A 46,899-nucleotide genomic window follows, 5' to 3' on the forward strand; every position below is an offset into this window, starting at 1 on the left:
CGTGCCGCACCACCGCATCGGGCCCGTCGTCCAGGCCCTGCTGCTCCTCGCCCGCCAGCAGGGGACCGGCCAACTGGTCTGTCGCCTGGACGAGTTGGTGCACGCGCTCGACGCCGACCCGGACAACTGGTGGGCCGCCCGCCTCGTCGCCGAGGTCCTGCCGCGGGTGCCCGACGCCACGCCGTACACCCCCCTCCTTCACCTGCTCACCGACCGGATGGTGGCCTGGCGGCAGCAGGAGCGACCACTGCCCTCCGAGTTCGGGCCGGACTTCTGGACCTCCCTGCCGCTCCCCCAGGACACCCGCTTCGACCTGCTGCGCCGGCTCGTCCTCGCCGACGGCCCGCCGCACGAGACCGGTGGCCCGCGGTTCCTGGACGCGGTCGCCCGGCTGCTCACCGCCGACCCCATCGCGGTACAACGGCGTCTCGTCCGCTGGTTCGACGACGAACGTCCGTTGCCCGCCACCCCGCACGCGACCGTGGCGAAGGCCGCGCAGGCGCTGCTGCACACGCACCGGCACCGGGCGGTGGACGACCTGACGGAGGTCCTCGTCGACAGTGCGCACGGCAGGGCCGACGAGCTGCTCGCCGTACTGTCCGAGGACGAGCCGTCGGCCGTGTGCCGGGCCGTGGACCGGTGGACGCACGACGAGCGGCCCGCGCGGCGGGTCGCGGCGGTGGCGTACGGACTGCGCGCCGCCCCGCACGTGCGTACCGAGGCCGACCGCGAACTGCTGCGCTACGCCGCTCTCGCCCTGCTCGCCCGCCCCGCCGACTGCACCCTGCACGGCGGCGCGCTCGCCCTGTTGGTCCAGGACCCGCACACCCGCGACCGTCATCTCCCGCAGGCGCTCGGGCACTTCGTGGCCGGCGATCCGCAGGTGCCGCCGAGTGCGCTGGTGCCCGCCCTGGCGACCCACGCGGACCCGGTGCTCGACGCGTTCCGGGCCCGGCTGCGCCGCCCGGACGCCGGGGCGGTGCTGCGCGCGCTCGCCGACGTCACCACGCCCGCGCCGGCCCGCCGGATCGCCGCGCTGGTGCGGGAGGCGGTGGAGCGGCGCCCGGAGACGGCCGGGGACGTGGCGGCGTACGTGGACAGGCGGCTGGACCACGGCTCCACCGCCCGCGCGGTCCTGCTGCCCCTGGTCACGGGCCTGCTCGACGGCGGCCCCGAGCAGGTGCGGGCAGCCCTCGCGACCGTACTCGCGGCCCCCGGCACACCCGCCTCCCGCCCCCTGCGCCAGGAGCTCCTCGAACGTCTCCTGACCCGTGAACACGACCCGTCCGTCCTGATCGCCGTACTGCGCGCGGCAGCCGCTCGCGAGGACGACCCCCTCGTCGCACGTGGCCTGGTCCACCGCACCGGACTTCTCCTGGTCCGCACCCCGGACGGCGCGACCTGCTTCGACCGCGACCTCGTCGACCTGGGGCGGAACGTCCCCGGTTTCGCCGCGCTGGTGGCCGGCTGGCTGACCGAGACGCCGCAGGAATGGGCGGCGGTGGTGGGTCCGAGCGCCCGCCGGATGATCGAGAACCTGGCGGGCGTACGGGTGCCCGCCTGACCGGGATCACGTGCGCCGGGTCACAGCGCCCATGCCGATGCGGGCCGGAAGCACCCGGCATGGCACCCTTAGACCTGCGTGAGACATACGTGCGTGAGAGAAAACCACGGACACGGGTTCGACGAGTTTGCGACGAGGAGCAGTCACAGTGCAGCGCTGGCGTGGCTTGGAGGACATCCCCGAGGACTGGGGGCGCAGCGTCGTCACCATCGGTTCCTACGACGGGGTCCACCGCGGGCACCAGCTGATCATCCGGCATGCCGTGGATCGTGCCCGTGAGCTGGGCGTTCCCGCCGTCGTCGTCACCTTCGACCCGCACCCCAGCGAGGTCGTCCGCCCCGGCAGCCACCCACCGCTGCTCGCCCCGCACCACCGCCGCGCCGAACTGATGGCCGAGCTGGGCGTGGACGCGCTCCTGATCCTCCCCTTCACCACGGAGTTCTCGAAGCTGTCCCCGGCCGACTTCGTCGTCAAGGTCCTGGTCGACAAGCTGCACGCCAAGGCGGTAGTCGAGGGCCCGAACTTCCGCTTCGGCCACAAGGCCGCCGGGAACGTGGAGTTCCTCGCCGAGCAGGGCAAGGTCTACGACTTCGAGGTCGAGGTCGTCGACCTGTACGTGTCCGGCACGGCGGGCGGCGGCGAACCCTTCTCCTCGACCCTCACCCGGCGCCTGGTCGCCGAGGGCGACCTCGAAGGAGCCGCCGAGATCCTGGGCCGCCCGCACCGCGTGGAGGGCATCGTCGTCCGCGGGGCCCAACGCGGCCGCGAGATGGGCTTCCCGACGGCGAACGTCGAGACGCTCCCGCACACCGCGATCCCCGCCGACGGCGTGTACGCCGGCTGGCTGCACACTCAGGGCGAGGCGATGCCCGCCGCGATCTCCGTCGGCACCAACCCGCAGTTCGACGGCACCGAGCGCACGGTGGAGGCGTACGCCATCGACCGCGTGGGCCTCGACCTGTACGGCCTGCACGTCGCCGTCGACTTCCTCGCCTTCGTCCGCGGCCAGGCGAAGTTCGACACGCTCGACGCGCTGCTCGTGCAGATCGCGGAGGACGTGAAGCGGTGCCGGGAGCTGGTGGCGGCCTCGGAGACCGCCGAGTAGGAGTTGCCACGACGCCGAAGGGCGGCCGGTACCTGTCGGGTACCGGCCGCCCTTTCGTGTGCGCCTGCTGAGTGCCTACTGCTGCTGGGGCGGCGGCGGGGGTGGGGTCTGCCCACCCTGGTGGCCTGGCTGCCCCGGCTGGGGATAGCCGTAGCCCTGCTGCGGGTAGGGCTGCTGCCCTGGCTGCGGATACGGCTGACCGGGCGCGGCGGGCGGTTGTCCCGGGTGCCCCGGCTGGGCGTAGGGCTGGCCCTGGGGGTACGGCTGCTGGGGCGGGGGCTGCTGGCCGGGGTGGGGCTGCTGCGGGTACGGAGGCTGCCCGGGCTGTCCGGCCTGTCCCTGTTGGGCGTACGGCTGTCCCGGGATCTGCTGCTGTCCCGGCATCGGCGGGGCCGCCACCGGGGGCGGGTTGCCGTTGGCCGTCCACAGGCCGTGCAACTGCTGGTGCCGTACGAAGTCCTCGGCGACCATCGCCGCGAGGTTGAAGTACGCCTCCCGCACCTTCGGCCGCATCATGTCGAGGTCGACCTCGGCGCCGGCCGAGAGGTGTTCGTCGAAGGGGACGACGACGACTCCGCGGCAGCGCGTCTCGAAGTGGCTGACGATGTCCTCGACCTTGATCATCTTGCCGGTCTCGCGGACCCCGGAGATGACTGTGAGGGACCGCGAGACAAGGTCGGCGTATCCGTGCGCGGACAGCCAGTCCAGGGTCGTGCTGGCGCTGCTCGCACCGTCCACGGACGGCGTCGAGATGATGATGAGCTGGTCGGCGAGGTCGAGCACACCACGCATGGCGCTGTAGAGCAGACCGGTACCCGAGTCGGTGAGGATGATCGGGTACTGGTTGCCGAGCACGTCGATCGCGCGCCGGTAGTCCTCGTCGTTGAACGTGGTCGACACGGCCGGGTCGACGTCGTTGGCGATGATTTCCAGGCCGGACGCCGCCTGGGAGGTGAACCGCCGGATGTCCATGTACGAGTTGAGGTACGGGATCGCCTGGACGAGGTCACGGATGGTGGCCCCGGTCTCGCGGCGGACCCGGCGGCCGAGCGTGCCGGCGTCCGGGTTGGCGTCGATCGCGAGGATCTTGTCCTGCCGCTCGGTGGCGAGCGTGGAGCCGAGCGCGGTGGTCGTGGTCGTCTTGCCCACGCCGCCCTTGAGGCTGATGACGGCGATCCGGTAGCAGGACAGCACCGGGGTCCGGATCAGCTCCAACTTCCGCTGCCGCTCGGCCTCTTCTTTCTTCCCGCCGAGCTTGAACTTGGAGCCGGCCGCCGGGCGGCTGCTCTTCGCCTTCTGCTTCTTGCTGTTGAGCAGACGGTCGGAGGACAGCTCCACGGCCGCGGTGTAACCGAGCGGCGCGGCACCGGGGTTGGCCGGCTGCCGCTGGTCGTGCTGGACGGCCTGGGGCCAGGCGGCACCGGTGCGGGGGTCGACGGCCTGCTGGGGCTGCTGGGGCTGCTGGGCAGGCTGACCTTGCTGCGGGTGCTGCGGGTGCTGCGGGAACGGCGGGGCCTGGCCGTCCGGCTGCTGCTGCGGCGGGCCCGGATGGGGCTGTGCGGGGTTCGCCGGCTGTCCGGGGTGGCCCTGCTGCATGGGCGGCTGGGGGAAGCCATAGCCGCCCTGTGCGGCCGGCTGCTGCTGGGGCGGGGTGTTGGGCTGCGGGAACCCGTATCCCCCCTGGGCGTTGGGCGCGGGAGGCTGCGGGAAGCCGTATCCGCCCTGGGTGTTGGGTGCCGGCGGCTGCGGGAAGCCGTAACCGCTCTGTGCGGCGGGCGGCTGCTGGGCCGGCGGGCCGGGGTGCGGGAAGCCGTAGCCGTGCTGGGGCGCGGCCGGAGGGGCTTCCGGGCCCGGCGGCGTCGGCGCGGCGGGCGGGTTCCAGGCGGTCGGCGCGGGCTGCGGCGCCTGCGGCTGGAAGGGCGGCTGCTGCGCGGGAGCCGCCGGGTCCGGCTGCGGCTGCGCGGGCCACTGCGGGGCAGCCATGGGAGCGGCGGGCTGGTACGACGGCGGCAGCGGCGGTACACCGCTCTGCGGCGCCGGCGGGGGAGTCCAGGCGGAGGGCGCGCCCTGCGGAGCGGCGTCGGCGCCGGAAGAGTCGGCGGTCGCACCGGCGTCCGCTGCGGGGGCGCTCCCTGCCTCGCTGTCCGCTGTGGCGGCCTCATCGGAGGTGGCGGCGGGAGCGGCCGCGTCCTCGCCGCTCTGCACATCACCGGAGGAGTCGCCGGAAGCGTCCTCGGAGACGCCCTCGCCGTCATCCGTACCGGCATCGGCACCGCCCGGGTCAGCGGTCGTACCGTCGGAACCGCCGTCACCGTCTCCGGGCTGAGCCGAAGCGCCGGCCGGAGCCTCTTCGGCGGAACCGTCGGCAGGCGAGGGTTCACCTTCGCGCTTGCTCTCGCTCTCCTCGGCAGTCTGCTGAGCGTTGGCCGCGGCGGCGAGGTCCGCGATCTCCTGCTTCAGGGAGGCGGCGGAGAACCGCATCGTGGCGCCGCTCTCCAGATCGCCGGTGCCGGACTCGTCCGCGCCGAAAACCGGGAAGGGGGGCGGAGACGGCGACGGGGAGGGGCCTGGCGGAGCAGGGGTGACAGGTGGCGCGGAGACGACCGGCGGGGCGGGCTGAGATGGCGGAGAAGGCGGCGCGACGGGAGATTCGGGCACGGCCGGAGCCCACTGCCCCTGCCCCTGCCCCTGCGTCTGCCCGTGTCCCTGTCCCTGCCCGTGTCCCTCGGACTGCGCCTGCGGCTGCTGCAGTTCGAAGCCGCCGCTCGCGGGAGGCCCGGGCGGAGTCGTCGGCTCGGCCACCTGCGGCATGGCCGGAGGCGGAGTCGGAGCCGCCGGCGCGAAGTCGTTGTCCGGCGGTGGCGGAACGGCCGCAGGGGCACCGGAGGCCCCGCCGGCCGTGCCCTGTCCCGACGCCGTGTCGCCCGCGTTCTGCGTGTACCAGGCGGGCGGCGCATAGTCGATGGTGAACTCGCCCGTCATCTCGATGGCGGACTCGGCGTCGGGCTGGTCATCGTCGGGTGTGGCCCAGCCCCCGCGGATCCCGTCCCGATCGCTGCTCACAGTTCCTCCTGGTGTGGTCGAGCACCCTCATGCCGTGCCGGGGCGACCATTACTTGTCGGCCTTGGTCGTTGGAGGTCGTCCGATCCACCGGCTCCCCCTGGGGCGCCGACGCCCGGTCAACGGGGTTCTGGCATCGCGCCCGGTACCAGCCTAATCACCACGCGACCCACCTCGGCAGGCCCATCCATTCCTCAAGGCCCGCCACCGGCATCACAACCGTCTCTGAAGTGCCGTGCTTGACGCCAATTCCGGTGCGCAAACCGCCCGATAACGGATCTACGGCCGTACGACAAAGTGGAACAATCGTCCCCGAATGGTCAATTCGCGTCAGGTGATGGCTGTTTCAGTCCATCCTTCGAGGCATACCCAACAATCCGATCTCGGCGTCGGTGGGCTGCGTCAACACGTACTGCCGGTCGCGGTCGGTGCACCAGAGTGTGAGCCCGTCGGAGAGACCGGGCAGCGCGTCCATCTCGGCCCGGGGCAACGCCATCGTACGGCCCAGTTCCGCGGCCTCGTCCGGCGAGATGCGCTGCACCCCGACCAGCCGTGCCTGTCTGAGCAGCCTCGGGGCCACCGGGCTGAGATACGGCAGCAGGGTGAGCACGGCCTGCCAGGGGCCGGAGACCACCCGGCCGCGCGGCGGGCGCATACCGCAGTCCCGCACCACCAGCACCGGCGTACCGGCCGAGGTGCCCTGCGGGGGCACCCGGCCGACCTCGTACACCGCCAGGCCGTTCTGTCCGCCGCCCATCGCGTGCACCATCTGCATCCAGGCCTGCGGCCGCCCCGTCTCGACGGCGACGCGCGCGCCGGTCGCCGCCGCCCTGAGCGCGATGACCTGGGCAGTCCACAGACCACCGATGAGGACGACGTCGTACGGCGTGGGACGGTTGAGTCCCAGAACCGCGGGACGGCCGTCCGCGTCCACGCCGATGACCACGCCGTCGTCCCCTATGGGCAGCGTGAGTGCGTCCAGTTGCTCCACGGGCAGGGAGTGCCGTGCGTGCCGCGGGCCGATGAGCCCGAAGCCGTTGCGCAGCAGATCGCGCGCCCGCTGCGGGCCGGAGGGCTGGGGCTCGCCGCGGCCGGTGGCCGCCTGCCCCGCGCGTGTGGTCATCGCCGTCACCGGACACCTCCGAGGGGAAGAGTGGCGAGCATGCCGGGCACCTGTTCTCGATCCAGGCGGGCGAGGCCGGTGCCGGTGTGCCGGGCCGCACCCTGCACCGCCCGCCTGGCCGCCACGAGTTCGTCGTCGCTGCGCCCGGTCACCCGCAGGTGCCCGCACACGGAGACCTCCTGTCGCTCCCCGCGCGTCAGCGTGAGGCTGAAGGTGGTGGCGAGCGCGGGAACGGCCGTGACCAGAGCGACGAGTTGCGGCAGCGACGGCGCCCTCTCGCCTCCCAGCGACGGCCACCGGCGGATCCAGTACGTGGTGTGCCGGCGGTTGTCGCAGCGCCAGCTCCGGGCGGACTCCTCCGTCCGCCGCTCCCGCGTGTCCGTCCGCCCCGCCTCCGCCGTCACCAGCGGGTTGGCGCAGGCCGAGGTGGCGATGGCGGAGGTCAGCTCCTCCTCGTCGAGCAGCGTGGCGCGGAATCCCGCTCCGGTCAGCCGGCTCGCGAGGTGGTCGGCGGCGCGTACGACACACTTCTGCGCCCCCACGAGACCGCCGCCGCGGGCTTCCACCGCCTCCGCGCACAGCTCCGGGTCGAGCTTCAACGCGATCCACGTGATCCGCACGGCCGGCGCACCCGTCTGTTCCTGCAGGGGCGCGTAGTTGGCGACGGCCACGGACTGCTGGGGCAGATGCAGTGCGGGCGCGGGCTGGGTGTGCAGCACGACCTGCGCCGACTCCAGCCTGATGTCGTCGACGCCCAGGGCGTCGTAGACCAGCGAGAGCGGCAGGGGCTGCCGGTTCCGCTCGGCCCGCAGGGCGGTGGCGTCGGCCTCCACCTGCAGGACTGCGGTGACGAACGTGCCGTCCCCGATGACTCCGACGGGCCTGCGGTCACGCCCGGCGTACGTGTACGTGCGCAGGCTCGGGTCGCACTCCACGGCCGGCGCGAGCCCCGGTTCTGTACCCTCCGGTATCGGCACGCTCGCGGCCCGGCGCTGCCGTGCGCGCAACGCCCGTGCCGTGGCGAGCCATTCGGGCAGGGAGCGGCCGCGCCGGCGGAAGAAGGAGAGCAGCACCAGGCCGACGGCGACGACGGCCGCGGCCACCAGGGCGACGGGACCGATCACCCACCCGACGAGCACGACGGCGAGCGCGATCTCCAGCAGGACGACACGTTGCAGCCGGAATGCCCCGGCCTGACCCGAACGCACCCTGAGGTGGAGCGCGCCCGGCGTGGCCGGCCGCCGCGCCGGTGTCTGCCGGGCCGCCGCCGGTGTCTGTCCGGGCGCCGAGGAGCCCCGTGACCGCGATCGGCCGCGGGACCGGGCGCGTGTTCCGGAAGCCATCACTCCATCCCCCCGTTTTGCTCACAACTCACTGCTATTTCAGCACCACACAAGGCCTTTGAAGGCCCGGGTACCCTACCCGCTCCGCAAGTCCCCGCGGATACCAGGCATAGTAGGGGGCCGCTCTGACATCGGAGGCGGGGGACCACGTCACCCCGGCGAGCGCGGCCCATGTGAACACGGGGAGAGACAGGCACAGATGGCATCTCGGCGCGATCAGCTCAATGCCTACACCTTCGCGAAGCGCCGCATGCTCGCGGCCTTCCTGCAGTCGTCGCCCGACGGCTCGGAGGAGGGGGCGCCCCGCCCGCTCCGCTCGATCCTTCCCGGCATCATCGTGGGCGTGATCGTCATCGCCGGCTTCGGAGCGTGGGGCATGTTCAAGCCCACCGCACCCAAGGGCTGGAACAGCCCCAACGCCAAGGTGATCATCGCCAGCGACTCGACCACGCGGTACGTCGTCCTGAAGACCGGCTCGCAGGTCCAGTTGCACCCGGTTCTCAACATGGCCTCCGCCAAGCTGCTCCTGAACGAGGGCCAGGGCGAGGTCGTGACCGTCTCCGAGTCCGTCCTCGACAACGGCAAGATCCCGCACGGCGTCACCATCGGCATCCCGTACGCCCCCGACCGCCTGCCGTCGGCGTCCGAGGCGGGCAGCGACAAGCGCTGGGTGGTCTGCGAACGCCCCAGCGCGGGCGGCGAGTCCATCCAGAAGGCGGCCCTGGTCCTCGCCTCCCGGGACATGAAGGCGACCGAGGGCAAGGGCGAGAAGCTGACCGGTGGTCAACTCCTGTACGTCGAGGGCCCCGACGGCAACCGCTATGTCGTGGACGCGAGCGGACGGGCGTATCCCATCGACAAGAGCGACGAACTGCTGCTGCGCGCCGTCGTCGGCTCCGGCCGGGAGCCGCAGAAGGTGTCCAAGGAGTGGCTGGAGACCCTGCACACGGGCGACGCGATCGCCTTCCCTGAGATCGCCGACCAGCCGGGCACCGCGGCCGACGCCCCCGGTCAGCTGGACGAGTCGACCAACAAGGTCGGCATGGTGCTCAAGGCGCTCGACAACAACACGGAGCAGTACTACGTGGTGCTGCCCGGCCGGGTCGCCCCCATCTCGGCATTCGTCGCCCAGCTCCTGCTGTTCAGCGAGGACCTCGCCTCCCTCGGACAGGCCGGCCAGGCCAAGGAGATGGGCCCCGGCGCGATCGTCCCGGGCAAGCCGTTCGGCACGGAACACCGCTGGCCCACCGAGGATCCCCAGCCCGTCAACGAGGCCTCCGGCGCGGCCGGCAGCCGCAGCACCGTCTGCAACGTCCTGCGCGACGTGAACGGCTCCGGCGAAACCACGCTGAGCACGTGGGCGGGCGCGGACTTCCCGGCCAAGCTCCCCACCGGCTCCTCCAGCGCCTACGTCACGCCGGGCTCCGGTCAGCTCTACCGCCAGTTCCAGGGCAAGGAGACCAAGGCGGGACCCGTCTTCCTCGTCACCGACACCGGCCTGCGCTACGTACTGCAGTCCAACGCCGACAGCGGCACGGGCGACTCCGGCATCGGCACGACGGCCAAGGAGCGCAAGCAGGCCCAGGAGGAGGCCGAGCAGGCCCAGACCCGACTGGGGTACAAGGAGGTGGACCCCGCACCGGTCCCCGCCGCCTGGTCGGAGTTCCTGCCCACGGGCCCACGCCTGTCGACGACCGCGGCACGCCAGCCGCAGGGCTCCTGAGGAGTGCGGACATGCGACATGTGCCCTCCGTCCGCCGCCTGACGGCCGCGGACATGCGACTTCTGCCCTCTGTCCGCCGCCTGACGGCCGCGGCGGCCGCGGCGCTGCTGACGACCGCCCCCGTTCTCTTCGCGCCTCCCGCGGCGGCGGCCGACCTCCCCTACTCGGAACAGTGCACGTTCCCCAACGGCAAGTACCCGGGCCGTCCCTGGTCCCTGCAACGGGTCCTCCTGGACGAGCTGTGGCGCCAGTCCAAGGGGAAGAACGTGCGGGTGGCGGTGATCGACACCGGCGTGGACGTGACGAACCCGCAGCTCACCGACGCGGTCGACGTGAAGAGCGGCCGCAACCTCCTGCCGAAGAACCTCAAGGACGACGACGGCAACCCGATCGAGCGGGGCAAGGAGAACGGCACCACGGACACCGTCGGCCACGGCACCAAGGTCGCCGGCATCATCGCGGCCCGCCCCGCCGAGGGCACCGGCTTCGTGGGTCTGGCCCCCGACGCGACCATCATCCCGATCCAGCAGAACGACGCGGAGGGCCACGGCACCGCCGACACCCTGGCGAACGCGATCCTCTACGCCATCCAGGCCAGGGCCGACGTCATCAACATCTCCCAGGACACCTCCAACGCGGTGAAGCCGACCTCCACGCTGGAGCAGGCGATCGACGCGGCCCTGGCTCAGCGCATCGTCGTGGTGGCCTCGGCAGGCAACGACGGACTCGGCGGCAACGTGAAGGAGACGTACCCGGCGTCCTACAAGGGCGTCCTCGCGGTCGCCGCCTCGGACCGCAACAACGAGCGCGCCTCCTTCTCCCAGTCCGGCGAGTTCGTCGGCGTGGCAGCCCCCGGCGTCGACATGATCTCCACCGTCCCCAAGGGCGGCCACTGCTCCGACAACGGTACGAGTTTCTCCGCGCCGTACGTCGCGGGTGTCGCGGCGCTGATCAAGGCGAAGCACCCGACATGGACGGCCCGGCAGATCGTCGCCCAGATCGAACAGACCGCGGAACGCACGACCGGGGGTCACGACATCTACGTCGGATGGGGTGTGGTGGACCCCGTACGTGCTCTGACGGAGGACGACGAACCGCTGGAGTCCCCCAACCCTCAGGCGGGCCTCAGCAAACCGGAAGCCCCCACGCCGGCCAAGTTCCAGATCGGCGAAACGGCCGCCGAACGAAACGCCCGCCTCGCCACGTACGTCTCCGTGGGCGCGGCGGTACTCGTCGCCGGTCTCGGCGGTACGGCGGTGGCGATCCGGGATGCGCGCAGGCGGGCGCGACGGGTCGTGGGAGCGGAGTAGGCGGCGGCACGCGTATCTCGGCGCCAGGGAACTGGAGTTGGGCGTGCCGGTTCCGAGAATCATACGATTGTCGGAAAAGTACGAGGCTCGTGATGCCGAAGCGACGGGGGCACAGGTACGACATGGGTGTGAACGGAGCCGGAGCAGGTTCGGCGCAGGGCGGTGGCAAGAACCTCCGGGTCTCTTCCCAGGATCTGACCAAGCTCGCGGGTGACCTGGACGACATGCAGGACCACCTGGACAAGCAGGTCAAACGCATGGACGCGGTCGTCGACCGCATCGAGGCGGGCTGGCGCGGCCCGGCGGCGACGGCGTACCGGAAGTTCCACCAGGCCGCGGCCGAGGACGCCGTACGCATCCGCGAGGTGATGAAGCTGCTGGAGGAGGCGGTACGCCTGAGCCGCGACGGTTTCTCCCGGGACGACCTCGAGGTGCTGGCGCAGATGCGGGCGATCTCCGTGGACGTCGACAGTGAGGTCGACAAGCTGTCGACGCCGAACACGGAACCACCGGCACCGCGCAGCAGCCTCGACGGATTCTGACCCGCACCGCCAACTCCTCGTACACACAGGCGTAGTTACCGACATCCACTGGGGGATCATGTCGACCGGGCCCGCTTCCGACGACCACATAGCCGTCACCTTCGGCACGCTCCACGACCTCGCCGCGGAGCTTGAGGACATCCTCAAGCAGCTCAACGGCAAGCTGGACAGCCTCTACGACCGGGTCGTGCCCGTCGTGCTGTCCTGGGAGGGCGAGACACGCGACGTCTTCGTCGACAAGCTCGACGAGTGGGACCGCTCGGCGCAGGATCTGCAGGCGGCCCAGAAGTGGCTGCACGAGTACGTCACCACCGGCCACACCAACTACGCGGCGGCGCACCAGGCGGTGCTGCGGGGCTGGGGGGCCGCCTGATGGCAGACCGTCCCAGCGATGCCGAACGCAAAGCGGAGCGGGACCGGCTGAAACCGGCGGCGCCGGACAGCGGGGGTGGCTTCGACGTGCAACCACCGCATCTGTATTACTCGTCGGTGGTCATACGCGACGGGCAGTTCGACTACGACAAGGGCGCCACCAAGCTGGTCGGTGCGCTCAACCAGTACAGCCAGTCGGCAGGGACCGGGTGGGGCCCCGACTCCTTTGCCAAGGTCTACATGCAGATAGCCGAGAAGTTCGTCCAAGTCTGGTCGGCCAGCGTGGTGAGCGTCGGCGGCGTCGCGGTGGGTCTGACCACGACTGCCAACAACTACCAGGCAGCGGACTGGTCCACGCGCGGTATGCAAGGCCCGGCGCCGCGCCGCACTCCTCCCGTCGTCATCGACAAAGCGCCCAACTACGGGAAGATCAACGACATCAAGTGGACCGGGACCGGCGAGGACGCCGACTCGTGGGCGATCTCCGGGGCCATGGGCGAGATTCCGGACTTCCTCGCCGACGTCATCCGGCCGGCCATCGAGTACGGGCTGAACCTCGGCAAGACCCATGAGATCACGCCGGGCGCTCGCGATGACGACCTCAAGGGAATGGCCACCGCGTGGCGGGAGGCGGCGAGCACCGCGCTCGAGGCCGGTGACAATTTCACCTCCGCCATCAGCTACATGACGGACCCGAGCGGAAACAACGAATGGCAGAGCGCGATGAAGTCGTTCTGCCAGTCGATCTGGGGGACCACTGCCTGGGGCCGTAGTCGGGACTCGCAGGGACAGATCGCCCCGCCTCACCAGGGCGGGCGCAGTTGGAAGACCTCGGGAAACGTGGCGCCCGCACAGCGTAGGCCGATCCTGGAGGTGCTGCACCACACTGCTGACACCATTCAGAAGACCTGCGACGACCTGGCCCAGGCCGCGCAGACGTGTCGGGAAACCACCACCGCCCTCGCGAAGACGGCGGCTCAGAAGATGGTGGAGGATCTGACGACGGGGCTCGACGCGCTGGAACTGCTCCAGCTCGCAAGCACCCTCATGTTCGGCAAGCTCGTGTACACCTTCCGTACGCACATGGACCGTCCGGCCGCGGACCGGGCCGTTGAGATCTACCAGCAGAAGTTTAGCGACGCCGCCACCACGCTCCTCGCGCTGGAATGGGAGCTGGACGAGGCGCTCAAGAGCGCACCGACGTTCATCGCGGAGACGGCCAGGGCCGAGGCATTCGCAGGCCGATCGTTGAACGAGTTCAAGAAGGAGCACAAACTCCTGAACGGGGAAAACCCGTTTCCTTACAAGTACACGATCGACCTGGCGATGGCCGAGGACCTCGGCGGCGGCCACACCATCGACAAACACGTCGGTAAGACCGACGCCCAACTACTCCAGCGCCTGCGTGACCAGGCCAACAGCAACGGCCCGACGATCCCGGCGGCATCCAGCTTCCCCGACCTGGCCTCGGCCCAGAAGTACACCCAGTACTGCATCAGGGAGAAGAGCAGCGAGATCGACGCCTGGCTGGCGACCGGCCGTCCGCCCACACCACCGTCGCCGGTCTTCGAGGTCCGTTCGGTGAGCGCGGACCCGAACAATCCGCTGGCCCCCACGCAGGTGACCGGTCGTACCTCCGTGGTGGTCAACGGCCAGGCGACACCGGTGGCCGACGCGCACGGCGTGCAGACTCGCCTCCGCTTCGACGACAGCCTGGATCCGCCCTTCGCTGTGGTCACCTCCATGCCGAAGTGACGGATCACCGAATTACGCTGAAGCCCCGCGACGCACACGACACCGAACAATTCACCACCTCCCCGGAGAGCCGATGACCTCGCCTGACGCCGCAGCCTGGGCGGACGCCCTGACCATGTACGCACGGCGGTATTCGATCGTCGTCGTGGGTCCCCGCCGCCACGAGGACTGGGTGCTGGACGCCGCCGCTCTGCTCCGCAAGGAGACGACGGACCCGCGTTCCTGGAAGTCGCGGGAGTTCTACGAGGAGGGCGACGAGGAATGGAGCCCGGACAGGCTCGCGCCCTTCCTGCCTGCGGACGAGGGCTGGCGGTCCAGGCTTCGGGAGATCACCCGCAGCTCGGCCGAACAGCTCCTGGTCGCGATCTCCACCAACTGGCTGGACGTCACCAGGGAGCCGGGCTTCGAAGACCGCCGCCCCGAACTCGAGGAGAAAGCACGGGTCCTCCTCGCCCGATTCCCCCCTCCCACCGCCCGGTTCTTCACCAACGGCTGGTACGGAGCCGATGACCCGCTGGACTTCTACCATCCCATCACCGGCTGTGACCCGTTCAGCGAACACGACTGGGACGTGGGTCTGCTCGCGGTGTCCGACACCGAGCTCGGCATCTTCTGGTCCTTCGACGCCACCTGAGAGGACTCTCATGAATAGCAACGACGGCATGGAGCCCACCGCGTCGACCATCGTCCGCACCCGTTCCGCCACGTACCCCGACCGCGAAACCGCCCAATGGGCAACCCAGCAGGTCGTCACCGTCAACGAGCAGGTCGTCCACCGGTGGCTGGCGAAGTCCACGCGTCCCCGTCTGACCATCGAGGCCTCCTGGCCCTCGCGGTCCGAGCCGGTGGGCCGAGTCCTGCTGCAGGCGATGATGCTGGCCGGGCGCGAGCCCATCGACGTACGTGCGGCCCGCGTGGTTCTGAAGCGGGACGCGTCCCGCCAGCACGGCTTCGTCGTCCACGCCACCTTCCCCGTCTACCTGTAGAGACCCGTAGAGGCTGATCATCGTGCCCCTGAGCCCCCTCGAACACGACCGCCGCTACGGCGAGCTGGACCAGGTGATGCGTGCCTACGCCGGACAGCCGGCCGACGACACCGCGGACAAGCCCAGCCAGGCCCTGACCGCATACCTGCGACACACCTGGCACAGCCGCCCGTGGGCCCTGGCCGTCGCCGAGCGGCAACTGCGCGAGTACGCCGACAACCCGCCCGGCCGACTCCGGCTGCGCCTGGGCGAGTTCTATCCGATTCCGGACGTCGGTCTGCCCGAGGGCGAGATCCAGCAGTGGCTGTACTGCCTCGCCGATCACATCAAGCACAGTGTCGACGAGGGCGAGGTCCCGCCCACGGCCACGCCCGCCACCCACTGGGAGTGGCAGGCCCGTTTCCCCGAGCTGGGTCAGTTCCTCGGCGGTTGGTTCTCCCAGGACATGCCGGACGAGTTCGACGGCCACGACTCGGCCGTCGACGACTACCGGGCCTCGACCGACCCGCAGCTCACGGCCCGGCTCGTCGGCGAGCTGCACGAGCTGCTCGCGCTGGACCTCGACGAGTCCGACTACGCCCTGGCCGTCGCCGAGTTGGGCATGGAGGTCGACCCGCCGGCCCCCTACTCGCCGAGCGGGTGGCTCGCGCTGGTCGCGGATCGGCTCAGTGCGCCGCGGGCGGAGTACGGGCCTCGGGGCACGGGCGACGGCTGAGTGCGGAAGGCGATGGCGGCTGCACGCTCGACGACTTGGTCGCCGGGACGGACGGCACCGTCTGGCCGTACTGCTCCAAGTGGCCGACGACTGACCGAAGGCGGCCCCTCCGCGCCCCGGTCATCCCGCAGTCAAGCCCTGACCGGGTCGTGGCCAAACCGTCGTATGGGTTCCGCATGCCCGAACCCCGCCAACCTGACATAGCGGGATTTGCCCGATCGCTCGCTGGCTACGGTGGTGCCGCCACATCGTCCACGGGGGAGAGGAGACGGCGGTGGCCGTACCGATCCGTTCCCACCTTCTCGACTACTTCGAGGCGGAGCCGCCCACCGGCCCGGGCCAAGCCCTAGCGCAGTCCGGAGCCGGGGCATCGGCCCCGGAGCCCCGCAGATCACGCCTTCTCGATTACGTCGATCATGTCGAGTCCAGCGATCACGTCGAGTACAGCGAGCGCACCGAACACCTGCAGACGGAGCGGCCACCGGGCCCGAAGCCGGGCGTACCCCCGTACCGCACTCCGGTCTTCGTCCCCGCCCACCCCCGGTACGTCGACACGACGGACGCTTCCGGCAGCCCCGCCCGCGCGCTGTTCATCGCGTACGAACTGTTCGAGCACCCCGTGCAGGGAAGCGTGGCGTTCGCCTTCACCACGCCGGCCAAGCTGGTCGCGGCGCTCGGCGAGGCGCAGCCGTGGGTGGCCACGTCGATCGGGCTGCTGGCGGAAGGGCTGGACGAGCACGGCGTCACGGTCCTCCTCGACCCGCGCCTCACCCCAGGACACCCCAACTGGCTGCCGGCCGACCTGGCCGCCTACGCGCGGGCGGTGAGCTGATGGCCGTCGACTTCAAGGCCGTGCTGAGCGACCTCACCGCGATGGCGAAGACCTTTCACGACGAGGCCGTCAACTACCGCAAGCTGCACCCCGACGTCGCCCCGCCCGTGGCGGACGGCGGCGACGCCGGGCTCGATCACGCCGTCAAGGAGGTCGCCGACCTCATCGTCGCCCTGCACATCGGCTTCGCCGACCGCCTGGACGACCACGGCGACAAGGTGACGTACGCCCGCGACTCCTTCCAGCGGCACGACATCGACGTTCACGGCCTGTTCGAGGACCTGATGGTGGGGGACGGCTGATGGCCGACAGCTGGGTCGGCGGCGACATCGGCGGGCTGCGCACGATGGCCGAGACGTACAAGAACGCGAAGCAGAAGCTCGACGACGTCGTCCGCCCGCTGGGCCGCGCGGTCGAGGAGCTGGTCGGCGACACCTCCTGGAAGGGTGAGGCGGCCGAGACGTTCCGCGCCACCTGGAGTCAGGACGCGCTGACGGCGGGCGCCTTCGCGAGCCTCGTGCACGCCGCGGGCGGCATCCTTTCCGACCTGGCCGACGCACTCTCCACCTGCGAGACGGCCCTGCAGAACGCGGAGCACGCGGCCACCCGCAAGGGAGTGGCCATGAAGGACAAGGGCGTCCCGCTGGAGATGGCGACGGCGAATCCGCCCAGTGCCGACGACCAGCAGGCGATCGCCGCGATGGGCGAGTACCACAAGGTGCGCACGGAGATCCTGCACACCGCCCAGCACGCCCGGCTGGTCGCGGCGAACGCACTCCGGGGCTTGTACGCGCAGGTGACGGCACCGGTGTCCACCGGAGACAAGATCACCATTGCCGACGCGCTGCGCGGTCTGTACGCCTACGACGCCGAGGACGCCCGGGCCGGCGGCAGACAGGCCCGCGAGCTGATCGACGGGGCCAAGGCCGAGGAGCGGTCCGCCAAGAAGGAACTGCGGTCGGAGCGCAAGGCGTTCCAGAAGGCGGGCCGCGCGCTGCCCGACGACCTTCCCGCCAAGGGTGCCTACCGTGACGCGGTCATGAAGGTCGACTCGTTGGAGGACGCCATCGCCCGCGCCGATCACGGCAGTACGGCCCTGCCGTACGACCGTGCCCTCAACGTGAAGCTGGCCGACGCGGCGGACGCGTTGCGCTTGGGCGAAGGCGTGAGCAAGCTTCCCGAATTCCTCAGGGAGATCCCGGTGCTGGACGTCGCCGCGGCCGCTGCCTGCGGCCTGGTCGAGGCGAAGGACGACCACGACAAGGGCTGGTCCTGGCAGCACTCCGTCACCGTCGACGTGGGGGCCGCCGTCGCCGGTGTGGCCGCAGGGGCCGTCGCGGTGGCCGCCCTGCCCGTCGAAGGCGCGGTGGCGGTGGCCGTGGTGGGCGTGGGGGCGGCGATCCTCGCGACGGACGTCCTCGACCACTCCTTCCACGAGCACTGGAGCGAGGACATCCACGACCACGGCGTGGTCGGCGGGGTCCTGCACGGCGCCGGCAACGTCGCCACGGAGACCGGGGGAGACGTCGAACGACTGGGGAAGGACATCTGGCATGGCGTCACAGGCATCTTCTGAGGCCCCCGTCCACGGAACGCCCGCCCACATTCCCGCCCTGCCGAAACTCGGCACCACCTGGTACACGCGCGGCGTGCCCTATTGGCTGTGCCGCGCCCGGACGACCGTCTTCCTGATCGTCGTCATGGCCATGGTCTGCTTCTTCGCCCTCAACCTCTACCGTGGGTTCACCAGCGAGTGGTCGCCCACCGTGCGCACGGTGTGGAACTGGGCGCAGGCCGTCGCGTCCTGCGCGGCCCTGGTCTGGGGCTGGATCAGGCAGCGCCGGAGCCACCGCGAAGGGCTCCTCCACCCGCCCACGCCCGAGCAGACCCTGTACGCCAAACGCGACCACAACAGGCGCGGGCCTGGACGGATCGCCGCCGGCCGTGGCCTGGTCCTCCTCGCGGCGCCCGTCATGCCGGCGTTCGCCGCGTACGTCGTCGGCTGGCTGGCCGCATGGCTCACGGTCCGCGAGTACCCCAGCGAGGTCGGCGCCCGACGCTGGCTGCAGGATCAGCATCCGTCCGGAACATGACGACGAAGCGGGGCGCACGGCTCTCGTGTCGCTCGCGGCGCCTGTCATGCCGACGTTGGCGGCCGTGGTGCCGAGAAGGACAGGCACGTTTTGGCATCGCAAAGAATGAGCCATGCACGGCATCTGACCAACTGGGCGGTTCCTGACAGTCGGTGAGTGGGGGGAGCGCGAGTGGCTTGCCCGAGTTTCAGGTCCTTCGAGGAGGTTCGGAGCGGGTCTCCTGACGGTGTCTCGACAACTTCGTAACTCACCTAACACAAAGTTCAGTTGGCCGCGATTTACACAATGACTACAGTGGTCATCGAGTGTGTTGATCAGGCCACGGCCTGTGCACCGCTCGACAGCTTTACCAACGGGGAACGGGGAGGGAAGGCATCGTGCCTGCTGCGGAGCGCCAGGCTCTCAAGGTCACGCTGGAGTCGCTCGGAGATTTCAAGAAGCGTGTGGACGTCGCGCTCTCCAACTTCGAGGACTCGCAAGGCAGCGCGCAGAAGGTGGGGGCGCACCGCCTCTCCGAGGCGTCGTTCAAGGGCGCGGGTCGCTTCGACGAAGCCAAGGCGCTCCACGCGCAGTACGAGCGCGTCCACGAGCGCCTGACCGCGCTCTCCAAGAACCTTGGCCTGCAGATAGAGGCGCTCCAGATCGCCGTCAACGGCGCGCGCGGCAACTTCAGCGACATCGAAGAGGAGCAGCGGCGACGGTTCTGGGAGATCCAGACCGAGATCGGGCGGCAGGAAGAGGAAGCGCTGCAGGAGAAGAAGGCCGAGGAGCGCGGAGAGAGCGCGCAGCGCTCTGACAAGAAGCAGGCAGACGGGGACGAAAAGGGCCTGTACAAATGAGCGACGAGCAGAAGCACCAGAATCCGCACCAGGCGGAGAGGGAAGAGGCAGCCGGCCAGCTCAGCGCCATCGACATGATCAATCAGGGGACGGCGTTCGTCAGGGCGCTTCCCTTCGGTGGTGCTGTCCCCCGCGTCTTCGGCAAGACGGACTTCGAGAACCACGACCTCAACGCGATGATCGACCTCGTCGAGTCCGCGAAACCGGAGGAACTGGAGACCGCGGGCAAGGCTCTGTGGGACGCCAAGGACGCCATCGAAACGGCGGCCAACGAGCTCAAGGACCATATCGGGAGGGTCGAGTGGGAAGGCGAGTCCGCCTCCGCCTTCCACAAATGGGGCGGCAACCTCGTCAAGCACGCCCTTGAACTCGCGACCTTCGCCGAAACCGCCGGTACGCAGATCACGGCAGCGGCCACGGGCCTCGCGTCGGTCCGCAGCGCCATGCCGCCCCGCGACACCCGGCTCGTCCGCACGCCGGTGGAGGACATCCCGACGCCCAAGCAGGTCGACGGCAACGCGGAGTACACGGCGGCGGTCAAGGTCGAGAAGGACCGCCAAGAGGCGATCAACCAGATGAACCGGCTGGCCTCCTTCTACGAGGTGTCGGAGACGTACCTCGCGAAGCAGCAGGCGCCGACGTTCGAGGCCATGCCGGATGTGGGGGTGCCCAAGCCGGATCCCACCCGAGAGTTCCCAGGGGAACGGCAAGGCTCCGGCGGGCTCGGGGCCACTCGTGAATCTGTGACGGCCGGACATGAATCTTCGAGTGGGGCAACCGGCGAGGGGCGCCAGAGAGACACCACGCCGCCGCTCAGGAACGTGGATGACCCGATCACCCGGCCGGATGTGAATGTCGGCACGAAGATCGACAGTGTGGGTACCCTTCCGCCTCAGGAGAGCACGAGGCCGACGACCCACATGCCGCCGACACCGACCGGTCCGAGCAACGGGAGCGGAGGGCAGGTCCCTCCCTTCCCCAGCAACGTTCCTCCTGGCCTGGGCGGGCAGACCGGCCGTGCCCCGGGCTTCGGCGGAGCCAACGGCAACAGGTCTCCGGTGCCGACCCAGGGCCGCACGGCCACTCCCAGCGGCCAAGTCGGTGGACGCGGCACTACGGGTCCTCTGGGACGTCCCACCTCCTCGGGGCAGTCGGGCCGAGGTGGGAATGCGACTCCTATGGGCCGAGGCGTATCCGGCGGAACGCCACGCCCTGCGGCGGGGCCGATGAACGGCCGCGCCGGAAACGCGAGTTCCACAGGTGCGGTGCGCGGCAATGGTGTCGTTGGAGGAAGGCCCGCCACAGGTCCTCAGGGGACGACCGGTTCCAGGGTTCCCCGCGGCACAGTCGTCGGAGCTGAGGGCAACACCAGCTCCCGCGCACCTGCGGGTCAGATCGGGCAGCGCGGAGTGATCGGGGCGCCGAACTCCACTCCCGGCGCTCGTCCGGGGCAGACTGCCCGACCAGCCGCAGGTAATCCAGATGGCGTTGTCGGTAAACCCAAGGGGCGGGCCCCAGCATCGAGAAGCGGTGGACTGGCCGCAGGCGGTACAGGTACCGCGCACGGCCCGACGGCGAATCGAAGGAACACGAACCGCGAAGAGCGTGAGGATGAGTCTCAGTCCGAGCCCCCGCGGCGCAATACACCACCCGTAACTGGCTGAATACGAGCGAGGATCTACAGAGGCATGACAGGGACCAGCCCACGTGGCGGATTGACTGCGTTCTTCGCAGGACGTGCGGGAGGACGGGTGTCCACCGTGTGCGCGGCACTCGGTGCTTTCGCCATCGTGTCTTCGGGGCTGGCTCCGAGTGCGGTTGCCGCGGACATCCAGTCGAAGCAGTGGTACTTGGGCGCGATGGACGTGGAAGGCATGTGGAAGATCAGCACCGGCAAGGGGGTGAAAGTGGCCGTCATCGACTCGGGCGTCAACGCCGGCACTTCGTCCCTGACGGGACAGGTACTTGTCGACGAGGTGCCGAAGTCTGTTGCGTACCACGCGACTCAGGATTTCGATGGCCACGGTACGACCATCGCGGAACTCATCGCTGGCACAGGGGCTGGTGGCGGCCTCCAGGGACTGGCTCCAGGAGCAAAGATTGTGCCCTACCGGATCCGGCTCGAGGATCTGAAGGGCGAGGCGGAGAAAGAGAAAACCCCGGACGCGGCGCAAGCTATCAGGGCTGCTGCTGACACTGACGCCAAGATTATCAACATGTCCTTCGGCACGCCCTACATCTACCCCGATGATAAGGCGGCGATTGAGTACGCCCATTCCAAGGGAAAGCTGTTGTTCGCCAGTGTCGGAAACGACGCGGAGAAGAAGAACGACATCGGCTATCCAGCGGCCTATCCTTATGTTGTCGGCGTGGCTGCCGCGGACGAGAACGGAAAAGTAGGCGACTTCTCGGAGCACGGCAATTATGTGGATTTGGCGGCTCCTGGCCTCAACGTACCCGCATGGTGCGACTCAACGTTCCGCTCATACTGCGATCAGGGAGGAACGAGTATCGCCTCCGCCATCGCCTCCGCCTCCGCCGCCCTCATCTGGTCCGCCCACCCCAACTGGACGGGCAACCAGGTTCTCGGCACCCTGATCGACACAGCCAGCCGGGACTGGCCGAAGGACCAGCCGAGCAACTACCTCGGCTACGGCCTCGTTCGCCCTCGTAGGGTGCTGGACAACGCCAGCATCAATCCGGGCCCTGCCACCAAGGACCCCCTCAGCTACGAGAACGGAACCGGCGTAACGGGCGCCACCGCCTCACCCTCCGCTCCCGACGCAGCCTCGTCCCAAGCCCCGAAGAACACTTCAGGCGGCGCGACCTCAGCAGCAGGATCCAACTCCAGCTCCTCCGACGACAACACCCAATTGTACGTAATCCTGGGCGCCGCCCTCGTCGTGGTACTCGGCGGTGGAGCCTTCGCCGTGGCACGCAAGAGGCGAACCACCTGACCGCTTCCCGCAACCCCGTAAGCGGGCCTGAACACCTCTACAACCAACAGCGAATTAGACGAAGGGAAGTCTGGCGATGGTGGCTGGGCAGAAGCTCAACGATGCCGAAGTAATCAAGCTCGAAAAGGAAATGGTTCAGCGGTACGAGTCGATCAAGGGTCAGCTCAGCACTCTCCAGGGAACGCTGGACACGATGGAGGTCAACTGGCGAGGCATCGGCGCCAAGGCCTTCAACGACAAGCAGGTCGAGATCAACCAGCGCGTCAAGAGCATCGGCGCACTGCTCACGTGGTTCCTGGACAACATCAACGAGACCCGCAAGCTCACGAACACGAATGAGGACGCGGTGCGCTCGACCATGCAGAGCATCGATGTCCAGTACGGCGGCGAGAAGTCGGCTCTCAACAGCTACTGAGCGGCACCCGTCCCGCCTCCGGGCCGTCGTGTCCCAAAAGAAGCCCATGAAGAGATGAGGAACCACGGTGAGCATTCACAACGACGAGATGGCTGTGAAGTACGACGGCCTCGACACGATCACCACTACGCTCGGTAAGCAGGCCAGCAAGCTCGAAGAGGACATCGAGGCGCTCAAGGCCGCAGTGATGAAGGTCGCCGCCGGCTGGGAAGGTGAGGCCGCGAACGCGTTCGGCGCGAAGATGAAGCAGTGGGACACCGACGCTGCCGCGCTCCACGCGGCGCTCGTGTCCATCGGCCAGAAGGTCACCCAGGCCGGCGGTGACTACCGCGCCGGTGACCTCAAGGGAGCCAGCTACTTCCAGTGAGCTGAGCGGATCGACATAACAGGGTGGGCACGCACGGGAGGTGCCCACCCTGTTGTCGTTCCCGGGCGCGCGACAGACACCGAGATCCCGGCACGACCGCTGCCTTGGGCAATGGCTCAGCCGACTTGCGGGCTACCGTTCGGCAGCTCATCCGCGCCCTCGCAAGCCCAGAGTTCCCGGGCCTCAAGCCGAAGGGTGTCCGCGGCGAGCGAAGCCATGTTCTGGATGACGGTTCGGTCGGTCGTCTTCTCGAACGTCACGTCAACCTCCACCAGTGCCTTGGCTTCTGCTGCTTTGGGGGAGCAATCGGCAAAGAGGAAAACGGTGTCTCCCTTGTAATACCCGTGGGCCTTACCGAGAGTGATCTTCTTGTTGCCCGCCTGCTCCGCCCCGCGAGCCACATCCTGCATGCTGTATTCGGACTGGAGATAGAAGGAATGCTCGATCGTTATCGCCTTCCCTCCACCGTACAGTTTGCACGTTCCGGAGCCGGCTCTTTTGTAGGGATATCGAGGGTTGAAGACGCCTGAAGCCCAATCCGAGAACGGCTTGCCTTTATCTGGTAGAAGCACCTTCGCGGCCGCTCCCGGAAGAGCGTCGTCGCAAACCTGTGCCGGCACCGCGACGGCCGGTTCTTCCGACGGCCAGATCTGCCAGGCCACGACGCCGGCTACAGCCAGAGCACCCACGACCGCCAGAGCAACCGACGTCTTGAATCGTCGACTCCGCTTTTTTGATCCGTTCACGAGCTACTACTTCCCTGCTCTCTGGCGTCCCTGGCCGTAGGAGTCCTGGACTTCCCGCCTGGCGGCTTCGGCCTGACTCGCCGCATTAGTGTCGTCGTAGCCCGCTTCCCTGGCGGCTGTGTAGGTGGCGTCGTAAATCGCGTCCGCCGAGTTGACTCTCTGTTCCTCCAGGAACCGACTTCGGTCTTTCAGGGCTTCCTCGCTGGAATCCCTGGTGAAGTTCTCCACGACGGACGCCTGAATGTCCTCCACCACCCAGCCAACCGCCTCACCCGCCACCGGAATCCTGCCAACGCCCATACCAATGACGCGACCGGCCCATTTGTCGGCCGTGGCGACCCCTTCATTGAACTCCGCGTCAGAGGCAAGCTTTTCGTCAACGACCGCCTGCGTGCGGGACTCCGCCATGATCCCGGCGATCTCGCCGCCCGGATCGACCCGGTTGGCGATCTCGGGAGCCAGCTCCTTGTACTTATCGGCGTCATGGAAGGCCTCATTGACGAGGTCCGTGGTCACCGCCTCCTGGGAAGTCAGGATGGCCCCGTAGGCATCGGGATCCTTTCCTACCGCGCCCAGGAAGTTCTTGAGTACGCCGGGAGAAAGGCCCTCCGGGTTGGTGGTGACGTCGAAGTTCCCGAGGTGAGCGCTGGCCCCATGGGTGCCCACCACACTCCCGTCCCCCATGAAGGCACCCTGTACATCCCGCATGTAGTCGGCGGTGATGTTTCCCAGGCTTGCCCGCATGGGCGAGTCGTCCAGGTCACCGGGGTCGACGCCATAGCGTTCGACGAGCTTGTGGAAGATGGCGGCTCCTTCCTCGGAATGCGGTGGCGACACGGCCTCACTGCCGCAAGGCAGGCCGGTCGTCGCGGCCTCCAGCGCGTGCCCGAGCGCCTGCTGACCGAAGCCGAGCGCGTTCTTCGTCTTCTCCTCGTCCGCGAGGACGTTCGCGTCGTTGGTGTCGATCGTCCACTCGAAGTCCTTGTCGGTGAACAGGTCGAGGTAGGAGTCGAAGCCCGCTTTGCCACCGGTCTTCTCCGTACCGTCCTCGTTGTACGTGGTCGGCGGATCGGTGAAGAACTTCTCCGCCGCGTCAGGGCTGTGACCGAGTGCCTCCAGGACGCTGTTGAGCGGTTCGTTGCCCGATCCCAGCCGACCTGACGGATTGAAGCCGTAGATGTCCGGCGACCCCTCGGCCTTGTTGCGCAGGAAGAAGTACGGGTCCTCTTTGTGCAGTTGGGTGACGTGCTCGGCGATCGGGTTGATGAAACTCGCGTCGTAGTTGCCGTAGCGCAGCAGGCCGCCGAAGACCTGGTAGCCGTACGGCTTGCCCCATTGGCCCTTCTCCCAGGCGATCTCCTGTGTGCCCAAGCGGCGGAACTGGTCGCCCCAGGTACTGGGCAGGTGGTGCTCCGTGTGCGGGTTCGTGGCGTTGGCCAGCGCGAACCCCATGTTCTTCTGGAGGTCCTTCACGGCATCGAGGCGGACCTTGCTCGCGTCCGGGCCGGTCCCGTTGATCGACATCTCGGCGTAGAACTCGAGTGTCTTCTCCGGTCCGCCGAGGCCCTTGTAGAAGTCGGTGGCGAACTCGCCGTTCTTCTCCCTGCCGTTGAACTGCATCAGCCGGTTGAATTCCTGCAGTTCCGCGTCGGTCATCTTGTCGCCCTTGCGGGCCAGTTCCACGGCGCGTTCGGCCTGCGCGTCGTTCAAGGACTCGTACGAGCTGTGTCCGGCGTTGTTCCGGTCGTTGCCGTGGCTCTTGCGCAGGGCGCGGGCCACCGACTCGTCGATCTCCGCGGCGTGGGCGAGGAGCCGGTTGATCCGGCTCTCCAACTCCTGTTTGGCGTCCAGCTGTTCCTGCGTACGTTCGTCGCTGTCGCCCCGGATGTGCGGAAAAAAGCAGCGGACCTTTCCCTCGCCGATGTCCTCGACACGGATCCCGAGGTTCGAGGCATCCGTCTCGACCGCGGTCCTGACCTGCTTCTGCAGCGAGGCGAGTTCGGTGTGAGCGTCGGCGAGGACCTGATGGATACTGCTCGCCTCGACGTGGAGGTCCGAGATCTCCTTCTTGGTCTTGGCCACGAACTCCCGCGTCACCGAGGCGTTCACTCCGGCCCACCGTGCGCGGTCCGCCTTGGCCTGCATGCCCTTCTGGGCGTTCTCCGCCAGGGCCTTGAGGCCGTCGACCGTGCCCTTCCAGTCGGAGACCGCTGTGCCTAGTGCGCCGAGGTCGACCTCGGTCAGGTCCAGGTAAGTGAAAGCCATGACCGCGTTCCCTACTTGAAGTACCTGCTGAGCTCGGACACGGTCAGGGCCTCGCCGTCGCGGCTCACCACTGCCGCGATCTTGGCATCGTCCGACGCATGCAACTTCTGCGTGAAGTCGAGGTGATTGGAGATGTGCGCGCATGCCTGAAGTACGGACTTGACCTGGGAGGTCCAGATCTCGATCGTCGTGTCCAGGGCGCCGCCCATGGCGAAGTTGTGGGACTTCAACGAGGCGGCGGCCTGCGCCGTGGAACCGGCGCCGTCCTTGTTCGGGCTTGCGCCGGCGATGTCCGCTTCTCTGCGGAGATCCTCGTAGAGGACAAAGGCCTCATGGCCGACGGCTCCGAGATCGTCCTGGTTCACCACCAGATCGCCTTCCGCGGCTCCGCCCCCGCCCTGGTCCGCGGGCAGCTGGTTGAGCCGCATCTGCGTGGAGCCGCGCTGCGCCGCGCCGGACTTGAGCTGCTCCCACTCGTCCCAGGCCATGCCCCTGTGCCCTCCCGTGGTCCCCCTGCCGTTTCAGTCCCGATCGTGACTGCTCGCAGAGCCTCTTACCTGATCCTCAACGTACCAACGGCAGCTGAGTGCCGAGCAATTGAGCGTCAACTCGCATCATTGCTTCACACTTACCTCGCCCGCCCGATGGTGCGCTCGCACGACAGTCGTTCCTCCGGTCTGAGGGCAACGGACACACAGGACACCGGATCGCCGGCAAGTGACGGGTGCACAGGGGACACGCCCTCCCCAAGCCGGAGTTCTGACGGCGGGGCCTCGGCGGCCGTCGTACAGGCCGGCCGAGCCGCCCGACCCAGGGAGGGAAAGCGGCCGGCCGGCACCTCAGTACACGCCTGCAGTGTCCGCCTCCCACGACACCTCAGTACACGCTCTCCGCCACCAACCCCACCTGAACCAACGGCTTCCCCCGCCGCCGAGACACGAAGACCCCCCGCCCCGCAGGCATCGGCCGTGGCCGTACCCCGCCGAGGATGTCTCCCTCTCCCGGGTCGCCGGCCAGGACGACACCCTGTGCGCCCAGTTCCTTGATGCGCTGCATGAACGCCTCGTACGACGCCCGCCCGGCACCGGCCGTCGACCGCGCGATGATGAACCGCACGCCCACGTCGCGGGCGAACGGCAGCAGCTCGGTCAGGCCCGCCAGCGGATTCCCGCTCGACGTCGACACGAGGTCGTAGTCGTCGATGACCACGTACACCGTCGGCCCCTGCCACCAACTCCGGTCCCGCAGCTGCTGTGCCGTCACGTCGGCGGTCGGGGTGCGACGCTGCATCAGGTCGGCGAGGGCGGCCATGTGGTGGTCCATGGAGTTGGACATGGGGATGTACTCGGCGAGGTGGGACGCCGGCGTCACGTCCAGCAGGGAGCGCCGGTTGTCGATGACGAACAGCTTGGCCTCGTGGCCCTCGTACCGCTCCGTCAGCTGCTTGATCAGCAGCCGCAGCAGGTTCGACTTGCCCGACTCGCTCTCACCGAAGACGAGGAAGAACGGGTCCTGCTCGAAGTCGACGAAGACCGGTTCGAGGTTGTCCTCGTCGAGCGCGAAGGCGACACCGCGCTGCGGGAAACGGTTGCCGGGCGGCAGCTGCTCGGCAGGGAACTCGCGGGGCAGCAGGCGGACTTCGGGCGCTCCGGGCGCCTGCCAGTGCCGGGACACCTCGGTCGCCAGCGCGGCCGTGGCCTCCGCCAGGTCCGTGTCGGAGGTCAGACCGTCGATGCGGGGCACCGCCGCCATGAAGTGCAGCTTCTGCGGCGCCTGTCCGCGGCCGGGCACGCCCGCCGGAACGTTCGCGGCCACCTTGCGGTCCAGCTCGGAGTCCATGGTGTCGCCGAGCCGCAGCTCCAGGCGGTTCATCAGGTGGTCCTTGAGGGCGGCCCTGACCTCCATCGAGCGCGAGGCCGTCAGGATCAGGTGGATGCCGTAGCCGAGTCCGCGTGCCGCGATGTCGTGGATCACCTGGTCCATCGCCTCGTAGTCCGCGCGGAAGTTGCCCCATCCGTCGATGACGAGGAAGACGTCTCCCCACGGCTGGTCCGCGACCGAGATCTCGCCTCGCGCGCGCCGCGCCCGGAAGTCCGCGATGGACGCGATGCCGGCGGAGCGGAAGTACTCCTCGCGGTGGGTCAGCACGCCGTACACCTCGGCCACGGTGCGCCGCACGCGCTCCGGGTCCAGGCGCGAGGCCACGCCGCCCACGTGGGGAAGTCCGGCGACCGCTGCCATGCCGCCACCGCCGAAGTCGAGGCCGTAGAACTGGACTTCGTGCGGGGTGTGGGTGAGCGCGAACGCCGAGATCAGGGTGCGCAGCAGCGTCGACTTGCCGGACTGCGGACCGCCGACGATCTGCATGTGGCCGGCCGCGCCGGAGAAGTCCGCCCAGAGCGGATCGCGGCGCTGCTCGAACGGCTTGTCGACGAGGCCCGCCGGCACGATGAGGCGGCCCGCGCCTTCGTAGCCGGGCTGGGTGAGGCCGCGGCCCGGTACGGCGGTGAGTCCGGGCAGGAGTCCGTCCAGGGAGGGCGGGCTGTCCAGCGGCGGCAGCCACACCTGGTGGGCCGCCGGTCCCTGCGCCTCCAGTCGGCGCACGACCACGTCCAGCACGGTGTCCGCGAGAGCGTCGTCGACGTCCGGAGCGTCCGGGGCCGAAGGGCGCTGCTGCGGCACCGCCACGTACTGGACGGGCACCTCGGCCGCCGTGAACAGCACCGGCCGCCGGTCCATCGGCAACTGGCCGCTGCCCAGCGCCGACCGCTGCGTACCCGAGCGGTACACGCCGGAGACGTAGGCCGCCTTGAAGCGCACCATCTCGCCCGTGCCGAACTTCAGGATGCCGGAGCCGGGGACGTTGGGCAGCTCGTAGGCGTCCGGTACGCCGATCGCCGCCCGGGACTCCGCGGCCGAGAAGGTGCGCAGACCGATCCGGTACGACAGATAGGTCTCCAGACCGCGCAGGCGCCCCTCCTCCAGACGCTGCGAGGCCAGCAGCAGGTGCACGCCGAGGGACCGGCCGATGCGGCCGATCTGGACGAACATCTCGATGAAGTCCGGCTTGGCGGTGAGCAGTTCGCTGAACTCGTCGATCACCAGGACCAGGGAGGGAATCGGCTGCAGCGGCGCACCGGCCGCGCGCGCCTTCTCGTAGTCGTGGATGTTGGCGTAGTTGCCCGCGTCGCGCAGCATCTCCTGGCGGCGGTTGAGCTCGCCGCGGATGGAGTCGCCCATGCGGTCGACCAGGGTCAGGTCGTCCGCGAGGTTGGTGATGACGGCCGCCACGTGCGGCATCTGCGCCATGCCGGCGAAGGTGGCGCCGCCCTTGAAGTCGGCGAGGACGAAGTTCAGCGTCTCCGAGGAGTGCGTCACCGCCAGGCCCAGCACCAGGGTGCGCAGCAGTTCCGACTTGCCGGAACCGGTGGCGCCCACGCACAGACCGTGCGGGCCCATGCCCTCCTGGGCGGCCTCCTTGAGGTCCAGCATGACGGGCCGGCCGTCCTCGCCGAGCCCGATCGGCACCCGCAGCCGCTCGGCCAGCGACCGCGGCCGCCAGGTGCGCTTGGTGTCGACGGACGCAGCGTCACCGAGGTTCAGCAGGTCGGTGAACTCCAGGTTGGCCAGCAGCGGTTCGTCGTCGTCCCCGCCGGAGGCCATCCGCAGCGGGGCGAGTTGCCGGGCGAGCGCCTCGGCGGACTCGTGGGAGAGGGTGTCGGGAGTCCCCTCGTAGACGACGCCGTGCCCCGACTCCAGGTGCAGCGCCTCGGGTTGCACGACGATGGAGAGCTCGCCGCCGGCCCCGGTCAGCTCGCCGGGGACGACCTCGAGGACCGTGACGCCCTGCAGCCCCTCGGGGTTGGCCAGGACGGAGTCCGGCGGCAGGGAGACGCCGTCGAGTACGACGACGATGTGGGGCTCCTCCGGCAGCGGCGCCGCGTTCGGGTGGAAGCGCGGGCGGCCGGTCAGCCGGGTGGCGAGCAGGTTCTCCAGCTCACGGGTGTCGCTGTCGATCAGCCTGCGGCTGCCGGCGCCGTCCACGGAACCGGGTGCCTGGACGTGCGGGAGCCACTTGGCCCACTCCCAGTGGGGCAGGGCCTGGCGGCCCGCCGCGACCACGATGAGCAGGTCCTGGGGGGAGTGCAGCGCGGCCAGCGAGCCGGCCATGGCCCGGGCGGAGGACCGTACGGACTGCGGGTCACCGCTGATCGTGACGTGGTAGAAGGCACGCAGGGAGACCGCCATCGGCAGGTCGTCCAGGGTGCTGTGGACGGCGAGGAAGCGCTGCATCGCGCCCGCCGTGAGCGGCTCCAACTGTTCGACGGGGGCGGTCTCGGGGGCGACCAGGGCGCTGGCGAGCGCCTGCGAGCCGAGGCCGATGCGGACCTGCGCGAAGTCCTCGTCGCCGGGGCGTCGTTCCCACACCCGGCTGCCCTCGGCGACCAGGGCCCACAGCTGCTCGGGGGAGGGGTGGAGGAAGTACTGCGCGTCCCGCTGCGCCTTCGCCGTGTCGACGGCCGTGCGCCGGGTCTGCGCCAGGTAGCTGAGGTAGTCGCGGCGCATGTCCGCCAACTGCCCCTGGGAGCCGCGGCGGAAGCGGACCACCATCGCGATGGACATGGCGACCGTCGACGCGATCATGATCATGCCCATGATCTTCATGAACGGCTGGCCGTTCGTGAAGAAGAAGACCACCGAGCCACCCATGCCGAGCGTCGGCAGGAGTTGCATCAGCACGCTTTCCTGGTGCCCCCGCGGCAGTTCGGGCGGAGGCTGCAGGACGATCTCCTGCGTGGACACTTCGGACGGCAGCACCCGAGGCGGGCGCTTCACGACGATGTGGCTCACTGTCATCCATTCCCTTGGCCGGCCCGGAGAAGTCCGTCCGCCGCCCCGTGTCGGGCGGACGCAGGCCGCCGCGTGATCCTACTGACTTCATAAGAGACGACGGGACGGTAGGGTGCCGGATGTTCGCGTGAGCACACGCGAGTTGGGCTGGAGGATCGGGGCATTCCATGCCATCTGACGAGGTACGGAACCCCGGCGACAGCCCCGCGGCACGCTTGTCGCCACCTCCCCGCGGCGTCGGTCTCGACGGGCGGGGAAAGCGGCGCAGGACTTTCACACCGCAGACGCGGAACCATCACTGAGGGGGATCAGCAGGTGAGCATGACGGCCTCCGCGGCAGCCACCGGAGGAGGGACCGGTACGGGGACCTCCGGTGCGGGCACGGGGCTCGGCTTCTGCCGGGTCACGATCGTCGCGCCCGACAGCCGGATCGACGTGGCACTGCCCGACGACATCCCGGTCGCCGACATCTATCCGGAGATCCTCCGGCTCTCCCAACAGAGCCCCGCCGAGGGCGCACCCGTCGGCTACCACCTGGTACGCCGGGACGGCACCGTCCTCGACAGCTCCCGGTCCTTCGCCGCCCAGCGCATTCTCGACGGCGAACTCCTCACGCTGCGCCCCTTCGCCGAGTCGCTGCCCCCGGCCGTCTTCGACGACGTCTCCGAAGCGGTCGCCTCCGCGGTGACGAGCGAACGCACCCTGTGGAGCGGCGACTTGACGCGCGCCGCGGGCCTCGTCGGAGGCGGCGTGCTGCCGGTCCTGCTCGCCTTCGTGGCCTGGACCGGCGACCCGCTCCACGACATGCACAGCCTGCCCGGCATCCTTGCCGGAGTCGCCGGTGTGCTCCTGGTCGTCCTCGCGTGCGTACGCGCCCGGGTCTACGACGACCGGGCCTCGGCCATCGCCCTGGGACTCGGCGCCCTCCCCAACGTCGGCGTGGCCGGCTCGGGACTCCTCCCGCTCAGCGACGGGCAGGGCATCGGCAAGCTCCAGTTCCTCCTCGCCTGCGCGGCGGTGCTGCTGGCCTCGTTCCTGCTCACCCTGTGCTCGCCGAGCGGAGACGGCCCGTTCGTCGCGTTCGTCTTCGCCTCCGCCATCGGTCTGCTCTCCGTGTTCGCGGCGACCCTCGCCGACTGGACGGCCTCCGAGATCGCCGCCCTGTGCGCCCCGATCGCCGTCGGCGGCCTCGCCTTCCTGCCGGGTCTGTCGATGCGCTTCGCCCGGCTGCCGATCGGCTTCGACACCCCGGACACCGCCCCGCGCAGCGCGTACGACACCGACCCCACCCCGCAGGAGCCGGTCGACGCCGAGCGGGTCACCGCCAAGGCCCGGCGCGGACACGAACTGCTGGTCGGCCTCGTGGGCGGCTGCGCGGTGACCGTGGTCGGTTCCTCCGCGGTCCTCGGCTTCTCCTCCAACGTGTGGGCCCAGCTCCTCGCCCTCGCGACCGGTGTGGCCCTGCTGATGCGCGCCCACCTCTTCCGGTACACCGGTCAGGTCGCCCCCGTCCTCTCCGCCGGCCTCGCCTCGCTCGTACTTCTCGGCCTCGGTCTGGCGCTCAACCCGCCGCAGTCGATCGTCCGCGACGCCCTCATGGGCGACCGCACCGACCTCGACATCCGGACCGTCTGGCTCGTCGCGGCGATCGCCGCGACGGCCGCCCTCGTCACCTCGCTCGGCCTGATCGTCTCGCGCGGCGGCCTCACCCCGTTCTGGGGACGCTTCCTGGAGATCGCCGAGGGCTTCGTGCTGCTCACCCTGGTGCCGCTGGCACTGGCCGTTTTCGACGTGTACACCACCGCCCGGTCGATGACGAGCTGATCCGGCCCATCCGGCAATGAGTGAAGGGACCTTCGAGCGTGAGCTTCGGCCCACCTCCATCGATATTCACCCAGTCGACGGTGTCGGCGGACCTCCAGCGCAAGAAGCGCCGTAGGACGCTGCTCGGCGGGGTGGCTGCCGTCCTGGTCGTCGTGCTGGCCGCCGGCGGCTGGCTGCTGTGGGACCGGGATCCCGCACCGTCGAACAAGCCCCTGGCCGCCGCCGCGCAGAGCCGCCTCGACGTCCGGGAATCGGTCGAGACACCGCCCAAGAGCACGACCGGTGCGATGGCGTTCCGTTTCTCGGAGGACGAGATGGCCCCCGGCGAGCAGGTCGCGATGCCCGGCACGTGGGCCACGGACGAGATCCTCGCCAAGGGCATCAACAGGAGCCTCGTCGGCCTGCGGATCGGCACGGACGCCTCACCCGGCGACGAGGTGTGGAAGCTTCAGCTCTCCGGCCCGATCTGTGGCTACACGCGCCATGTGACCGTCGAGAACCGTACGGCCGTCCTCTTCCGGTCGAGCACCGGCGAGGACGCCCACTGCGACCACGTGGCGTTCGTCGACCTCGACGACGGCCGGAAGATCTGGGAGCACGGGTTCACGTCCGGCAAGTGGGACACGACAAGCGTGACGCTCACCCACGCCACGGTCGCCGTGACCCGGGACGACGGCTCCGAGGCGTACGACATGGACGAGGGCCGGCGGCTGTGGCGCACCGAGGGCTCCGGTGACTGCGAGGACCGCGGTGTGGCCGGCGGGCGGGCCCTGCTCGTTCTGGTCGCCTGTGAGCAGAAGGGCAAGCCCGCCACCTCGTGGGAGTCCACCGCGTACCAGGTGCGCAAGACGGATCCGCGCACCGGCAAGACCATGTGGACGTACCAGGTCGCGTCCGGGGTCCGGGACGTCCAGGTCCCGTCCACCGACCCGGCCGTCCTGGCGGTCGCGGCCGGCGACACCGGCTACACCGAGCTGCTCTCCCTGGACGGCAAGGGCAAGAACCGTGCCACGATCCGGCTGCAGGGCGGGCAGTACGTCGGTGAGTGCAACGACGACGCGCTCGACTACGGCGTCATCGACGACTGCCCGACGATCCCGGTGGGCGGCGGCCAGGTCTTCCTCCGGAGCAAGGAACACGACGACGCCAAGCGTCCCTCCAACTGGATCGTCGGCTTCGACCTGGCGACCGGGAACACCGTCAAGAAGTTCGACTCGGGGCCCAACGAGCTGCTGTACCCGATGCAGATGAGCGGCGACCAGCTCCTCGCGCTCCGGGAGAGCGGCGACCGCATCTCACCGATGGCGCTGGTCGGTCTCGACCCGAAGACGGGGGAGGAGACCCCGTACTTCTACTTCGGTCTGCCACTGGAGGCGGAGGTGTTCACCCTCAGGGACTCGTACGACATCCTCGTCCAGGACGGACGGCTGTTCTTCGCCGCCAAGCAGGCGAGCGGTCCCGCCAAGGGCAAGCAGTGGATCTGGCTGGCACTGGGCATCGAGAGCGCCGCCCGAGGGAGCATGTCCGCAACCCGGTAGGGGGAACGACAAGCGGGGAACCGGCCACGCACCCGTCCCCCGCCCTCCTGCCCGTCACTCCGCGGCAGGCCCCCCACCATGGGGCGCAGGATCCAGATCGAACTCCCCGTCCCGCGCCCCCAGCACGAACGCCCGCCACTCCGCCTCCGTGTACCGCAGCACGGTGTCGGGGTCGAGCGACGACCGCATGGCCACGGCTCCTTCGGGGAGGTAGGCGATCTCGACCCGCTCCTCGTGCTCCTCGGTGCCCGGCGCGCTGTGCCACTCGACGCCGGAGATGTCGAGGGCGTACAGCTCGTCCCTCTCGCGCTCCTTGCGTGCCTTCAGTTCCTCGTCCTTGGTGTCGGCCATGGCGACTTCCGATCCTTCCCTCTGCAACGAGCTGTGCAGCCACCCTACTTGCCGTCGTTCCCCCAGGTCAGACGTTTGCTCCTGAGCGACCGTCACGAAGGGCGACAACTCCCTCACACCTCCGCGCCCTCGGCAGAAAGGTCCCGTCCGTGAGTTTCGGCCCACCGCCGTCCGTCTACACCGAGTCCACTTTGGCGGCCGAGAGCCGCAGGAAGCGCCGTCGGCTGCTCGCTCTCGGTGCCACGACGACCGCCCTCGCGTTGCTGTTCGCAGGCATCTGGGTCATGTCGTACGACGGCACCGGCGACGGCCGGAGCCCGGCCGCGGCGAGTCGAGCCCCGGACGACATCCGGGAGACGACCGAGCGGCGGCCGACGACCCCGGAGGGGGTGATCGCGATCCAGCGCCGCGCAGAGGGCATCGAAGCCGGCCAGAACATCAAGGCGACGGGCACCTGGGCGACCGGCAGGACGTTCGCGAAGACGGTGGGCAACCGCATCACGGGGTACAGGATCTCGACCAACCGCCAGGCGTGGAAACTGACCTTCCCCGGCAGCGTCTGCGCCGCGACCCCGCACACCACGGTGGACGGCCGAACCGCCGTGGCCTTCTCGAGCGAGCACACCAGGACCGATCCGAGCGGGGGGACCATGAGCGGCCCGTGCGACCGGATCGCGATGTTCGACATCGACACGGGCAAGCGGCTGTGGCACGTCGAGTTGCCCGAGAAGCGACTCGTGCCCGCCAGGGTCACGATGACGCGCGGAAAGGTCGTCGCGGCCTGGGAGGACGGCTCGGCGGCGTACGCCATGACCAACGGGAAGCGGCTCTGGTCGCACACGGCGGGGTCGGTCTGCGGGGACAGCGGCTACTCCGGGGGCAAGGCCCTCGTGCGGGTCGTCAAGTGCGGCAACGCGGACAACAGACGCTTTCGGGTGGAGGGGACGGATCCTGGGACCGGCAAGCCCTTGTGGACCTACGCGGTGGCTCCGGGTGTCCAGGACGTTCGTCTGATCTCCTCGTCCCCCGTCGTCATCGCCGTCGCGGCTGGCGACCTGGTGATCACCGACCTGATCTCCCTCGGTGACCAGGGCGAGTTCCGCGCCACCGTCTCGGTGCCCGTCCAGACCTACGTCACCAAGTGCGGCGACGGCATCGACGTCACGGGCCCGATCGAGACCTGTGACGCGGTGGTGGTCGACGAGCGGAAGCTGTACGTCGCCACCCAGGCGCGCGACTCCGGCACCGTGAGCGCCCACGGACAGGTGGCCAACGAGATCGTCGCCTTCGATCTGGCCACCGGGAAGAGCGTCGGGAAGTTCGATGCCAGAGTCGGCCGGCCGATGTACCCCGTCCGCATGAGCGGCGACAGGCTGATCGCCGTCCGGGAGTCCACCTCCGCGCACACGCCCAGCGCCGCCGTGAGCATCGACCCCAGGTCGGGGAAGGAGACCCTGCTCCTGCTCTACGGCACCGTCGGCATGCTGCCCTTCGAGTATCTGGACGTCCGCTACGAGCACGGCCGCGTCTTCTTCGCCGCCACGAGCCTCGCCGGACCGGTGAGCGAGGACGACGAGGGGGAGGGCCTCTGGCTCGCCGACGGGTTCGAGACCGGCGGCTGACACCGGAGACCACCCCGGTCGGGGGCATCCTCGCAGGCTGGTAGTCTGTGCTGTGGCCGTTTGTGTACGCGCCCCCGGAGCCCAGGCCCTGGAGGCCGCGCCCAGCGGATCCCCGCCTCCCGAGTAACGGAAGCTCCCCCGAGATGTGGACCGGGGGCACTCGGTGGCCCTTCACAGACTACGAGGAGTACGCGTGTCGCTCGACGCCGCAACGAAGAAGCAGCTCATCACCGAGTTCGGTACCAAGGAGGGCGACACCGGCTCCCCCGAGGTCCAGGTCGCGATGCTCTCGCGCCGTATCTCGGACCTGACCGAGCACCTCAAGACCCACAAGCACGACCACCACTCCCGCCGTGGTCTGCTGATCCTGGTCGGTCAGCGTCGCCGCCTGCTGCAGTACCTGGCCAAGAAGGACATCCAGCGCTTCCGTGCGCTGGTCGACCGCCTCGGTATCCGCCGCGGTGCGGCGGGCGCCAAGTAAGACGCCGTGAGGGGAGCGGTTCCCGTGATCATCGGGGCCGCTCCCTTTGCTGTACGTACGGAAACGTGCGGAGTGTCACTGACGCTTTGTAGTGTGGCAGCACAACGCAATACGGACGACACAGAGTGATGACGGGTACTCGCTGAGGGTAGGGCGTCATCACGACAAACGAACGAGGAGAAGCGCACCTCGCCGCCGCCGGTCCTCGGTAGTGGCCCCCGGGGGGAAGAGAGCCCCGAGGGCTTCGATCGAAGACCGGCCCGCACCAGACGGAGCGCTTCTCCGCAACCGTCCCCCTGCCACACGGGCAGCCGAGGGACGAAGACGAGGAGAAAGTACTAGTGGAGAACGAGACCCACTACGCCGAGGCCGTCATCGACAACGGCTCCTTCGGTACCCGCACCATCCGCTTCGAGACGGGCCGCCTGGCCAAGCAGGCCGCCGGCTCCGCCGTGGCGTACCTGGACGACGACACCATGGTGCTGTCGGCCACCACCGCCTCCAAGAACCCCAAGGACCAGCTCGACTTCTTCCCCCTCACGGTGGACGTCGAGGAGCGGATGTACGCCGCCGGCAAGATCCCCGGCAGCTTCTTCCGCCGTGAGGGCCGTCCCTCCGAGGACGCCATCCTCACCTGCCGCCTGATCGACCGCCCGCTGCGCCCGTCCTTCAAGAAGGGCCTGCGCAACGAGATCCAGGTCGTCGCCACCATCATGGCGCTCAACCCCGACCACCTGTACGACGTCGTGGCGATCAACGCCGCCTCCGCGTCCACGCAGCTGGCCGGCCTGCCCTTCTCCGGCCCGATCGGCGGCGTCCGCGTCGCGCTGATCAACGGCCAGTGGGTCGCGTTCCCGACGCACACCGAGCTCGAGGACGCCGTCTTCGACATGGTCGTCGCCGGTCGCGTCCTGGAGGACGGCGACGTCGCGATCATGATGGTCGAGGCCGAGGCCACCGAGAAGACCATCCAGCTGGTCAAGGGCGGTGCCGAGGCGCCGACCGAGGAGGTCGTCGCCTCCGGTCTGGACGCCGCGAAGCCCTTCATCAAGGTGCTCTGCAAGGCCCAGGCCGACCTCGCCTCGAAGGCCGCCAAGCCGACCGGCGAGTTCCCGGTCTTCCTGGACTACCAGGACGACGTCTTCGAGGCGCTCTCCGCCGCGGTCCGCCCCGAGCTCGCCCAGGCGCTCACCATCGCCGGCAAGCAGGACCGCGAGGCCGAGCTGGACCGCGTCAAGGCGCTGGCCGCCGAGAAGCTCCTGCCGGAGTTCGAGGGTCGCGAGAAGGAGATCTCCGCCGCGTACCGCTCGCTGACCAAGGCCCTGGTCCGTGAGCGCGTCATCAAGGAGAAGACGCGCATCGACGGCCGTGGGCTGACGGACATCCGTACGCTCGCCGCCGAGGTCGAGGCCATCCCGCGCGTGCACGGTTCGGCGCTGTTCGAGCGTGGCGAGACCCAGATCCTGGGCGTCACCACCCTGAACATGCTCCGCATGGAGCAGCAGCTGGACACCCTCTCCCCGGTGACCCGCAAGCGCTACATGCACAACTACAACTTCCCGCCGTACTCCGTCGGCGAGACCGGCCGTGTCGGCTCCCCGAAGCGCCGCGAGATCGGCCACGGCGCTCTCGCCGAGCGCGCCATCGTGCCGGTCCTGCCGACGCGCGAGGAGTTCCCGTACGCCATCCGTCAGGTGTCCGAGGCTCTCGGCTCCAACGGCTCGACGTCCATGGGCTCGGTCTGCGCCTCCACCATGTCGCTGCTGAACGCCGGTGTGCCGCTGAAGGCCCCCGTCGCCGGTATCGCCATGGGCCTGATCTCCCAGGAGATCAACGGCGAGACGCACTACGTCGCCCTCACCGACATCCTCGGTGCGGAGGACGCCTTCGGTGACATGGACTTCAAGGTCGCCGGCACCAAGGAGTTCGTGACCGCCCTCCAGCTCGACACCAAGCTGGACGGCATCCCGGCCTCCGTCCTGGCCGCGGCCCTCAAGCAGGCCCGTGACGCCCGCCTCCACATCCTCGACGTGATGATGGAAGCGATCGACACGCCGGACGAGATGTCCCCCAACGCCCCGCGGATCATCACCGTCAAGATCCCCGTGGACAAGATCGGCGAGGTCATCGGCCCGAAGGGCAAGATGATCAACCAGATCCAGGAGGACACCGGCGCCGAGATCACGATCGAGGACGACGGCACCATCTACATCGGTGCCCAGGTCGGCTCGCAGGCCGAGGCCGCCCGCGCCACGATCAACTCGATCGCGAACCCGACCATGCCGGAGGTCGGCGAGCGCTACCTGGGTACGGTCGTGAAGACGACCACCTTCGGTGCGTTCGTCTCGCTGCTCCCGGGCAAGGACGGTCTGCTGCACATCTCGCAGATCCGCAAGCTCGCCGGCGGCAAGCGCGTGGAGAACGTCGAGGACGTGCTCGCCGTGGGCTCCAAGGTCCAGGTCGAGATCGCCGAGATCGACTCGCGCGGCAAGCTCTCCCTCATCCCCGTGATCGAGGGCGAAGGCGACGACGAGAAGAAGGACGACACCGACCAGTGACGTCGAGCAGCTCCACGGCGACGGCCCGCACCTCCTCGGAGGCGCGGGCCGTCGCCCGTACCCAAACCCTCATCAAGGGGACCAACGGCATCGGTGTCGTCCGCAAGACCACCCTCCCCGGCGGTCTGCGTATCGTCACCGAGACGCTGCCCTCCGTACGCTCGGCGACCTTCGGCATCTGGGCCCACGTCGGCTCCCGTGACGAGACGCCGGCCCTGAACGGCGCCACCCACTACCTGGAGCACCTCCTCTTCAAGGGGACGCAGCGCCGGTCCGCCCTGGACATCTCCTCCGCCGTCGACGCCGTCGGCGGCGAGATGAACGCGTTCACGGCGAAGGAGTACACGTGCTACTACGCACGCGTGCTCGACACCGACCTGCCGCTGGCCATCGACGTCGTCTGTGACATGCTCACGGGCTCGCTCATCCGCGAAGAGGACGTCAACGTCGAGCGGGGCGCGATCCTCGAAGAGATCGCCATGACCGAGGACGACCCGGGCGACTGTGTGCACGACCTGTTCGCGCACACCATGTTCGGCGACAACCCCCTCGGCCGCCCGGTCCTCGGCACGGTCGACACGGTCAACGCCCTCACCGCCGACCGCATCCGCCGCTTCTACAAGAAGCACTACGACCCGACCCACCTCGTGGTCGCCGCGGCCGGCAACATCGACCACAACAAGGTCGTACGACAGGTCCGCGCCGCCTTCGAGAAGGCCGGCGCCTTCAAGGAGCCCGAGGCGGCGCCCATCGGGCCGCGCGAAGGCCGCCGCGCCCTGCGTACCGCGGGCCGCGTCGAACTTATCGGCCGCAAGACCGAGCAGGCCCATGTCGTCCTCGGCATGCCGGGTCTGGCGCGTACGGACGAGCGCCGCTGGGCGCTGGGGGTCCTGAACACGGCCCTCGGCGGCGGCATGTCCTCCCGCCTCTTCCAGGAGGTCCGCGAGAAGCGCGGCCTGGCCTACAGCGTGTACTCGTACACGTCCGGCTTCGCTGACTGCGGCCTCTTCGGCGTCTACGCGGGCTGCCGCCCGAGCCAGGTGCACGACGTCCTGAAGATCTGCCGCGACGAACTCGACCACGTCGCCGAGCACGGCCTCTCGGACGACGAGATCGGCCGCGCCATCGGCCAGCTCCAGGGCTCCACGGTCCTGGGCCTGGAGGACACGGGCGCGCTGATGAACCGCATCGGCAAGAGCGAGCTGTGCTGGGGCGAGCAGATGTCCGTCGACGACATGCTGTCCCGGATAGCTTCGGTCACCCCGGACGACGTCCGCTCGGTCGCCGGCGAGATCCTGGGCCGGCGGCCCTCGTTGTCGGTCATCGGTCCGTTGAAGGACAAGCAGGCGTCCCGTCTGCACGAGGCCGTCGCCTAACCAAGTCCGAAACTCCGAGACTCCGGAACCCCGGTTAAGGAAGCAAGAAGATGAGCAAGCTGCGCGTGGCGGTCCTCGGTGCCAGGGGCCGGATCGGCTCCGAGGCGGTACGGGCGGTCGAGGCCGCCGAGGACATGGAGCTGGTGGCCGCCCTCGGCCGGGGCGACAAGCTGGAGACGCTGGCCGAGACCGGAGCCCAGGTCGTCGTCGAACTGACCACGCCGGCCTCCGTGATGGACAACCTCGACTTCTGCGTACGGCACGGCATCCACGCGGTCGTGGGCACCACCGGCTGGACCGACGAGCGCCTCGCGCAGCTCGAGGGCTGGCTCGCCCGGTCCCCGGAGACCGGCGTGCTCATCGCGCCCAACTTCTCCATCGGGGCCGTCCTGACCATGAAGTTCGCGCAGATCGCCGCGCCCTACTTCGAGTCCGTCGAGGTCGTCGAGCTGCACCACCCGAACAAGGTGGACGCCCCGTCCGGCACCGCCACGCGCACCGCCCAGCTCATCGCCGAGGCCCGCCGTACGGCCGGCTCCGCCCCGGCGCCGGACGCCACGGCGACGGCCCTGGACGGTGCGCGGGGAGCCAGCGTGGACGGCGTTCCCGTGCACGCCATCCGCCTGCGCGGCCTGCTCGCCCACCAGGAGGTCCTGCTGGGCGGGGAGGGCGAGACGCTCACCGTCCGCCACGACTCCCTGCACCACAGCAGCTTCATGCCGGGCATCCTGCTCGGCGCCCGCCGCGTGGTGACCACCCCTGGCCTGACCTTCGGCCTGGAAAACTTCCTGGACCTGGGCTGACACCCGCCATGCGAGCCAAGCTCTCCTACGCGACAACGGCCGCCGTCCTGGTCTTCTACTTCGTCCTGGTCGGCAGCCGCGGCGTCATGCTCATCCAGTCCGGCACGCTCCTCACCGTCACGTTCGGCGTGGCGGTGCTGATCCTGCCGGTCATCGGTCTGTGGTTCCTGTGGAAGAACACCCAGTTCGTCCGCAAGGCCCACCGGCTCGCCGCCGAACTCGACGCCCAGGGCGGCCTGCCCGTCGACGAGCTGAAGCGCACCCCGGGCGGCCGCATCGACCGCGACTCCGCCGACGAGGTCTTCGCCAAGCGCAAGGCCGAGACGGAGGCGGCGCCCGACGACTGGCGCAGCTGGTTCCGCCTCGCCGTCGCCTATCAGGACGCCCGCGACACCCCGCGCGCCCGAAAGGCCATGCAGCGGGCGATCGCCCTCCACGAGGGCAGGCCGGTCCAGGCCTGACCGCTTACGCCGTACGCCGAAGGGGCCGACCCGCAACACATGCGGACCGGCCCCTTCGCGTCGCTGCCGCTGTCAGCTTCGCTGGTACTCGTCGGCCCACGCCTCGACCGAGTCCGACGCCCTGTCGAAGGCCTCGGCACGCGCCAGGAAGTCCGCGTTGTGCGTGGTCAGCAGCGCCGACACGTCGTCCGCGGCCCGGTCGTGCCGTACGAGGAGCAGTGCCTGTCCCTGAACGGTGCGCGGCAGTCCGAGCCAGCGCACCGGCTGCTGCACCGTCCGCACGGCCGTCACCCGGTCCCAGGGCACTGTGCGCGTGAAGAGGAAGTCCACCCGGCGCAGTCCGTGCGCGCTCACCCACACGCCCACCCGCAGCAGCCGCAGGGCGCCGACGATGACGAGCAGCGCGATACCGAACACCACACCCGCCTCGGACACCGAGTCGGTCAGCGCGATGATGACGGCCGCGAACAGCACGTACGAGGCGAGCAGCAGCAAAATCGCGGCCGCTCCCACCCGCCACGGACCGGGCCGGTAGGGGCGCCGCCAGCGGTCGCGGTCGTCGAACGGGAACGCGACGTCTTCCGCTGATTCGAATGCGCGGTCGGCCGTCAGGAAGGGCAGGGGCACGGCTGGGTCCTCACTCAATCCATCCATGGGCTGTGCCCGGTGAGGTTATCGACCTGTGTCCCTGCCCACCACCTCTGGGGGTCCGGATGGAGTCAGCGCCCCTGGGACGCCTGGGACTGCTGTGTCTGCGCCGACTGGTCCGGACTGAGCGCCGGTATCCCGACGACCAGGGAGCCCGCGAGGGCGGCGACGATGGTGAGCCCCAGCAGCCAGCGCCCGGCTATTTGACTCACGGACGCCCGCTCGGGGGGCGGGGGAGCGACATTGCTGCGAAACTTGTCGGCTTCGGCGAGGAAGGCGAACGGTACGGGTTCGCGCCGACGGAACATCGGGGGTGCTTCTCCCTTCGGGGTCGAACGAGTGACTCTCACTGACACAGACGAGCGGGTGCCCCAAAAGGTGCCATGATTCGCCGAATTCGCAGAAGTTCACCGAAGTTGTCGCGTCCCGGCACCGAACGCCCCGATGTCAGTGCCGGGCCGTAGAGTGGGCGCCGCCCGAGAGAAGTGATGGAAGGACCCTCCGAGCCGTGACCGACACCCCCGCCGATGACCTCAAGCCCGGCTTCCGCAGCGACGTCACCGTCGAGCTCGTCAAGCACACCGCGTCCGACGCCGACGTGCTCTTCGCCGCCCGCGTCTCGACCATCGGCGAGCAGTCCCTGGAGGAGATGGGCAAGGACCCGGAGCGCTCCAAGGGCCTCATCAACTACCTCATGCGGGACCGGCACGGCAGCCCCTTCGAGCACAACTCGATGACGTTCTTCATCAGCGCCCCGATCTTCGTCTTTCGCGAGTTCATGCGCCACCGCGTGGGCTGGTCGTACAACGAGGAAAGCGGCCGCTACCGGGAGCTCCAGCCGGTCTTCTACGTCCCCGGTGAGTCCCGCAAGCTGGTCCAGGAGGGCCGCCCGGGCAAGTACGTCTTCGTCGAGGGCACCCAGGCCCAGCAGGAGCTGGTCGGCCGCACCATGGAGAACTCCTACCGCCAGGCCTACGAGGCCTACCAGGAGATGCTCGCCGCCGGCGTCGCCCGCGAGGTGGCCCGCGCGGTCCTCCCCGTCGGCCTCTTCTCCTCGATGTACGCCACCTGCAACGCCCGCTCGCTGATGCACTTCCTCGGCCTGCGCACCCAGCACGAGCTGGCGAAGGTCCCGTCCTTCCCGCAGCGGGAGATCGAGATGGTCGGCGAGAAGATGGAGGCCGAGTGGGCCAAGCTCATGCCGCTCACGTACGCGGCCTTCAATGCGAACGGCCGAGTGGCGCCGTAACGCACCCTCGTTCCCCCGCAGGGCACTGATGTACGGGTCAGCCTCGCGAAGTGTCCGTATTGCGGCATTTAGCGAAGTTCATCTAGCCTGATCAAACGGACCCGGCACTGCTTGAACCCCCGAGCAGGCAGTGCCGGGCTCCGCATTTGTCACCACTTGTCGCCTCCCCCGAGGGCAGACCCGGCCTTGAGCAGCGAGTAGCGTGTTACCCATGGCTCCGACCTCCACTCCGCAGACCCCCTTCGGGCGGGTCCTCACCGCCATGGTCACGCCCTTCGCGGCGGACGGCGCACTCGACCTCGACGGCGCACAGCGGCTCGCCACCCACCTGGTGGACGCAGGCAACGACGGCCTGATCGTCAACGGCACCACCGGTGAGTCGCCCACCACCAGCGACGCGGAGAAATCGGACCTCGTACGAGCCGTCCTGGAGGCCGTCGGCGACCGCGCCCACGTCGTCGCCGGCGTCGGCACGAACGACACCCACCACAGCATCCAGCTCGCCCGCGCGGCCGAGAAGACGGGCGCACACGGCCTCCTGGTCGTCACCCCGTACTACAACAAGCCGCCGCAGGAGGGCCTGTACCGGCACTTCACGGCCATCGCCGACGCCACCGAACTGCCGGTCATGCTGTACGACATCCCCGGCCGCAGCGGCGTCCCGATCAACACCGAGACGCTCGTCCGCCTCGCCGAGCACCCGCGGATCGTCGCCAACAAGGACGCCAAGGGCGATCTGGGCCGAGCCAGCTGGGCCATCGCCCGCTCCCGCCTCGCCTGGTACTCCGGCGACGACATGCTGAACCTGCCGCTGCTCTCTGTGGGCGCGGTCGGCTTCGTCTCGGTCGTCGGCCACGTGGTCACTCCCGACCTGCGGGCGCTCGTGGACGCGTTCACCTCCGGTGACGTCCAGAAGGCGACCGAGATCCATCAGAAGCTGCTCCCGGTCTACACCGGGATGTTCCGCACCCAGGGCGTCATGACCGCCAAGGCCGCGCTCGTCCTCCAGGGACTCCCCGCCGGACCGCTGCGCGCCCCCATGGTCGAGCTCGCGCCCGAGGAGATCGAGCAGCTCAAGATCGATCTTGCCGCGGGCGGGGTACAGCTCTAGCACCAGACTTCGCGAACCTCTTCGCGCGATCAAGACTTCACAACTGAATAAACAGGCCACCGGTGCCTGTGTCCACAACGACAACTGCTTCTGCACGAACGTCATGCGCGCCACGTGCCCACCGGTACGTGGCGCGTGTGGTGAGGAGAGTCTTTTGAGTCATCCGCATCCTGAACTCGGCCCGCCCCCGCCGCTCCCCGCGAGCGGCCTGCGCGTCACCCCGCTCGGCGGCCTCGGCGAAATCGGCCGGAACATGACGGTCTTCGAGTACGGCGGCCGCCTGTTGATCGTCGACTGCGGCGTCCTCTTCCCCGAGGAGGAGCAGCCCGGCATCGATCTGATCCTGCCGGACTTCACGTCCGTCCGGGACCGCCTCGACGACATCGAGGGCATCGTCCTCACGCACGGCCACGAGGACCACATCGGCGGCGTCCCCTATCTCCTCCGCGAGAAGCCGGACATCCCGCTCATCGGCTCCAAGTTGACCCTCGCCCTGATCGAGGCGAAGCTCCAGGAGCACCGCATCCGTCCGTACACCCTGGAAGTGGCGGAGGGACACCGCGAGCGCATCGGTCCCTTCGACTGCGAGTTCGTCGCGGTCAACCACTCCATCCCGGACGCCCTGGCCGTGGCCATCCGCACGCCCGCCGGCATGGTGGTCCACACCGGCGACTTCAAGATGGACCAGCTTCCGCTGGACAACCGCCTCACGGATCTACACGCGTTCGCACGACTGAGCGAGGAGGGCATCGACCTTCTCCTCTCCGACTCGACGAACGCCGAGGTCCCGGGCTTCGTCCCGCCCGAGCGCGACATCTCCAACGTCCTGCGCACCGTCTTCGGCAACGCCCGCAAGCGGATCATCGTGGCGAGCTTCGCCAGCCACGTCCACCGCATCCAGCAGATCCTGGACGCGGCCCACGAGTACGGCCGCAGGGTCGCCTTCGTCGGCCGCTCGATGGTCCGCAACATGGGCATCGCCAGAGACCTGGGCTATCTGAAGGTCCCGCCGGGCCTGGTCGTGGACGTCAAGACCCTCGACGACCTGCCGGACCACGAGGTGGTCCTGGTCTGCACGGGTTCCCAGGGCGAACCGATGGCAGCCCTGTCCCGCATGGCCAACCGCGACCACCAGATCCGCATCGTCCCCGGCGACACGGTCATCCTGGCGTCGTCGCTGATCCCCGGCAACGAGAACGCGGTCTACCGCGTCATCAACGGCCTGACCCGCTGGGGCGCGAACGTCGTCCACAAGGGCAACGCCAAGGTGCACGTCTCGGGCCACGCCTCCGCGGGCGAGCTCCTGTACTTCTACAACATCTGCCGCCCGAAGAACCTGATGCCGGTCCACGGCGAATGGCGCCACCTGCGTGCCAACGCCGAACTGGGCGCCCTGACCGGTGTCCCGCACGACCGGATCGTCATCGCCGAGGACGGCGTGGTCGTCGACCTCGTCGAGGGCAAGGCGAAGATCTCCGGCAAGGTCCAGGCGGGCTACGTGTACGTCGACGGCCTCTCGGTCGGTGACGTCGGCGAGCCGGCACTGAAGGACCGCAAGATCCTCGGAGACGAGGGCATCATCTCGGTCTTCGTGGTCATCGACTCCTCGACGGGCAAGATCACCGGAGGGCCGCACGTCCAGGCCCGCGGCTCCGGCATCGAGGACTCGGCCTTCAGCGATGTCATCCCGAGGGTCACGGAGGTCCTGGAGCGGTCGGCTCAGGACGGCGTCGTGGAGCCGCACCAGATGCAGCAGCTCATCCGCCGGACCCTGGGCAAGTGGGTCTCGGACAACTACCGGCGCCGGCCGATGATCCTCCCTGTGGTGGTGGAGGTCTGACGGTCCGTCGGCCTTCATCTGCGTGAACCAGGAGCGGGGGGGCGGCGGGATGTAAGAGGAGGCCCCCCCCCCA

The 46,899-nt window shown here is 69.3% G+C and carries 40 protein-coding genes (1 of these 40 only partly in view); 30 read left to right on the forward strand and 10 right to left on the reverse strand.

Going from position 1 to position 46,899, the window contains the following annotated elements; translation table 11 throughout:
- Positions 1-1,564, forward strand: the 3' end of a protein-coding gene (locus ACFWWR_RS26930) for a serine protease (RefSeq protein ID WP_384305722.1). 2,264 nt of this gene lie to the left of the window's left edge; only the last 1,564 of its 3,828 coding nucleotides appear in the window; the start codon falls outside the window, past its left edge; its stop codon occupies positions 1,562-1,564.
- 148 nt (positions 1,565-1,712) lie between these two features.
- Positions 1,713-2,669 carry a bifunctional riboflavin kinase/FAD synthetase gene (locus ACFWWR_RS26935; RefSeq protein WP_383862017.1) on the forward strand — a complete coding sequence of 319 codons (957 nt, stop codon included), beginning with the start codon at positions 1,713-1,715 and terminating at the stop codon, positions 2,667-2,669.
- 75 nt (positions 2,670-2,744) lie between these two features.
- On the opposite strand, the gene ACFWWR_RS26940 is transcribed toward ACFWWR_RS26935, so the two are convergent.
- The 3 genes from ACFWWR_RS26940 to eccE all read right to left on the reverse strand — a co-directional run bounded on the left by ACFWWR_RS26940 (position 2,745) and on the right by eccE (position 8,196).
- Positions 2,745-5,732 (reverse strand): SCO5717 family growth-regulating ATPase, encoded by a 2,988-nt coding sequence (locus ACFWWR_RS26940; RefSeq protein ID WP_384305725.1) that lies wholly within the window; start codon positions 5,730-5,732, stop codon positions 2,745-2,747.
- Positions 5,733-6,076: 344 nt separating this feature from the next.
- A complete protein-coding gene (locus tag ACFWWR_RS26945) occupies positions 6,077-6,853 on the reverse strand; it encodes a hypothetical protein (protein ID WP_383862023.1) in 777 nt (258 codons plus the stop codon).
- 5 nt (positions 6,854-6,858) lie between these two features.
- The gene (eccE, locus tag ACFWWR_RS26950; RefSeq protein ID WP_383862026.1) at positions 6,859-8,196 is read right to left on the reverse strand and encodes a type VII secretion protein EccE; all 1,338 of its coding nucleotides are present in this window, start codon (positions 8,194-8,196) and stop codon (positions 6,859-6,861) included.
- 199 nt (positions 8,197-8,395) lie between these two features.
- On the opposite strand from eccE, the gene eccB reads away from it, so the two are divergent.
- The 17 genes from eccB to ACFWWR_RS27035 all read left to right on the forward strand — a co-directional run bounded on the left by eccB (position 8,396) and on the right by ACFWWR_RS27035 (position 23,102).
- The gene (gene eccB / locus ACFWWR_RS26955; RefSeq protein WP_383862028.1) at positions 8,396-9,919 is read left to right on the forward strand and encodes a type VII secretion protein EccB; all 1,524 of its coding nucleotides are present in this window, start codon (positions 8,396-8,398) and stop codon (positions 9,917-9,919) included.
- 53 nt (positions 9,920-9,972) lie between these two features.
- Complete coding sequence (mycP, locus tag ACFWWR_RS26960; RefSeq protein ID WP_383862114.1) at positions 9,973-11,229, forward strand: type VII secretion-associated serine protease mycosin; 1,257 nt, start codon at positions 9,973-9,975, stop codon at positions 11,227-11,229.
- A gap of 122 nt (positions 11,230-11,351) precedes the next feature.
- Positions 11,352-11,771 carry a WXG100 family type VII secretion target gene (locus ACFWWR_RS26965; RefSeq protein ID WP_383862031.1) on the forward strand — a complete coding sequence of 140 codons (420 nt, stop codon included), beginning with the start codon at positions 11,352-11,354 and terminating at the stop codon, positions 11,769-11,771.
- Between the two features lie 58 nt (positions 11,772-11,829).
- The gene (locus ACFWWR_RS26970) at positions 11,830-12,144 is read left to right on the forward strand and encodes a WXG100 family type VII secretion target (protein ID WP_384305728.1); all 315 of its coding nucleotides are present in this window, start codon (positions 11,830-11,832) and stop codon (positions 12,142-12,144) included.
- Positions 12,144-13,898, forward strand: a complete 1,755-nt coding sequence (locus ACFWWR_RS26975) for an RNase A-like domain-containing protein (protein WP_384305731.1) — start codon at positions 12,144-12,146, stop codon at positions 13,896-13,898. Before ACFWWR_RS26970 ends, ACFWWR_RS26975 begins: the two co-directional genes overlap by 1 nt.
- A 73-nt stretch (positions 13,899-13,971) precedes the next feature.
- Positions 13,972-14,532, forward strand: a complete 561-nt coding sequence (locus ACFWWR_RS26980; RefSeq protein WP_383862039.1) for a hypothetical protein — start codon at positions 13,972-13,974, stop codon at positions 14,530-14,532.
- 10 nt (positions 14,533-14,542) lie between these two features.
- Complete coding sequence (locus ACFWWR_RS26985; protein ID WP_383862042.1) at positions 14,543-14,884, forward strand: RNase A-like domain-containing protein; 342 nt, start codon at positions 14,543-14,545, stop codon at positions 14,882-14,884.
- A 22-nt stretch (positions 14,885-14,906) separates the two neighbouring features.
- The gene (locus tag ACFWWR_RS26990) at positions 14,907-15,599 is read left to right on the forward strand and encodes a contact-dependent growth inhibition system immunity protein (protein WP_384305734.1); all 693 of its coding nucleotides are present in this window, start codon (positions 14,907-14,909) and stop codon (positions 15,597-15,599) included.
- A 274-nt stretch (positions 15,600-15,873) separates the two neighbouring features.
- A complete protein-coding gene (locus ACFWWR_RS26995) occupies positions 15,874-16,431 on the forward strand; it encodes an SAV_915 family protein (RefSeq protein WP_384305737.1) in 558 nt (185 codons plus the stop codon).
- Entirely contained in the window at positions 16,431-16,733 is a 303-nt protein-coding gene (locus ACFWWR_RS27000; protein ID WP_383862051.1) for a DUF6317 family protein, read from the forward strand. The genes ACFWWR_RS26995 and ACFWWR_RS27000 overlap by 1 nt, the downstream gene beginning before the upstream one ends.
- A complete protein-coding gene (locus tag ACFWWR_RS27005; protein ID WP_383862054.1) occupies positions 16,733-18,007 on the forward strand; it encodes a WXG100 family type VII secretion target in 1,275 nt (424 codons plus the stop codon). The genes ACFWWR_RS27000 and ACFWWR_RS27005 overlap by 1 nt, the downstream gene beginning before the upstream one ends.
- On the forward strand, positions 17,985-18,524 hold the full coding sequence (locus ACFWWR_RS27010; protein ID WP_383862057.1) for a hypothetical protein: 540 nt from the start codon (positions 17,985-17,987) through the stop codon (positions 18,522-18,524). The genes ACFWWR_RS27005 and ACFWWR_RS27010 overlap by 23 nt, the downstream gene beginning before the upstream one ends.
- A gap of 377 nt (positions 18,525-18,901) precedes the next feature.
- Positions 18,902-19,363: a hypothetical protein gene (locus ACFWWR_RS27015; protein WP_384305740.1), complete on the forward strand. Its 462-nt coding sequence runs from the start codon at positions 18,902-18,904 to the stop codon at positions 19,361-19,363.
- On the forward strand, positions 19,360-21,027 hold the full coding sequence (locus tag ACFWWR_RS27020; RefSeq protein ID WP_384305743.1) for a hypothetical protein: 1,668 nt from the start codon (positions 19,360-19,362) through the stop codon (positions 21,025-21,027). Before ACFWWR_RS27015 ends, ACFWWR_RS27020 begins: the two co-directional genes overlap by 4 nt.
- A 24-nt stretch (positions 21,028-21,051) precedes the next feature.
- Positions 21,052-22,320, forward strand: a complete 1,269-nt coding sequence (locus tag ACFWWR_RS27025; protein ID WP_383862066.1) for a S8 family serine peptidase — start codon at positions 21,052-21,054, stop codon at positions 22,318-22,320.
- 76 nt (positions 22,321-22,396) lie between these two features.
- On the forward strand, positions 22,397-22,735 hold the full coding sequence (locus ACFWWR_RS27030) for a WXG100 family type VII secretion target (protein WP_383862069.1): 339 nt from the start codon (positions 22,397-22,399) through the stop codon (positions 22,733-22,735).
- Positions 22,736-22,802: 67 nt separating this feature from the next.
- Complete coding sequence (locus tag ACFWWR_RS27035) at positions 22,803-23,102, forward strand: WXG100 family type VII secretion target (protein WP_383862071.1); 300 nt, start codon at positions 22,803-22,805, stop codon at positions 23,100-23,102.
- A gap of 116 nt (positions 23,103-23,218) precedes the next feature.
- Here ACFWWR_RS27035 and ACFWWR_RS27040 read toward each other — a convergent pair whose 3' ends face one another.
- The 4 genes from ACFWWR_RS27040 to eccCa all read right to left on the reverse strand — a co-directional run bounded on the left by ACFWWR_RS27040 (position 23,219) and on the right by eccCa (position 30,964).
- Complete coding sequence (locus ACFWWR_RS27040) at positions 23,219-23,791, reverse strand: hypothetical protein (protein WP_384305745.1); 573 nt, start codon at positions 23,789-23,791, stop codon at positions 23,219-23,221.
- A 63-nt stretch (positions 23,792-23,854) separates the two neighbouring features.
- On the reverse strand, positions 23,855-26,113 hold the full coding sequence (locus tag ACFWWR_RS27045) for a hypothetical protein (protein WP_383862076.1): 2,259 nt from the start codon (positions 26,111-26,113) through the stop codon (positions 23,855-23,857).
- Between the two features lie 11 nt (positions 26,114-26,124).
- Entirely contained in the window at positions 26,125-26,601 is a 477-nt protein-coding gene (locus ACFWWR_RS27050) for a hypothetical protein (RefSeq protein ID WP_383862079.1), read from the reverse strand.
- Positions 26,602-26,989: 388 nt separating this feature from the next.
- Positions 26,990-30,964 carry a type VII secretion protein EccCa gene (eccCa, locus tag ACFWWR_RS27055; protein WP_383862118.1) on the reverse strand — a complete coding sequence of 1,325 codons (3,975 nt, stop codon included), beginning with the start codon at positions 30,962-30,964 and terminating at the stop codon, positions 26,990-26,992.
- A 321-nt stretch (positions 30,965-31,285) separates the two neighbouring features.
- On the opposite strand from eccCa, the gene eccD reads away from it, so the two are divergent.
- Entirely contained in the window at positions 31,286-32,788 is a 1,503-nt protein-coding gene (gene eccD / locus ACFWWR_RS27060; RefSeq protein WP_383862121.1) for a type VII secretion integral membrane protein EccD, read from the forward strand.
- 80 nt (positions 32,789-32,868) lie between these two features.
- Positions 32,869-34,326, forward strand: a complete 1,458-nt coding sequence (locus tag ACFWWR_RS27065) for a PQQ-binding-like beta-propeller repeat protein (protein ID WP_384305748.1) — start codon at positions 32,869-32,871, stop codon at positions 34,324-34,326.
- A 54-nt stretch (positions 34,327-34,380) separates the two neighbouring features.
- Here ACFWWR_RS27065 and ACFWWR_RS27070 read toward each other — a convergent pair whose 3' ends face one another.
- Positions 34,381-34,677 carry a DUF397 domain-containing protein gene (locus ACFWWR_RS27070; protein WP_383862084.1) on the reverse strand — a complete coding sequence of 99 codons (297 nt, stop codon included), beginning with the start codon at positions 34,675-34,677 and terminating at the stop codon, positions 34,381-34,383.
- Positions 34,678-34,826: 149 nt separating this feature from the next.
- Between ACFWWR_RS27070 and ACFWWR_RS27075 the strand changes: the two genes are divergently transcribed.
- From ACFWWR_RS27075 to ACFWWR_RS27100, 6 genes are all read left to right on the forward strand, one after another.
- On the forward strand, positions 34,827-36,299 hold the full coding sequence (locus ACFWWR_RS27075) for a PQQ-binding-like beta-propeller repeat protein (protein WP_384305751.1): 1,473 nt from the start codon (positions 34,827-34,829) through the stop codon (positions 36,297-36,299).
- A gap of 193 nt (positions 36,300-36,492) precedes the next feature.
- Positions 36,493-36,780, forward strand: a complete 288-nt coding sequence (rpsO, locus tag ACFWWR_RS27080; RefSeq protein WP_217234539.1) for a 30S ribosomal protein S15 — start codon at positions 36,493-36,495, stop codon at positions 36,778-36,780.
- 341 nt (positions 36,781-37,121) lie between these two features.
- Entirely contained in the window at positions 37,122-39,338 is a 2,217-nt protein-coding gene (locus ACFWWR_RS27085; RefSeq protein ID WP_217234538.1) for a polyribonucleotide nucleotidyltransferase, read from the forward strand.
- Positions 39,335-40,714, forward strand: coding sequence for a M16 family metallopeptidase (locus ACFWWR_RS27090; protein WP_384305754.1), 1,380 nt, complete (start codon positions 39,335-39,337; stop codon positions 40,712-40,714). Before ACFWWR_RS27085 ends, ACFWWR_RS27090 begins: the two co-directional genes overlap by 4 nt.
- A 50-nt stretch (positions 40,715-40,764) precedes the next feature.
- Entirely contained in the window at positions 40,765-41,517 is a 753-nt protein-coding gene (dapB, locus tag ACFWWR_RS27095; protein ID WP_383862091.1) for a 4-hydroxy-tetrahydrodipicolinate reductase, read from the forward strand.
- Between the two features lie 8 nt (positions 41,518-41,525).
- Positions 41,526-41,978: a hypothetical protein gene (locus tag ACFWWR_RS27100; protein WP_384305757.1), complete on the forward strand. Its 453-nt coding sequence runs from the start codon at positions 41,526-41,528 to the stop codon at positions 41,976-41,978.
- A gap of 72 nt (positions 41,979-42,050) precedes the next feature.
- Here ACFWWR_RS27100 and ACFWWR_RS27105 read toward each other — a convergent pair whose 3' ends face one another.
- Complete coding sequence (locus tag ACFWWR_RS27105; RefSeq protein ID WP_383862096.1) at positions 42,051-42,605, reverse strand: hypothetical protein; 555 nt, start codon at positions 42,603-42,605, stop codon at positions 42,051-42,053.
- Between the two features lie 92 nt (positions 42,606-42,697).
- The gene (locus ACFWWR_RS27110; RefSeq protein ID WP_383862098.1) at positions 42,698-42,934 is read right to left on the reverse strand and encodes a hypothetical protein; all 237 of its coding nucleotides are present in this window, start codon (positions 42,932-42,934) and stop codon (positions 42,698-42,700) included.
- A gap of 200 nt (positions 42,935-43,134) precedes the next feature.
- Between ACFWWR_RS27110 and thyX the strand changes: the two genes are divergently transcribed.
- The 3 genes from thyX (at position 43,135) to ACFWWR_RS27125 (ending at position 46,826) form a co-directional block, all read left to right on the forward strand.
- Positions 43,135-43,875: an FAD-dependent thymidylate synthase gene (gene thyX, locus ACFWWR_RS27115; RefSeq protein WP_217234532.1), complete on the forward strand. Its 741-nt coding sequence runs from the start codon at positions 43,135-43,137 to the stop codon at positions 43,873-43,875.
- 211 nt (positions 43,876-44,086) lie between these two features.
- Positions 44,087-44,986, forward strand: a complete 900-nt coding sequence (gene dapA / locus ACFWWR_RS27120; protein ID WP_383862102.1) for a 4-hydroxy-tetrahydrodipicolinate synthase — start codon at positions 44,087-44,089, stop codon at positions 44,984-44,986.
- Positions 44,987-45,140: 154 nt separating this feature from the next.
- A complete protein-coding gene (locus ACFWWR_RS27125) occupies positions 45,141-46,826 on the forward strand; it encodes a ribonuclease J (RefSeq protein WP_383862105.1) in 1,686 nt (561 codons plus the stop codon).
- Positions 46,827-46,899: the final 73 nt, after the last annotated feature.

It is taken from the genome of Streptomyces sp. NPDC058678, assembly GCF_042714835.1.
Taxonomy (GTDB): Bacteria; Actinomycetota; Actinomycetes; order Streptomycetales; family Streptomycetaceae; genus Streptomyces.

What these genes read in the sequence shown, in the direction of transcription:
- ACFWWR_RS27020 (WP_384305743.1), top strand. Translation starts at nt 19,360, where the DNA reads ATGAGCGACGAGCAGAAGCACCAGAATCCGCACCAGGCGGAGAGGGAA.
- ACFWWR_RS27050 (WP_383862079.1), bottom strand. Translation starts at nt 26,601, where the DNA reads ATGGCCTGGGACGAGTGGGAGCAGCTCAAGTCCGGCGCGGCGCAGCGC.
- ACFWWR_RS26980 (WP_383862039.1), top strand. Translation starts at nt 13,972, where the DNA reads ATGACCTCGCCTGACGCCGCAGCCTGGGCGGACGCCCTGACCATGTAC.
- ACFWWR_RS27110 (WP_383862098.1), bottom strand. Translation starts at nt 42,934, where the DNA reads ATGTTCCGTCGGCGCGAACCCGTACCGTTCGCCTTCCTCGCCGAAGCC.
- ACFWWR_RS26965 (WP_383862031.1), top strand. Translation starts at nt 11,352, where the DNA reads ATGGGTGTGAACGGAGCCGGAGCAGGTTCGGCGCAGGGCGGTGGCAAG.
- ACFWWR_RS26985 (WP_383862042.1), top strand. Translation starts at nt 14,543, where the DNA reads ATGAATAGCAACGACGGCATGGAGCCCACCGCGTCGACCATCGTCCGC.
- ACFWWR_RS27000 (WP_383862051.1), top strand. Translation starts at nt 16,431, where the DNA reads ATGGCCGTCGACTTCAAGGCCGTGCTGAGCGACCTCACCGCGATGGCG.
- ACFWWR_RS27045 (WP_383862076.1), bottom strand. Translation starts at nt 26,113, where the DNA reads ATGGCTTTCACTTACCTGGACCTGACCGAGGTCGACCTCGGCGCACTA.
- ACFWWR_RS26945 (WP_383862023.1), bottom strand. Translation starts at nt 6,853, where the DNA reads ATGACCACACGCGCGGGGCAGGCGGCCACCGGCCGCGGCGAGCCCCAG.
- ACFWWR_RS27070 (WP_383862084.1), bottom strand. Translation starts at nt 34,677, where the DNA reads ATGGCCGACACCAAGGACGAGGAACTGAAGGCACGCAAGGAGCGCGAG.
- ACFWWR_RS27010 (WP_383862057.1), top strand. Translation starts at nt 17,985, where the DNA reads ATGGCGTCACAGGCATCTTCTGAGGCCCCCGTCCACGGAACGCCCGCC.
- dapA (WP_383862102.1), top strand. Translation starts at nt 44,087, where the DNA reads ATGGCTCCGACCTCCACTCCGCAGACCCCCTTCGGGCGGGTCCTCACC.
- ACFWWR_RS27025 (WP_383862066.1), top strand. Translation starts at nt 21,052, where the DNA reads ATGACAGGGACCAGCCCACGTGGCGGATTGACTGCGTTCTTCGCAGGA.
- mycP (WP_383862114.1), top strand. Translation starts at nt 9,973, where the DNA reads ATGCGACTTCTGCCCTCTGTCCGCCGCCTGACGGCCGCGGCGGCCGCG.
- ACFWWR_RS26970 (WP_384305728.1), top strand. Translation starts at nt 11,830, where the DNA reads ATGTCGACCGGGCCCGCTTCCGACGACCACATAGCCGTCACCTTCGGC.
- eccE (WP_383862026.1), bottom strand. Translation starts at nt 8,196, where the DNA reads ATGGCTTCCGGAACACGCGCCCGGTCCCGCGGCCGATCGCGGTCACGG.
- eccB (WP_383862028.1), top strand. Translation starts at nt 8,396, where the DNA reads ATGGCATCTCGGCGCGATCAGCTCAATGCCTACACCTTCGCGAAGCGC.
- dapB (WP_383862091.1), top strand. Translation starts at nt 40,765, where the DNA reads ATGAGCAAGCTGCGCGTGGCGGTCCTCGGTGCCAGGGGCCGGATCGGC.
- ACFWWR_RS27030 (WP_383862069.1), top strand. Translation starts at nt 22,397, where the DNA reads ATGGTGGCTGGGCAGAAGCTCAACGATGCCGAAGTAATCAAGCTCGAA.
- ACFWWR_RS27005 (WP_383862054.1), top strand. Translation starts at nt 16,733, where the DNA reads ATGGCCGACAGCTGGGTCGGCGGCGACATCGGCGGGCTGCGCACGATG.
- ACFWWR_RS27100 (WP_384305757.1), top strand. Translation starts at nt 41,526, where the DNA reads ATGCGAGCCAAGCTCTCCTACGCGACAACGGCCGCCGTCCTGGTCTTC.
- ACFWWR_RS26975 (WP_384305731.1), top strand. Translation starts at nt 12,144, where the DNA reads ATGGCAGACCGTCCCAGCGATGCCGAACGCAAAGCGGAGCGGGACCGG.
- eccD (WP_383862121.1), top strand. Translation starts at nt 31,286, where the DNA reads ATGACGGCCTCCGCGGCAGCCACCGGAGGAGGGACCGGTACGGGGACC.